The organism is Moheibacter sediminis (genome assembly GCF_900176425.1).
GTDB classification, from domain to species: Bacteria; Bacteroidota; Bacteroidia; order Flavobacteriales; family Weeksellaceae; genus Moheibacter; species Moheibacter sediminis.
In genome coordinates, this window is sequence record NZ_FWXS01000010.1 from 57672 (window position 1) to 115342 (window position 57671).

Consider the following 57671-nt stretch of genomic DNA (forward strand, 5'->3'; position numbering starts at 1 on the left):
GAAAAAACGCTTATTACAAAACATTAATTGAACTCGAAGACGGCACGGTCAGAGAAGGTTTTGTATTGAGTTTTGATGACAAATCTGCCTTTTATTATGATACTTCTGAGATTAAATTACTTTTTGGATCACCTGAAAATAATATGAATTTAGCCAGAGAATATTATACTTTTAAGAAAGATAAAGACAGTAAAGATGAAAAAATATCCATTGCTCAAATAAAAAGAATCACAGTAGATGAACCGGAATTTTATTCAAATGAAGTAAAATCTGTAACTTATGAAAAAGTAAAAATCACAAAACCCAATAACGATTTAAAAATGGATTTTAAAGAAAATCCCGTTTTATTACCCGTTTATTTCAGCAATTCAAAATTGTCCATTTACAATTTTACTGAGTTAGTATGTAGCGGAAAATCTGCTAGCTCTTGTAATGTCAAAGGGTATAACTATTATTTTTTACCAAAAGGAACCGAATATGCAGTAAAACCATTTGAGATTACTTTAGGATCAATTTTTTCTTTAAAAAAGATTGGACCCAAAATTTATACTGCTTTAGAATACATGGGTAAAAACTGTCCGCTTTACCTAAGTCATTTAGCAGAAAGGAAATCAAAATATGATGAAAGTTTTGTAAGTATTGCTAACAAAGAATTTACCAATAGCTTCAAAGTAAAACAAGAAGAGTATAAGCAAGATTTGAAAAAAGCTAAGAAGTCTATGTCAAAAGAAGATTTTAAGAAATATGAAATTGATAAGAAATCCCAGCAAAATAATGAGCAAAATGATATGTTTTACAATGGAATTTTCAACGAAGAAGTAATTGATTACATCAACTCCTGCGAATAAGAAATCCCGAGCTTTGACCCGGGATTTTCATTTTTATATAATCTTCAAATTAGATTAAACCATATCCTCAGGTCTTACCCAAGCATCAAAATCTTCCGGAGAAACATACCCCAAACGAACAGCTTCGTCCTTCAAAGTCGTTCCATTTCTATGAGCCGTTTGTGCAATTTCAGCCGCTTTGTAGTATCCGATTTTTGTGTTCAAAGCCGTAACCAACATTAGGGAACTGTCCACCAATTCTTTGATTCTTCTATAATTTGGTTCGATTCCTTTCGCGCAATGTTCATCAAAAGAAACACAAGCATCACCGATCAATTCCGCACTTTGCAGGAAATTATAAGCCAACAAAGGTTTAAACACGTTCAATTCATAATGACCTTGCGTACCACCAATTGTGATCGCAACATCGTTCCCCATTACTTGAGCAGCCACCATCGTCAAAGCTTCGCATTGAGTCGGATTTACTTTTCCCGGCATGATAGAAGAACCCGGTTCGTTTTCAGGAATTAAAATTTCACCGATTCCCGAACGAGGCCCCGAAGCCATCATTCTGATGTCATTTGCAATTTTATTTAATGAAACCGACAATTGCTTCAAAGCTCCGTGGCTTTCTACAATTGCATCGTGTGCAGCCAAAGCTTCAAACTTATTTTCTGCAGTTATGAAAGGTAATCCCGTAAATTCCGCGATGTATTTCGCAACCAAAACGTCATAACCTTTCGGAGCATTCAATCCTGTGCCAACTGCAGTTCCTCCTAATGCCAATTCAGAAAGATGTTCCAACGTATTTCTCAAAGCTTTTAATCCATGATTTAACTGAGAAACATATCCAGAAAATTCTTGTCCCAAAGTCAATGGCGTCGCATCCATCAAGTGTGTACGCCCGATTTTAACAACATCTTTGAATGCTTCAGATTTTGTCTGCAAAGTATCACGCAATTTCTCAACACCCGGAATTGTCTTTTCCATAACAGATTTGTAGCAGGCGATGTGCATTCCGGTCGGATAAGTATCGTTCGAAGATTGTGATTTGTTCACATCATCATTCGCTTTTAAAACCGGTTCGCCTTCACCGATTTTTCCACCCGCCAAAACTTGTGCGCGGTTAGCGATTACTTCATTTACATTCATGTTAGATTGCGTTCCTGAACCGGTTTGCCAGATTACCAATGGAAATTCAGCATCCAGCTTTCCTTCCAAAATTTCATCACAAACCTGTGCGATGGCATTTCTTTTTTCTTCAGGTAAAACACCTAATTCACAATTTGCATAAGCCGCAGCTTTTTTCAGATAAGCAAATCCGTAAACCACTTCTTTGGGCATCGAACCCGCGGGTCCGATTTTGAAATTATTGCGAGAACGCTCCGTTTGCGCTCCCCAGTATTTATCAGCAGGGACTTTTACTTCGCCCATCGTGTCTTTTTCAATTCTATAATCCATCGTGTTGTTTTTTATTATGAATTTAAATTATAATGTATCTATTTGATTTTAAAAGGTTCAAATTTAATAAACCTGAATTGATAATCATTAATAACTGATAATTTTCAGTTTGGTTTTGGAATTGGATTAAATTTTTTACTTTTGTGCAGATAATAAAGTTACGATTATGATACAGTTTGTAGGATTTGTGTTTTTCTTATTTATGGCTTGTTGTGGATTTTGGGGGATTATTTTCTTCGCATCTATGATTCCTTACTGGTTGACAGGATGGTTCAGCATGAAAGCAAAAGAAAGAAAAGGTCCTTTACATTTAGAAGTTCGTCCGACTTTGCCTGAGCAGGAAGGTGTAACGGTTTTGTATCAAAAAGCTTAATCAGAAATTCATTTTGATAAAATATAAAAGGCGAATCTCATGATTCGCCTTTGTTTTTTGAATTAATTCAGATTATTTCTTCGTAATTCTTATATCAACTCTTCGATTCTGTGCCTGACATTCTTTCGTGTCATTTGCCGGACAAACGAAATGTTGTGCGCCATAACCTTCACTTTCCAAACGAGAAGCCTCAATTCCTTCAGCGATGATTTGATCAGCAACCGTTTTCGCTCTTTCGCCCGAAACTTTCATATTCACGTCACTACCTCCCGTATTATCAGTGTAGCCGCCAACTTTGATAGTTGCAGTCGGGAAAGCTTTTAAAATTTTTACGATATTTTTAATTTGTTCATCAGAACTTCCGGTCAAATCTGATTTTCCTGAAGCAAAATAAACACGGTCAAGCGTGATCCAACCTTGCGTTTTATCCGAACTCACCGAAAAGGTAGAATCCCCCAGTTGTTTGAAAAATTTATTTTCAGAACTGTTTTCGCCGACATTTAATTTCGTTCCGTTCGGAAGGCTCAAATCAAATAAATTTCCGATTTCATAGATATAATTTCCATCCACATCGATCTTAGAGATTTCAGTTTCAGTTTCCACATCCATGGAATCATTGTCAGATTCTACCGGAATCGGATTGTTGTAAGTAGTTCCTTTGTCACATTTACAAGACACGATGAAAAGCGAAGAAGCAAATGCAATGGAAAGGATTTTAAAGTTTAAGCTCATAATTGTTTGTTTTTATTTCGAATCAAATTTAAAGATTTTTTAATATATGATTTAATCAAATTCAAATCTGAGAGAATCTTTATTCGATTTAATTCATTTCAAAAAATAATATATTTGCTCTAAATTCTTATCAAATGAAATTCCCCAGAATATATAACCTCAAAGAAATCGCCCAAATCATCGGCTCAAAATACGTTGGAGATGGAAATTTCCCTGTCGAAGGGCTCAATGAAATCCACCGTGTGGAAAGTGGAGATATCGTTTTCGTAGATCATCCAAAATATTACGATAAAGCCCTGCAAAGTGCTGCTACAATTGTTTTGATCAACAAAGAAGTCGAATGTCCTGAAGGAAAAGCATTGTTAATTTCCGACGATCCTTTCCGAGATTTTGTGAAACTCGGACAATATTTCAATTCATTTCAGGGAGCGAACCATGCAATTTCAGATACCGCTTTAGTTGGTAAGGGAACACATTTGCAACCGAATGTTTTTGTAGGAAATAATGTAGTTATTGGAAAGAATTGTTTGATTCATGCCAACGTTTCCATTGGGGACAATTCTATCATTGGTGACAATGTCATCATCCACTCAGGAACAGTATTAGGTGGTGACGGATTTTATTACAAAAAGCGCGAAACAGGATTTGATAAATTAAAATCAGTCGGAAATGTGGTCATCGAAGACGATGTAGAAATCGGCGCTAACTGCACGATTGATCGCGGTGTGACAGCTTCGACTATCATCGGTGCCGGAACCAAAATGGACAACCTTATCCAAATAGGACATGACACCATCATCGGTAAGAAATGTTTGTTCGCTTCACAAGTTGGTGTTGCCGGTTGTGTGATTATTGGTGACGAGGTAACGCTTTGGGGACAAGTCGGCGTCAAAAGCGGAATTCACATCGGGAATAAAGTCGTTGTGATGGCAAAATCCGGTGTTGGAAATGATTTGGAAGAAGGGAAATCTTATTTCGGTTCGCCCGCGGAAGAGGCAAGATCTATGTATAAGAAAATGGCTGCTAATCAGATTTTAGTCAAAGAATATCTGAATAGAAAAAAATAAAAGGCTTTCATTCCGAAAGCCTTTTATTTAAATATTGTTAAATGGTAAGTTTATAAAAATTCAAAACCTTTAACAGTATTTGCCGGAGCAACCTGTACATTTAAAACTTTTCCATTTGCATCCATTATAAACACTACAATCTCTAATTTGTTTACGTCTAAAGAGGTATAATTACTTGTAGCTAAATTAGGCAGTTCTATAATGTTTCCATACATAGATTGTCCCGATGGTAAAGCTTTACCAGCAATATTAGGGGTAGCATACCCGCGAAGCGTGTGATTATGAACAAAATTTACGAGGGGATTTGTACCTCCGAATAATCCATTACTACCAGTGTAATAATTTACCTGATTTTCAACTAATCCGTTTTCTAAGATATAAATACCATATTTTAAAGATTGATTGTAGTTAGCTCCAAAAGCAAAACGAACACTTACAGTACCATTATTTTCATCTAATTGAGAAGAAATAGAAATACCGATGGTTGAATTGGCATTGATTTTACTGGTTACCTCTTCGAGATTTTCATTTTCATTTATTGACCATACTGCTGACCTGTTGATAAACGCTGTCGGATAACCTCCAAAATTAGGAACCAGGTTCTCTAATTGTGCATATTCTGGTATCTGGAATGAGTCACCACTATGAACACCAATAGGAACTACTTTATTAGTAATCTCGCTTAATTTTACAAAAGCATCCATTACACGAGGACAGTATCCGCACCATGTTCCGGTAAAGTCTTCTACCATAACTTTATGAGTAAATTTGTTTTTTTCAGAAACTGCCAAAGAAATAGTATTACTCGTGGAATTGTCCTTTTGAGCGTACACTTCATAAGTTCCCGGTTCTGTTGGTGAAAATTCATTTCCTATAATAGGTGTGTCATTTACATAAATAGTGCTGGAAGAAGTTATATCCTCGTTTTGACTATTTTCCACAGTAAATTCAAATTTTCCCTCACCAAAAGGTATTGATGTTTCAGAGAGATTTGATGTAAGTTCAATAGTATTATTTGAACCACTTCCTTCATCGTCGCTACACGAATAAACAGCAAAAGTGAAAAGTAATACCATTACAAATCGGATAGATTTTTTGTAATTCATAGAGTTTATTTTAATTGGTTAATTAATTCTTAACGTAACTTCTTTATAAATATTGTGTTAATAATTTAATGAAGAATCATTAAGTTTGCAACGCGCAAAAATCAAGCAATACAATAATATATGGAAGTAGCAACACAAACCGTACATGACCGATTGGGTAAACACATCTTGGCAGATGGTTATCCGATGGTAATGGACATAGAAAAATCACACGGTTCTTATATCGTAGATCAAAACGGAGACGAATACCTGGACATGTTCAGCATGTTTGCTTCCGCTTCAATTGGTTACAACCATCCGCATTTGGTTAGAAATATTGAGTTTTTAGGAAAAATGGCAATCAACAAACCAACCGTTTCTGATGTTTATACAGAAGAATATGCAGAATTTGTAGATACATTCAGCCGTGTGGCGATCCCTGCTGAATTGCAATATGCATTCTTTGTAGAAGGCGGAGCCTTAGCTGTTGAAAATGCTTTGAAAGCTGCTTTTGACTGGAAAACAAGATTGAACAAATCAAAAGGAATAGACAAAGAAGCCGGTGGCGTAATTCATTTTCAGCAGGCATTTCACGGACGTTCAGGTTATACTTTGACATTGACCAATACAAAAGACCCGAGAAAACACATGTTTTTCCCGAAGTTCAATTGGCCAAGAATAATTAATCCGAAAATGTACTTTCCGGAAACGCAAGAAGGTTTAGAAAAAACTATTGAACAAGAAAAATTGGCGGTTGAACAAATCATAAATGCTTTGACTGAAAATCCAAATGAAATCGCTTGTATCATTATAGAAACCATTCAGGCAGAAGGTGGAGACAATTATTTCAGAAATGAATTTTTCAAAGAATTGAGAAGAATCTGTGATGAACATGAAATCCTTTTCATTTTAGATGAAGTTCAGACCGGAATAGCTTTGACAGGTAAAATGTGGGGGTACCAGAACTATGATGTGATTCCAGATGTGATTTCATTCGGAAAGAAAACTCAGGTTTGTGGAATTTTGGCAAACAAAGAAAAATTAGATATCGTACCTGATAATGTATTCAAAGAATCAAGCCGAATCAATTCTACTTTCGGTGGAAACTACATCGATATGCTTCGCTTCAAATTGATTTTGGAAGTAATCGAACAAGAAAATTTATTGGAAAATGTGAACGTTCAGGGTGAATTCTTGAAAGGAGAATTGGATAAAATTGAATCTGATTTTGCAAACGTTACCAACGTTCGCGGAATGGGACTTTTCTTGGCTTTTGATTTGCCTTCAGATGCAGAAAGAAATGAAGTTGTGAAAAAAGCAATGGAAAAGAAATTAATCCTTTTGACTTGTGGCGAAAGAACGATTCGTTTTCGTCCGCACTTGAATGTTACACGCGAAGATTTAGAAAAAACAATCACCATCGTAAGAGAAATTTTATAATAAATTTAGAATTTATAAAGCATAAAAAAGTCCCGAATCAATTCGGGACTTTTTGTTTTCAATATTGTGAGACTTGAATTAATCAAAATCTTGGTTCGTACCAACCTTCGCACTTTGAACATTGATTACACCTCTAGTTTTAATCTGGTTTCCATTCCCTAAAACAAATGCAACAACGCTCAAATTAGAGGCATTAGTTACATTAGCTGGAAGCGTTACATTAAACGGTTTTGTATAAACAGCTCCATTTGAAATCTGGTTTGTCGGGATGATATCACCATAAATGTCAGTGAATGATTTTAACAGGACATGGTTGTGTGTAAACCCTTGTATTGGATGAGGCATGCTTGAGTAATTATATTCAGGATCACAATTAGATCCAGATCCGCTGAAATAATTATATTGATTATGTATCAAACCATCTTCCACCAAAACTACCACCAAGCGTGCTTCCGGAACAACATCCGTGGAAAATCCAACTTTTACATTGATGCTTAAGCTGCTACCGCTTAGAGAAGAATTAATTGCTAATCCCAACGGAGCAGATTGATTTAAATAAGTATCGACTTGAGGATAATAAACTTCCCGCGTATTAGGGCAAGGGTGTTGTTGCTGAAATTGATCTAAAGTGTGAATTCTATTGATTTTACCGGCAGGAGCAGCTCCAGCCCCGTAATTAGCAGTACTCGCCATATCTAAAGCGTACTCATAAACCCATGGGTCTTGTGGAGTGCCCTGCGTATGTATTGCAATTGGAATTATTTTGTCACTGTAATCAGTTAAATAATGCATAATAGAATTCATTCTTGGACACCATCCACACCAAGTTCCGGTATAGTCTTCCAATAATACTTTTTGAGTGTACTGTGACGGTATGACATCAGTAGAAGCAAACGTACTTGTGCTGCTGTTCTTGCCATTGTAAGATGCATAAACTTCATTGGTTTCATTTACTTCAGTCGGTATAAATGAGCTCCCTTCGATCTGCTGACCGTTTACAAAATAAACCGCATCAGAGGTAATGTCTCCTGCAATACTTGATGAAGCCGTAAATGTAATTTGAGACCCTACCGGAACCGACATTGCACTCATTGTCATTTGAATCGATTCGTCTGCTAAATCTTCCTCAGTTCCACAACTTAACAGTAAGCCTGAAAATAAAGCGAGAAAAATAAATGTGTGTGTTAGATTATTTAATTTTTTCATAAATTAATATTAAATTTTTGCTAATTTAGCCCAATTAACACACAAATAAAAAATTATAATGAAAAAATTAATTACACTTTTCAGTCTAATTCTGGCGATTGGGGTATTGTCGGCACAAGAGACTGAATTTCCGGATTATTCGATTCCGGATTTGAAAGGAAGCAAAATAGATATTAAGTCTATTTCAAAAAATGAAGGAAAACCTGTTGTTTTAGCATTTTGGGCTACTTGGTGCGGACCATGTATTTTGGAATTGAATGCCATCAATGATAAGTTTGATGATTGGAATGCTGAAACTGAATTTAAATTCTATGCAGTGTCTGTAGATGATTCAAAAACAGTAGGGAGAGTTCAGCCGATGGTCAATGGAAAGGGTTGGCCTTTTGATATTTTATTGGATACCAATAATGAATTGAAAAGACTATTGAATTTCTCTACACCTCCTTACGTTGTAGTGATAAAAGATGGGAAAATCGTTTATAAACACATTGGTTACCAGCCTGGTGCGGAAGATGAGCTTTACGAAAAAATCAAAGAATACTCTAACTAGTTTTCAGAAAATTTATTGATTAAATTGGATTATAAATTAATCAAAATTCTGAGAATAAAATTATAATTATAAACACATGAAACAAATTTATGGTTTGATGCTTGCCTTTATAGCATCATCTGTTTCTTACGCACAAATTGATTTAGGAGCGGGAACTTTTTCTGGAGGAATTGAATCAACTTCTCAATGGTACCAAACAGATGAAGATTTAGGATTTGAACAGCCAAACGACCCTTTTCGTTCTAATAATTACATAAGATTAGACTACAATTACGGAAAATTTTCAGCAGGTTTACAGTACGAAGCGTACTTACCAAGTGCATTACTAGGATATTCTGACAGATTTAATGATAATAAAATAGCAACTTATTATGTAAATTACAAAGGAGAACACTTAGATATAACTGCAGGTAATTTTTATGAGCAGTTTGGTAGTGGTATGGTTCTTAGAAGCTGGGAAGATCGCCAAATCGGGATTAATAATTCAATCCGTGGTGTGCGTGTAGCTTATACGCCAAATGATTTTACCACAATTAAAGGATTGATTGGGAAGCCAAGGCTTGGTTTTGAAACTACGGAAGGAACCGTTGGTGGGTTAGACATTGAAACCAACATAGTCCGTTTATTTGACAAAGAGAATTATTCTAATTCTGTAACTGCTGGTTTCAGCTATGTAGGGCAACAGGAAAACTATACAGGAGCAATAGAAGATTTCCCGCAAAGTACAAATAATTATTCTGCAAGATTAGGATACTCAGGTAATTCAGGAGTTTACATCAATGCAGAATATGTTTACAAAAGCGAACGACCTTCTTTTTTCAGTCAAGTGCCCACCGAACAATATTATGATGGAAATGGTTTATTGGTTAATCTAGGCTATTCCACAAAAGGTTTCGGAATCAATACTACTTTCCGCAGATTGGAAAACATGGGAATTTTTGCACAAAGGAGTTTGAGTGAACCAGCCGAAAATTTATTTAATGAAGGAATTGTAAATTATTTACCTGCACTGACCCGTCAACATGATTATTTATTGACAAACATATATGTATATCAGTCGCAGCCTAACATTAATTTTATAGAAAAGGAAGCAGGAGAAATTGGTGGGCAGTTGGATATTTACTATAACATGCCAAAAGGAACATTGTTGGGTGGTAAATACGGAACTAAATTGGCAGCAAACGCTTCTTACTGGAATGGTCTGAATGCAGAATTCAATGAAGCCGGAACCGAATACACTACAAACTTTTTTGATTTTGGACGAAAATTTTTCCACGATGTAAATTTTGAAGTAAATAAAAAATGGACAGATAAATTCTCATCCATCATTACTTATATGCATCAATACTATGACAAAGCAATCGTAGAAGGCGGAAATTACAGTCATATTATTGCCAATGTAGTAGTTGGGGATTTCTTATATAAATTTAATCCAAAGAATTCAGTCCGATTTGAATTACAGCACCTTCAGACAAAAAGAGATCGTAAGAATTGGGCAGCTGCTTTAGTGGAATATAACTTGAACCAAAGATGGAATTTCTATGTAGGAGATAACTACAATTATGGAAATGATGATGAAGAAGAAAGGTTCCATTATTATATGGTAGGTGGAAGTTATGCCAAAGAATCTACACGTGTTTCCATGAATTACGGTCGCCAAAGAGGTGGGTTGATTTGTGTAGGAGGTGTGTGTAGGTATGTTCCTGAAAATACAGGATTTACACTTACATTAGTTAAAACATTTTAGTATATTAGTAGGGTCAATATTTTTAAATAAACACACAAGAAATAATTATTATTATGAAAAACATTTTTACCAAGTTTTTGCTGGTGGGATTAGCTCCATTAGCAGCTTACGGGCAAACCATAGTAAGCACTACACCTGAGAATAGAAAAGTTATTCTAGAGGAATTTACAGGTATAAACTGTGTATATTGTCCTCAAGGACATGTGATAGCTGAACAGATTTTAGAAAACAATCCCGGAAAAGCCTTCGCTATCAATATACACCAAGGAGGTTTTGCAACACCGCAAGGGGGGCAGCCTGATTTCCGTACACCTTTTGGAAATGCAATTGCAAATCAAACAGGTCTTACAGGATACCCTTCCGGGACAGTTAACAGACATGTATTTTTTAACAACAAAACTATTTTAGACAGAGGTCAGTGGGCGAGTTCAGCAAATCAGTTGCTCAACTTACCTTCTTATGTCAACATGGCTGTAGAAGCAAGCGTTGACATTGATACGCGTGTGTTAACTGTCCATGTAGAATCTTATTATACAGGAGACAGTCCGCAATCAACTAATCGCTTAAATGTTGCTTTGTTGCAAAACAACACTACAGGGCCTCAAACAGGAGGTAATCAAGGTAACAACTATAACCACATGCGTAGATTAGTTCATTTGATTACCGGTCAATGGGGAGAAGAAGTTACTACAACAACTACAGGTAGTTTTGTAAACAAAAATTATACTTATACGATTCCTGAAAGTTACAATAACATACCTGCAATTTTATCCAATTTGGAAATTGTAGTTTTTATGTCTGAATCACAACAGGAGATAATTAGTGGTAATGGAACATTTCCTGCGCTTATAGGTCTTGAGCATGAAAATGATGCTTCGATAAAACAAATACGTGAGATTCCAAAATCTTGTACTGGAAATGCTTCACCAATTGTAGAAATTGAAAATTTAGGAGGAAATCTTATTACTTCTTTGACTTTTAATTATTCAATCAATTCGGGAGAACCATTAAGCTATACTTGGACAGGAACAATTGCTCCTTTGGTAACTAAAGAAATTCAACTTCCTGAAATTGTATATAGTGCCCAAGAAACAAATACGTTGAGTGTATCTATTCAGGATGATGAGAATTCAGAAAATAATCAGCTTTCTCTAGATTTCTTAAATGCGATTTCTACAGAGTCTACAACTCTTACTCTTGAAATCCATACTGATGGTTTTGGAAATCAGACACGTTGGAATATTCGTAACTCAAATAACCAAACAATAAAGTCAGGTTATGGATATGGAAATAACCAAACCTACACTGAAACAATAGACTTACCTGCAAATGACTGTTACACACTTAATGTAATAGATGTATCAAATAATGGTGGAGCAGCCATATCTTTGAAAGATGAAAACGGAGTGATATTAAGCGAATCTGACGGAAATTATGGATCAGGATACTCTGAGGATTTTGCAAAAGGTGCGTTAGGAGTTGATGATCTTAGTTCATTAGAGATCAGTGTATATCCAAACCCAACTACAGGAATTGTAAATATCAATTCAAAAGTACCAAATGCTCAAATTGAAGTATTTGATGCTTCAGGAAGAAAAATGTATTCTGTGAACTCAACTAAACAATTAACGACAATAGATTTATCATCTTATGGTAAAGGAATCTATTTAGTTAAAGTTGCTGAGGGTAAAAATATCATTACTAAAAAAGTAATAGTGAAATAAATTTTTAAACAGAAAATTTCAAAAGCAGTCAATCAATTCGATTGACTGCTTTTTTTATACACTCATGAATAATTGAATTTGTTAAAATTACTCATAATGCGCTGTTTAGTTAAAACAACATAACTTTAAGTTATAATAAAAAAAAATTAATATATTTGTGTTTATGTAGATTTTATACATACTTTAACATAATTAACACACAAATTACAATTTTATGAAACAAAATTTTACCAGATTTATTTTTGCCGCTTTGTTGCCGTTGGCTGCATATGGGCAAACAATTGTAAGCACTACTGCAGAGAATAAAAAAATTATTCTTGAAGAATTTACAGGAATAAACTGCGTTTATTGCCCTCAGGGACATGCGATTGCCAAAGCAATCCAAGACAATAACCCGGGAAATGTATTTTTAATTAATATTCACCAGGGAGGTTTTGCAACCCCACAAGGAAGTCAACCAGATTTTAGAACTTCATTTGGAAATGGTATTGTAAATCAATCTTATTCCGGAGGTGGATTCGGATATCCTTCCGGAACAGTTAACCGTCATGTTTTTCCAGGGAGAGAAATGACAGCAGATGGTACTACAGCTTTGGATAGAGGTCAGTGGACTGCAGCTGCTAATGAATTGCTTACTGAAAATTCTTATGTAAATGTTGCTTTGGAATCTAGCATCGATTCTCAATCACGTATAATGACTATAACTGCTGAAATTTATTATACAGGAAATAGTCCGGTAAGTACTAATAAATTGAACATTGCATTGTTACAAAACAATACATTTGGTCCGCAAACGGGAGGTGGTCAAGGAAATAACTACAACCACATGCACCGTTTGATTCACATGGTAACAGGTCAGTGGGGTGAGGAAATTACTACAACTTCTCAAGGTAATTTTGTTCAAAAAACATATACTTATACAATTCCTGAATCCCATAACAATATTCCAATCGTTTTTGGAGATTTAGAATTGGTTGCGTTTATAGCGGAAGGTCAGCAAGAAATCATCAGCGGAAATGGTACATCTCCTGCTTATACTAATTTGCCTTTGAACAATGATATGAGCATCAAGTCAATTAGAGAAATAACACCGCAATGTAGCGGTATGGCTTATCCGGTTATTGAAATTAAAAATAACGGTAACAATGTTTTGACAACCTTAGACATCACTTATTCAATCAATTCAGGTGCTCCACAAGTATATACTTGGACAGGTAGTTTGGGAGGTCTTCAATATGAAACTGTAACACTTCCTGGAATTCTTTACACCCAAGACGAAAATGTACTTCAAATTTCAATTCCTTCAGATGAAGATGATTCCAATAATGTTGGGACAATCAATTTTAATGAAGCAGTTCAAACTTCGAATAATTTGATTTTATCTGTAAGAACAGATAACTGGGGAGATGAATGCTCTTGGGAAATTCTTGATTCTGCTGGTACAGTAGTTTATGAAGGTGGTCCTTACAATGGACAAAACAACCAAACATTTACTTTTGATTTAGCACTTCCTGGAGAATGTTATACATTTAAATTGTATGATGCATTTGGAGACGGTGGAGGAGCTGTTTCTCTTAAAGACAGTAATAACGTTGTAGTTTATTCAACTACCGGAGCTTATGGTGCAGGAGCCTCAGTTAATTTCTCAACAGAAGGAGTTATGGGCGTTTCTGACTTGACTGCTTCTAATGTGCAGATTTATCCAAACCCTTCAACAGGAATCATCAATGTTGAAGCTAAAAATGCCTCTTCAATTGATGTATATGATGTAACAGGAAAGAGAGTTTACTCTACTTCAAACGTTTCTCAGACTACTGCAATCAATTTGAGCGCATACGGAAAAGGAATTTTTGTAGTTAAAATTTCAGAAGGTAAAAATGTAACCACTAAAAAAGTAGTTATAAAATAATTTAATATAAACAAAGCAGCTGGACTCTTTCAGCTGCTTTTTCTAAAAAAAAAAGCAAAATGAAAAAATTAATCTTATCAATGTTAACCGTAGTAGCTGTATCTGGAACTTCTTATTCTCAGAGTTTTTCCATTACAGACTTAGATGGAGTTCCTTACGAAAATAATTCAGTGCATATTTTTAATGTACACGGAACTTTTGAAGACCCTATTGACGCAGCAAAATTACACTTAGTGATTAACAATATCACTGAAGCACCTATAACTGTAACTGGTCAAGTAGTTGAAATGACCAATACAGATGGTAATTTGGCACAATTCTGTATCGGCGGACCATCTGGAAACTGTTTCTTTCCATTATTTGAAGGATCATTTTACCCAGGAGAAAACGGTGGAATTATACAGGCAGGCGGAAATTGGGGTAATTTTGATTATTTGATCAATTTAGATCCTACAGAGCTTGCAGAATACAAATTGAGATTTGTACAGTTAGACGGAAGTGGAGCTGAAATGCCAGATACTTCATTCTTTCTTACGTACAGATATGATTCTACTATGGCAGTTTCTGACTTAAATTCTATTGCAATCGCAGAAGTTTACCCAACTGTAGCAAAAGGATTTACCAATGTAACTTTGAAAGAAAACGCAGCAGTTCAGATTTTGAATGTTGAAGGTAAGTCTGTTAGATCAGTTAGCATGAAAAGCGGAAACTCTCAGTTAGATCTTTCTGGTTTATCAAGCGGTGTTTACTGGATAGCCTTCAAAGGAGAGTCTGGAATGACTACAACCAAAAAGTTAATTGTTAAGTAATTTATAATACAACAACGATATTTTAAAAGCCGTTTTCTTTGGGAACGGCTTTTTTATTGAATAAAAAATTAAAGTATAATCCTGACAATATGTAATATCATTAATTATGACTGCCATTCATTTTGTTCCCAACTCAACTAAATTATATAGAAATCTTAAAATCCATAAATCACAGAACAAAAAAGTCCGACTCTTTAATGAGAACCGGACTTTATAAATTCTAAAATTTTTAATTAATTCTTTACAATGATTTTCTTAGAACTGGTTTTGCCATCGACAGTAATAGTCATGATGTAAATGCCCGAAGCAACTTTTAATCCCATTGAAATGTTTTGAGTATTATAGGAGCCGCTGTGAACGATTTTTCCAGTCATGTCATAAACCGCAATATCTGATTTATTTGCCTCTGTCAAAGACACATTAAAGTTCCCGTCAGATATGGTAGGATATACACTATAGTTGCTATTATTAGTAAAATCATTAACACCTAATATTTCCAATAGACCATCAGGGAAATCATCTTCAAATGTAGTCATATCTGTGATTGGCCAAATATCTGCTACTAAAAGCTTGTTATCCGGTCCGATGATACAATAAGTAGGAAATGCTGGAATCCCTAAATCTGTAATTACTGCGGGAGCACCTCCTTCAGTTCCTGCAGCAGGACAAGGTGTAAATCCGCCACTATATAATTCTTCAAATTCTTGTATAGTAGCATTGTTGTCAATAGGTGAAAGGGAAAGCATATAAACATGTTCCTGATTTTCTCCATAAGTTTCATACAATTCATAAAAATAACGGCTTGTTTGCTGGCAAGGTCCACAATTTCTGAAAAAGAAATCTAAGAAAACGTATTTCCCAGTAGCTGTGATGTCATACAAAGTATGCTGAACTCCATGGGTATCGGTAATTGTAAAATTATCAACTACATCTCCAACATCATAATTGCTTACTTGCGCGTTGCTCAAACCGCTTACGATAAGCAGTAAAAATAAAAATTGTCTCATAAATTTGTGTTTTAATTATTTGTTAATCAAATATAAACAATTTTTTAACACAAATTATTTTCTATTTTATTTCCTATCCAAAGCACCAAAAACATCTTTCAATGCCGATGTTGTTCTAAATGCAGCATTGTTTCTGATTCCTGCTTCTTTTTCAGCAACCATTTTAAAAACCCCTTCGATTGCTTGGTCTGTCACATACTCATTCAAATTAGTATTAATGCTTTTTCCTGTAAATGAATTATAAGTGTTGATGAGCTTTTCCCAAACTTTATTAGCGCCTACTTTATCTAATGATGATGCAACCTTTGGTTCAAATGCATTGAAAAGCTGAACCGAAGTTTCCGATTCCAAATAATTAGTAGCTGCATTGTCATTACTCAACAAAATATTTTTAGCATCATCAAAACTGATAGAAGTAATGGCATTCGCAAAAATAGGAGCCGCTTGCGAAACTGCATCTTCAGCTGCCCGGTTAAATAATTTCACACCTTCATCAGCCAGGCTGCTCAATCCGAAAGTACGCAAAGTATTTTCAACTTTTCTCAATTCTTCAGGCATCAGGATTTTTACCATTTCATTTTTATAAAAACCATCTTCAGCCGAAAGCTTGGTAATTCCTTCTTCTACGCCTATATTCAACGCTTGCTTCAAAGCAGTGGAAACATCTCCGGAGCTGAGTCCTGATAAATCTATTTTGGAATTGGTTGTTGAATTTTTCTCCGTATTCTTTTCGGTTACTTTTTTGATTCCTCCTAAAATTTCTCCGATGGATTGCGCTTGAAGGTTTAATCCTAAAAAAAGTAAACCTGCGGTTAAAATTATCTTTTTCATCTGTTTGTGTTTATTTGTTTTTTATGGTTAGATGGAATTCACCAGCAAAATTTAGTTTGACATCAACTTGCATTGTGGCTCATTTCATTTTGTTTAAATTAAATTATGACTGTAATTATAATGATTAAACCACCTTGTCAGAAATGAAATCTACGAATTTCAAAATATAATAGACAAATGCCTTAATTAAATAGATTATAGAATTTTAATTTACACGATAACTTTCAGTTTTGCAAAATTCAGCAACAACTTTTTTTCACCTGCATTGTCAAACAAAATCGTAGCTTTCACATTTCCTGGTTCACCTTCCAACGAAATTACTTTACCACGTCCAAATCGATCATGAACTACAATTTTATCAGCTGCCAAATTTACAGCCTCACCATTCGCCTGGTTGGTAATTTTAGCTTCAGCAACGGGTTTCATTTTAGCTTTTGGTATAAAAGATGAGGTTTCTGTATTTTTTGCAGGTTTTTCTTTTCGTTCAAATTTTGGAATATCATTGTAATCATCAAACAGATTGGTATTTAATCCACTGTTATTAATCGGTAAACCAACATTCAGATTTTTCCAGTCAAGGTATTTGTCATCAATTTCTTCCAGGAAACGACTTGGTTCACTGTCAGTAATTTTTCCCCATCTGAATCTCGAAACCGAATATGTCAAATGTGCAAATTTTTCGGCTCTTGTCAAAGCTACATAAAACAAGCGACGTTCTTCTTCCAGTTCCTGACGGGTATTCAAATTCATCATCGAAGGAAATAAATTTTCCTCCAGACCAACGATGAAAACCGCCGGAAATTCCAGTCCTTTCGCCAAATGGACTGTCATCAGCGAGATTTTGTTTTTGTCATCATCCTCATTGTCCGCATCGGTGGACAAAGCAACATTCTCCAAAAACCCGCTCAACGAAGGGTCGCCTTCATCCAATTGTTTTTGTTCCTCGACATATCCTTGTATGCTGTTCAATAATTCTTGTATATTTTCCAAACGGGAAATTCCCTCTGGCGTATCGTCTTCTTTCAGCATACCAATTAATTTCGTCGTTTTCGCAACGTGCATACTCACTTCATAAACATCATGCGATTTCAACATCACTTGGAAACTTTTCATCATCGTCATAAACTCATCGAGTTTGTTTACGGTCCCGGCATTGATTCCCAATTTTGCAGCATATTGTCTGATGTTTTCCAAAACTTGAAAAACGGTAATCTGCAATTCATCAGCAGCAATCATGAGTTTGTTTATAGTTGTCTGACCAATTCCACGCACCGGATAATTGATTACTCTCAACAAAGCTTCCTCGTCATTTTGATTAATTAATAATCTGAGATAGGCCACCAAATCTTTGATTTCTTTTCTTTGGTAAAATGAAGTTCCTCCAAAAACTCGGTAAGGCAAGCTTCTTTTTCTCAAAGCTTCTTCTATCGCTCTGGACTGTGCATTGGTTCTATATAAAATAGCAATTTGATCATTTTTCAAATGCTGGGTCATCTGCAATTCAAAAATTTGTGAAGCAACATAACGTGCTTCATCAGCATCGGAAAGCGCACGGTAAACGGGAATCGTTTCTCCGTCTTCATTTGCTGTCCAGACATTTTTTTCCAACTGGTCACGATTTTGTGCGATGACTTGATTCGCCGCACCTACAATTGTTTTGGTCGAACGGTAATTTTGTTCCAATGGAATCACTTTTGCATCCGCATAATCCTTTTGAAACGAAAGAATGTTTCGGATGTTCGCGCCACGAAAGGCATAAATACTCTGTGCATCATCACCCACAACGCAAAGATTTTCATACCGAGAAGCCAAAGCTTTTACGATTAAATACTGCGAATGGTTTGTATCCTGATACTCATCAACCAAAATGTACTTGAAACGTTCCTGGTATTTAGCCAGAACTTCCGGAAAACGTGTCAAAACTTCATTCGTTCTCAAAAGCAAATCATCAAAATCCATCGCGCCCGATTTGAAACATCTGTCCACATAAGCTCGGTAAATGTCACCCATTCTCGGTTTCATTGCCGCTGCATCAGCTTCCATTAATTCAGGCGTGTTTTGGTAAGCCCGTACGGTAATTAAATTATTTTTGAATTGTGAAATTCTATGTAAAACCTGTTTTGCTTTGTAAATGTCTTTGTCGAGCTGCAATTCATCAATGACTTTACGCATCACACTTTGCGCATCCTGAGAATCATAAATTGTAAAGTCAGAAGGATAACCCAATTTCGTTGCCTCCACACGTAAAATCCTTGCGAAAATCGAGTGAAAAGTTCCCATCCATAAACTCTTTGCTTCCGAAGCACCGATGACAGCAGAAATTCTTTCTTTCATTTCCCGTGCCGCCTTATTGGTAAAAGTCAGCGAAAGTATGTTGAACGGGTCAACTCCTTTTTCAATCAAATGGGCAATTCGATAAGTAAGCACTCTGGTTTTCCCGGAACCTGCGCCGGCAATTACCATCAGCGGTCCTTCAGTGGTTTCGGCAGCAAGTCGCTGCGGTTCATTCAATTCGTCTAAGTAATTCTTCATTGGATTGCAAAGTTAGAATTTACAAGTCAAAATTCAGGTATGAGAATTAGAATTTAATAACTCATTTATCATTTGTCTGAATAAAGGATTAAATGAAATATTGTTGCTATTTTTGAATTTAAGATGAGAAAAATTTCTGCCTTAATTTTTATTCTTTTGATATCCTCCGGTTTTGGTCAGGAATTACCACCTATCATTAAATTTTCAAAAGAAATTTACAACGGAGGAAACCAGAATTGGATGATTTCCGAGGCAGAAAATCATTTCATTTATGTCGCAAATAACAAAGGTCTACTTGAGTATGACGGCGAAAGGTGGCGTTTATATGAATCTCCCAATAAGAGCATCATACGTTCTGTGAAAGTTGTAAAAGATAAAATATATACAGGTTGTTATCGAGAGTTTGGATATTGGAAAAAACAGTTGGATGGTTCTTTGAAATATTTCTCAATCAGTTCAAAACTTAAGAATACAATCAGCGAAGATGAGCAGTTCTGGAATATAATTGATAATGGGGAATTTATCTTGTTTCAGTCATTGAATCACCTTTACATTTTTCATGTCAACTCTGAGAAAATCAATATAATCTCCACACAAAGTTCTATTTCTAAAGTGTTTCAAACCGGGAAAAAAATATTTTACCAAGTATATGGCGAAGGACTTTATGAAATTGTAAAAGGAGATAAAATATTGAGAAGCAATCATATTTTGTTCAAAGACTCTAAAGTCGTTTCCATATTTGAATTCAATAATAAATTTGAAATTCATTTTCAATACGAAGGTATTTATACGATGTCCGGAAATGAATTAATGAAACTGGAAACACCTTTGCCATCTGTCAATCTATATTCGAGCATTAAACTTCAAAACGGGAATTATGCGATAGGAACAGTTTCAAACGGTGTTTATATTACCGATGAGAATTATAATTTTCTCTATCACATAGAACAGTCAAACGGGTTGTCAAATAATACAATTCTGTCGCTTCATGAAGATGTGATGAACAATCTCTGGCTTGGTTTAGACAATGGATTGGATTGTATCAATCTCAATTCTTTTGTAATGAATTATGATGATATAAATGGTGTATTGGGGACAGTATATGCATCAGTTTTGTATAAAGGAAATTTGTATCTCGGAACAAATCAAGGTTTGTTTGTTAAAAAACATGGCTCAAATAATCCATTTGAAATGGTTTCAAATACAAAAGGACAAGTCTGGGCTCTGTTTTTATATGAAGACACCTTGTTTTGTGGACATGATCTGGGGACTTTTATTGTTGAAAATAAGACAGCGCATACCTTACAAAAAGGCAATGGTACATGGAAATTTTCTCAAACTAAGAATCTAAGTCTATTACTCGCAGGGAACTACGAAGGATTGTCTGTTTTAGAAAAAAAGGATGGTCAATGGAAATTTAGAAACAGAATTGAGAATTACAATATCTCGAGTCGATTTTTCGAAATTTTAAATGAAGAGATATATGTCAATCATGAATACAAAGGAATTTTTCGTTTAAAATTAGATGATGAATTGACGAAAGTGAATTCTATATATAATTACAAGTCTCCTGAAAAAGGTAATAATTCCAGCATTGCTAAATTCAATAACACTATTTATTATGCTTCAGAAGATGGTATTTTTGAATTGATTACAAAATCAAAGAAATTTGAACGCGATGAAAAACTGAGTAAGGTTTTTGATGATGGGAACTACATTTCTGGAAAATTAATATCACAAGAGGAAAAAGTATTATGGATTTTTGGAAAGGATAATGTAAATAGATTTGAAAGTCAGTCTCTTACGAGTGATTTTCGGCTCACTTCCATTCCGGTCAATTATATATATTCCAATTCGCTCACAAGTTTTGAAAATATTTCTCAGCTAAATCAAAACCTTTACCTCATCGGTAATTCAAATGGTTATATAACACTCGATTTGGATAAAATTGAAAATTATGATAATCAATTGTATCTGAATGAGGTAATTTATTTTAAAACCGGATTTGATTCAAAAAGTTTAAATCTAACTGAAAAAACAACCCTCAAGAATAAGGAAAATAATCTGATTTTTCATTTCAGTGTGCCACAATATTCGAAGATGACCAATGTAGAATATCGTTACCGCTTAGAGGGTAGTGATGATAACAAATGGTCAGATTGGTCAGAATTATCGTTTGCTGAATTTGCAAATCTCTCATGGGGAGACTATACATTTTATGTGCAGGCACGCGTGGGGTATAATGAACTTGATTCGATTAAACAATTTTCATTTCAGATCAGAAAGCCTTGGTTTATTTCAAATGTAGCACTCGTTATTTATTTTGGATTATTGATTTTGCTGGCCTGGTTTATTAATAAGACATATAAAAAATATTATGAGCGACAAAATGAAAAATTAATTCAGGAAAATCACCGAAGATTAGAAATGAGTGAGTTAGAGAGTCAGCAGCAAATTATGAAGCTGAAAAATGAACAATTAGAAACTGATTTCGAAAATAAAAGTAAAGAACTTGCAACTTCCACAATGAATATCATCAATAAAAATGAAATTCTAAATAATATCCGTGAAAACCTAGAACAGACTGACAATAAAGACCCACATATTAAAAAGGTTTTGAAAATCATTGAAGAAAACTTGAATGATGAAGATACCTGGAATTTATTTGTCGAAACATTTAATAATACAGACAAAGATTTTCTAAAAAAGATCAAAGAACTTCATCCCTCTTTGACACCAAATGATTTGAAGTTATGCGCATATTTGAGGTTAAATTTGTCTTCAAAGGAAATAGCATCTCTTTTAAATATAACAATTAGAAGTGTGGAAGTTAAACGATATCGATTGCGTAAAAAAATGCAATTGGATCATGAAGATGGTTTAGTAGAGTATATTTTACAATTATAGACTACAACAATATTTTAAATTACCACAACATTACCACAACATAGTGGCTTCGAAAACGTTGTAGAAAGGAATTTTTAAATTTAAATTAACTGCTTTAATATTGTTTTAACTTAATGTTAACGCATCTTTTATACATCAATAACATCTTTAAATTGACTTGTATGTTTTTTATAGCATAAAAGAATTGTGCATTCTCAATGTCATTTTATAAGTTAGTGTATCTAAAACACTAATTTATGAAGTACAATTTTTTACTAATTCTAATTCTTGTCATTTCGGGTTTTACACATGCTCAGATTACAGAATTAAGAGGAACAGTAAAAGATAAAGAAACCAAATTTCCACTTATGGATGTTTCCGTTTCTACCTCCGATCTTTTACAAGAAGTTCTTACTGATGATGAGGGGAATTTTACAATCACCAATCTAAATGAAGGCGATGTCTTATTGATTAGCGCCATAGGTTATGAAACGCTTGAATATAAAGTCGGTTCACAGACTTTCATTCAGGTTACATTGAATCCAGATACAGCTACTTTACTCGAAGACGCTGTGGTGATTGGTTACGGTACACAAACGAGAAAAGAAGTTACCGGAGCAGTTTCAGTGATAGGCTCTGAAACAATAGAGGACTTAAGGCCTATAAAAACCGAACAAGCATTACAAGGAACAGTTGCCGGAGTGTATGTCTCCAGCGGTTCAGGTTCTCCCGGAGCCAATCTGGATATTAGAATCCGGGGTGTAGGCACAAATGGAAATAACGCACCTTCTGTAATTATTGATGGATTTGTAGGTGATTTAAGTACAATCAATCCTAATGATATTGAAAGCTTAACGGTTCTGAAAGATGCACAAGCTGCAATTTATGGAACTATCGGAGCAAATGGAGTTATTTTAGTTACTACAAAAAAAGGGCGTAAAAATCAGAAAACTTCAATTAATTACAATACCTATTATGGTTTTCAGGAAACTTCCAGAAAGTTGCCGTTATTAAATTCAACTGAATATGCTTTGTTGTTAAATGAAGCTTACGCAAATGCAGGTCAGAATATCCCGTTTCCGGAAATAGGAAATACATTAGGGGTAGGAACTGATTGGCAGGATGAAGTTTTTGATTTGGCAACTATTATGAGCCACGAATTAAGCGTAGCAGGTGGAGGAGAAAAAATCGCTTATACATTAAGTGCCTCAAATCTCGATCAGAATGGAATTGTAGGAAAAGACAAGTCAGGCTTTAAAAGAAACACTGCACGCGTTTCATTGAGCGGAGATTTAAGTGACAAATGGAAATTCAATACAAACTTAAATTATATAGATTTAAGAAGAAAAACCTTAAATGAAAACGCTTTAGGTTCTGTATTGTTCAATGCATTGAATGCACCACCAACACTTTCTGTCAGAGATGACGAGGGAGCGTTTACTTTGTTTCCGGTAGGAGGATTAGGAAATGAAATCATAAATCCACTGGCACAGATTGCAGATACTTATAATGAATACGCTTACAGAAAAATCAGTGGAACTTTCGATTTGAATTACGAAGTGATTGAAGGATTGAAATTAACGGGTCGCATTGGATTCAATTCGGCCAATGATGACAGCCGTGTTTTCAGCCCGATTGTAAATTACGGCGGGAAAGTATTTGATAATCCGCGCAGCCGCGTAACGCAATTCAAATCAAATTTCTATGATTATTCATTAGATTTCTTTGGAGAATATAGTAAAAACATTGCTGATCATAACATGACCCTTACTTTGGGGACTACATATTTCAGAGAATGGGGCGATAACCTGACAGGAACAGGTTATGATGTGCCGGGAAATGCTTGGGAAAATGCAGATATAAGTCTTACTACAGGAACTTTTGATGGAATTCCCGTAAGCTCTTATAATTACATCGGAAAAAGACTTTCTTATTTTGGTAGATTTCAATACAATTTCAAAGGACGTTATTTATTATCAGGTATGTTGAGAAGAGACGAATCAATTCGTTTTGGTCCGGATAAAAGTGCAGCATGGTTCCCTTCTGTAACTGCTGGTTGGATTATTTCAGAAGAATCATTCTTTGATGATACAGGAATTGTTAATTTCATGAAACTTCGCGGAAGCTGGGGTAAATTAGGAAGTGATTTAATTGGAAATTTTAGATATAGAGCATTACTAAACGGTGAGGCTACTTATGTTCTCAATGGATCATTGGTACAAGGAGTTGCAACCGGAGCAATACCTAATCTTGAAGTAGGTTGGGAAGAGAGTGAAAAACTTGATATTGGTTTAGATATTAATTTCTTCAATAATAAATTAAACATAGTTGCTGATTACTTTGTTGACAGAAGAAATGATTTATTAATTGAAAATATTCCAGTTTCCGGAATCATTGGAGCAGGTGCTCCTGGAGGACAAATGCCAACTTTAAATGCAGGAACAGTTGAAAATAAAGGTTTTGAATTTGCGCTTAACTTCAAAGATAAATTCGGAGAAAACTGGGGTGTTTCCTTAGGATATAATGTAACTTTTATTGATAATACAGTATTAGAAGTTAACAATGGAACAGGATATGTCGAAGGTGGTGCTTTCGGGGTTGGACAATTGGCGCCTTCCAGGATGCAAGTAGGTATGCCAATGGGTTATTTCTATGGATATCAAACTGCAGGCGTTTTCCAAAATCAGCAGGAAATTGACAACCATGCAGATCAGTCAACTTTGGGTGCTGAAGCTGCTCCGGGTGATTTACGATTTGTTGACCAAAATGGAGACGGGAAAATCACCGCTGAAGATCGAGTAAATATAGGAGACCCGATTGCAGATATAACTATGGGATTGAATTTACAGGTAAGTTTCAAAAATCTTGATTTGACAGCATTTGCTTATGCTTCTATTGGTAATGATATGGTTAGAAATTACGAAAGAACCAACCCGGATGTAAACCGATTGAATTATGCGTTAGACAGATGGCATGGTGAAGGCACAAGCAATTCAACACCAAGAGTGACGACAGGACCTCATAACAATAATCTTTTCTCAGATTACTTTGTAGAAGATGCTTCTTTCCTGAGAATCCAAAATATACAATTAGGGTACACATTCGGAGAAAGATTTACGAATAGCACATTAATCAAAAACCTCAGAATCTATGCAGCGGTAAACAATGTTTATACATTTACTAAGTATAGAGGTTTTGATCCGGCGGCTACGTCCGGAGATGCAATCGGAGCAGGTATTGATTACGGATTCTATCCGATTCCACGTACTTATATGTTAGGTTTAAATGTTAAATTCTAAGAAAATGAAAATCAAAAAAATTATATACACATTGACCATAGGAGCTTTTCTTACCCTTCCTTATGGTTGTGAAACAGATCTGGAAACAGATCCTATTTACACGCAGGATTCTGAAAATTATTTCAATAATCCCGATGATTATTACAGAGGACTTATTGGAGCTTACGATTTGTTGCAATCAACTTATCTAAATGCTATTTTGGGAGAAATTGCTTCTGACAATACAGTGAGTGGGGGAGAAAGTGCAAATGATGTGATTGCATGGCAGCAAGTCGATGAAATGATGCATTCTTCTGTAAATGATCAGTTGAAAGCACTTTGGGACAGGATGTTTGCAGGAGTTCAGCGTTGTAATTTAGTTTTAACCAATAAAGATAAAATTGAGTTCGATGGGAAAGACCAAATCATAGCCGAAGTTCGTTTCTTGCGTGCTTACTACCATTTTGAATTGGTAAAGTGGTTTGGAGGAATCCCTATGAAAGGTGATGAACAATTTGTCATTGGAGATGAATTGACAATTCCTCGTTCTTCTGTAGAGGAAGTTTACGCATCCATTGAAGCTGATTTAATTTTTGCTACAGAAAATCTAAGTCCGGTTGCTCCAGAAGTTGGGAGAGTAACTCAAGGTGCAGCTTACGCCCTTTTAGGAAAAGCTTATTTGTATCAGAATAAATTTCAACAAGCTGCAACTGCATTGGATCAGGTAATTACATCAGGTAATTATTCTCTAGTTCAAAATTATAGCACCTTATTTGAATTTGATCAGGAAAATGGTGCTGAATCTGTTTTTGAAGTTCAGTACACAGATATAGAGGGTGCAGGATTTGGTTGTCTTCAGTGTAGTGAAGGAAACGTTGCGGTAGGATTTAGCGGTATCAGAAATTATAACGGACCTTTATTTTCTTCAGGATACAGTTTTAATCTTCCAACTGCTGAAGCTTATGATGCTTTTGATGAGCAGGATTTAAGAAGAGATATTGCTATTTTAGACATTGAAGCTTGGGCATCTGAAACGGGAGCAACTTACGGAATGGGTTACAAACATACCGGTTATTTTAACCGTAAATACCTTCCGAGAACGCGTAGTGAAGATGCAGCAGGTGATTTAAATCTGACCAATCCAAATAATTATCGTTCTATACGTTTTGCGGATGTTTTATTGATGGCGGCAGAAGCCTACAACCGGGGAAACATCAGCGATGCTACGGCAAGAGATTATCTGAACAGAGTCAGATCAAGAGCATTTGGAAATACAAATAACAATGTTACAACTTCAGGTTCTGCACTTACAGAGGCAATATGGAGAGAAAGAAGATTGGAATTAATCGGTGAAGGACATCGTTTCTTTGATTTGGTCAGAACAGGAAAAGCGGTGGGAACGATTGCAGGATTTGTAGCAGGAAAACATGAATTGTTCCCAATTCCCTTCGAAGAAATTCAATTCTCAAACGGAAACTGGCAGCAAAATCCTAACTATTAAAATTTGAATACTATGTATAAAACAATAAAAATATTAAGTTTTCTTCTAATTCCTTTAATTTTCGGTTGCTCCGATAATGATGATGGATTGAAGGAAGTAGCCAACATGGGAAATCCGGGAGATCTTTCCATGGACTTTAAAATTACTCAGGACAATACAGGATTGGTTACGATTACACCATCCGGTAGCAATGCGACATTGTTTCAAGTTGATTTTGGGGATGGAACAGAAGTTTCAGACGAATTAAGACCTGGAACAGCTGTTCAGCATGTTTATACGGAAGGAATTTATTCTGTAAAATTAATGGCAAAAAATTTAGCAGGAGAAAGATCAGAAGTGACACAGGAGTTAGAAGTTTCATTCCGTGCACCTGAAAATTTGGAAGTAACCATTACAAAAGACGCTACAAATCCTTTCTTGGTTAATGTCACTGCTGCTGCCGACTATGAAACTTTCTTTGAGGTTCATTTCGGAGAAAATCCAAATGCAGAGCCTATTTCATTCTTAGAAGGAGAAACAGCCTCGTATCAGTATGCAGAAACCGGAACTTATACTGTTACAGTAATTGCATTCAGTGGTGGTGTTGAAACCACAACTTATACAGAAGAAATTGAAATATTTAATCCGGTTTTATTACCGATTGATTTCGAAAATCCTGATTTACAATATTTATTTTATTATTTCGGGGGTGGTGATGGTCAGGTAGTGCAGGTTGTCAATAATCCAAATCCGGGTGGTGTAAATAGCAGCTCAAAAGTAGGTTCTTACACCAAACCTTCAGGTTCAGAAGTTTGGGCGGGCTCTGTAATTACATTAAATGAAAACATTGATTTCAGCGGACCAAAACTCATCAGCATAGATGTTTATTCTCCTGCTGCAGGCATACCTGTGATATTAAAGGTTGAAAATGGAAATGATGGTGGAATTGCTGCTGAAGCAACCGTAAACACTACCGTTGCAAATCAGTGGGAAAGATTAGTGTTTGAGCTTCCGGCCGATGCATCGCAAACTTACAGCAAAGTAGTACTGTTTTTTAATTTTGGTACACCGGGTGCAGGCGAAACTTACTATTTCGATAACATTCAAAAATTGCCGTTGTCTTTGCCGCTTGATTTTGATACTTTCGATCCAAGTGCTTATGTTTTTACAGGATTTGGAGGAGCAACTTCATTTGTAGAGGCAAATCCGCATAATAACGAACAGAATCCAAGTGCACATGTAGTAAGGTCAAACAAAGCTATGAATGCTGAAACTTGGGGGGGAACCTTTATAGATTTGGACGAGCGCGTTCAATTCTCTAACGGAAATAAAATTCGCCTCAAAGTTTGGTCTCCGCAGGCAGGTATTGATATTTTGGTGAAATTTGAAAACCCGACAGATAATTCTCAGTTTGTGGAAGCAGTTACGACACTCAATACAGCAAATGCCTGGGAAACAATCGAAGTGGACTTTACAGGACAACCCGAAGGAAACTGGAGCAGAATGGTATTCTTTTTTGATTTTAATGAAACAGGTACCGGAACCGATTATTATTTTGATGATGTTGAACAAACAAATTAAACTTTATGAATAATTTTAAAAAATATATAATGCTTTTTGCAGCAGTAATCGGAGGAATGATTACGCTCAATGGCTGCTATGAAGATGAAAGCACTTTTGGAGACGTGATTGCTCCTTCCAATCTGACTATTGATTTCACCATTGCAAATGCAGATACGGAAAATCCTTACGGAGATGGCTCGGGAATAGTGAATTTTATAGCAAAGGCTGACAATGCCATGAATTATAAGTTTTATTTTGGTGATAATACCAATGCTTCAACTAATTCTGGAATTGTTGCACATCCTTTTGCATTGACTGGCGTAAACACTTATACGGTAACAGTAGTAGCAACAGGAACAGGTGGTGCTTCAAGCAGTATTTCTGAAACAGTAACTGTATTCAGCAGCTTCGATGATCCTGAAACAAAACAATTACTCACAGGTGGCTCGACTAAGACTTGGTATATTGCCAAAGGAATGCCTGGGCATTTAGGTTTAGGACCAATGGATTCTGCAACTCCTGATTGGTATAGCGCATCTCCATTTGAAAAAGACGAATGTTTCTATAATGATCAATTGGTATTTACACTAGAGGGCGACAATATTGTTTATAATTTAAATAATCAAGGTGAAACTTTCTTTAATACTGCATTTCTAAGTGTAGGAGGAGGGTCAGGATCAGAAGATGCTTGTTTGCCTTATAATACTTCTGGTAATAAATTTGTGACTTTGGCTTCAGCTACTTCAGGGCTTCCTGAAGAAGTTTCTACCGGTACTCAAATGATGTTTTCTGATGGTGGATTTATGGGATATTATGTAGGGCAAAGTAATTATGAAGTTTTAGAAATATCAGATGATTATATGTATGTGAGATTTCAGATGACACCACCCGGAGATACAAATATTGCTTGGTACATGAAATTTACTACAGATCCCAATGGCGGAGGTGGATCAGGCGGAGGAGATGACGAACTTGAAACCGAATATACTGAACTTTTCTGGTCAGATGAATTTGACCAGGCAACACTCGATATGAGCAAATGGAATTTCGAAATCGGTAACAACAACGGTTGGGGAAATCAGGAAAAACAATATTATACTGATCAAAATACCGTAATCGAAAACGGAATCCTCAAAATTATTGCAAAAAGAGAAAACATGGAAGGTTTTGAATTTACTTCTGCAAGACTTAATACTAAAGGTAAATTTAATTTCACACATGGTAGAATGGAAGTTCGTGCTAAACTGCCAACAGGCGGAGGTACGTGGCCTGCGATTTGGATGTTGGGTGCAAATTTTGATAATGTAGGCTGGCCTTATTGTGGGGAAATCGATGTCATGGAACATGTGGGTAACGAACCCGGAAGAGTACAAAGTGCACTTCATTTTCCTGGTAATTCCGGTGGAAGTGCAGTTGTAGGTTCGACTGAATTACCAACTGCGCAATCCGAATTTCATAACTATACTGTAGAGTGGAGTCCGGAACATATCATTTTTGCGATTGACAATGTAATCTATCATGAATTTCAAAATAACCCGGGAATTCCATTCAGTGCACCATATTTCATCATTCTGAACGTTGCTATGGGAGGTGCGTTAGGTGGTGACATAGACCCGGCTTTCCAGCAGAGTGCGATGGAAATCGATTATGTAAGAGTTTACAGATAAAAAAAGTGTAGAATTAAAGATTGGTTAGAGAAGGCTGTCCTGATGTAAAGAATGGTAAAAACATTTTGGACAGTCTTTTTATGTAGAATTTTTAATTCACATTACATCTTAATTTAAATTTGACCACTGATTTAAACAAATAAAAAGCAAAAAATGAAAAAGAGAATTACAGCGGTTATGTTGCTAAGTTTTTTGGCAGGAGCAAATCTCTCTGCCCAGAACAAGTCTTCACATCCTGATCTCAAAATCGAAAACAAAGTAGATTCGGTTCTGAGATTAATGACATTGGACGAGAAAATCGGACAGATGACCCAATATAGTTCCAGTTGGGATTTGACAGGACCGCCCACCGATGTTAGCAATGAACAAAGGCTTCAAAATATAAAAGAAGGGAAAGTAGGTTCTATGTTGAATGTTGCTACCGCAAAATTAACACGAGAAGCACAAGACTGGAACATGAAAAACTCAAGGCTAAAAATTCCTTTATTATTCGGATTAGATGTCATACACGGTTACAAAACTATGTTTCCAATTCCTCTTGGAGAAAGTGCAAGCTGGGATTTGAAATTAATGGAAAAAACGGCAGCAATTGCAGCCAAAGAAGCAGCCGCTTCCGGCATTGGATGGACTTTCTCGCCAATGATTGACGTTTCGCGTGATGCCCGTTGGGGACGTGTTATGGAAGGTTCTGGAGAAGATACTTATCTTACTTCATTAATTGGTGTTGCGAAAATCAAAGGTTACCAAGGTGATGATTTGACTGCTCAGACTTCGATTGCGGCTTGTGCGAAACATTTTGCCGGATATGGTTTTGCAGAGTCAGGCAGGGATTATAATGCCGTAAATATTGGTATTCATGAACTAAACAATATTATTCTTCCGCCATTTAAAGCAGCTGTAGATGCAGGAGCTTTAACTTTTATGAACTCATTTAATGACTTGGATGGAATTCCGGCAACGGGAAATAAATACATCCAAAGAGATTTACTCAAAGGCGAATGGGGATTTCAGGGATTCATGGTTTCTGACTGGGGTTCGATAGCAGAAATGATTAATCATGGTTATGCCAAAGACAAAAATCAGGCAGGAGACATTGCTGTTCATGCCGGTAGTGATATGGACATGGAAGGAAATGTTTATGAGTTTGAATTAAAAAAATTAGTTGAATCCGGAAAAGTAGATATAAAACTTATCGATGATGCAGTAAAAAGAATTTTAAGAGTGAAATTCCAGTTAGGATTATTTGACAATCCTTACAAATACAGCGATGAAAAAGCTGAAAAGAACAATATTTATACAAAAGAAAATTTGGATGTTTCATTGGAAGCCGGCAAAAAATCAATTGTATTATTAAAAAATGAAAACAATTTATTACCGATTAAATCTTCTGTGAAATCAATTGCCGTAATTGGACCATTGGCGGATGACAAAGATTCTCCGCTTGGAAACTGGAGAGGAAAAGCAGACCCGAATTCAGCCGTTTCAGTTTTGGAAGGAATTAAAACTTATGCTCCCAAAGGTGTAAAAATAACTTACGCCAAAGGCGCGGATTTGTCTACAGGCGAAAGAAGTTTCTTGCGTCCGATGACTATCAATCAAACAGACAAATCAGGTTTTGCAGATGCAGTTAAACTTGCAAAAGAAGCTGAATTGGTAATTCTCGTTGTTGGCGAAGATGCTTTCCAGTCAGGTGAGGGCAGAAGCCAGACTGACATTGGTTTTGCAGGTGTTCAGGATGAATTAATCGCAGCTGTGAAAAATGCAAATTCAAATGTTGTGATGGTCGTGATGAGCGGCCGTCCGATGGATTTGACGTGGAGCGATGAAAATATTCCTGCGATTTTAGAAACTTGGTTATTAGGTTCTCAACACGGAAATGCCGTGGCTGAAGTATTGTTTGGGAAATACAATCCAGCAGGGAAATTGACCATGTCATTCCCGAGAAACGTTGGGCAATTACCACTTTACTACAACCAGAAACCTACAGGACGCGGAGATGAAATCCAAGATGTAACTTATTCAGCATACAGAGATGTGAAGCGCGACGCACTTTATCCGTTTGGATTTGGATTGAGCTATACGACTTTCGAATACGGGAAAATTAAACTGGACAAAACAACTTTACCAAAAGGCGGAGCGATTACCGCGTCTGTTGAAGTTACAAATTCCGGAAAGGTAAAAGGAGAGGAAGTTGTGCAGTTGTATCTGCGCGATTTGGTGGGAAGCCTCAGCCGTCCTTTGAAAGAATTGAAAGGATTTGAAAAAATCGAATTAAATCCGGGAGAAACCAAAACCATACAATTCACGATTGATGAAAAGATGATTACATTCTTCACAGCAAACCAGAAATGGGAAGCAGAGTCTGGAGATTTCAAACTTTTCATCGGAACCAATTCCCGCGATGTACAGGAAACCTCATTTTATTATTGATACTTTATTTGTAAAGTGTACCGTCCCGTTGCTTGTTGTTTAGCTGCGGGGCGTTTTTTAATTTATTAAATATGAACTTTACCCGAATCTAATACAACGATAGCTGCTAGAAACAGCAACGCTAAAATAGCAAGGAGTACTGTCCACAAACGCTTATTTACCTTTCCGTAATTCATAATATTCAATTTTTAAGTGAAACATTCTTTTAAAAGTGAACAGAGCTTATTTTTTCGAATTAAATCTCAAGAACCATACCCGAGTATAATTCTTTATATTTGCTTACGATATGAACACCATCGGAAAAAATTACAGACTTACAACATTTGGAGAAAGCCATGGCGAAGCACTTGGAGGAATTATTGACGGTTGTCCTGCAGGAATTGAACTTGATTTTGAACAAATTCAATATGAGCTTGACCGTAGAAAACCCGGACAGTCCAACATCGTTACACAGCGAAAAGAAAGTGACACCGTAAAATTTCTTTCTGGAATTTTTGAAGGAAAAACCACAGGAACCTCCATTGGCTTCATCATACCAAACGAAAACCAGAAATCAAAAGACTATGGTCATATCGAAGATGTATTTCGTCCGTCACATGCCGATTTTACGTACCAGCAAAAATATGGGATCCGCGACCATAGAGGAGGAGGAAGGAGTTCTGCGCGTGAAACTGCCAATTGGATTGTCGGTGGAGCCATCGCAAAACAAATTCTGAAAGGGATAGAAATTAATGCTTACACTTCCTCTGTCGGAGATTTATTTCTGGAAAAGCCTTATCAGGCATTGGATTTTTCAAAAGTAGAATCCAACATAGTTCGTTGTCCCGATGAGGAAGTAGCTGAACAAATGATTACCAAGATTCACGAAGTACGCAAAGCAGGCGATACCATTGGCGGCACGGTAACTTGTGTTTTAAAAAATGTGCAGATTGGTTTGGGTGAGCCGATTTTTGATAAATTGCATGCGAGATTAGGTCAGGCAATGTTAGGAATCAATGCGGTAAAAGGTTTCGAATACGGAAGCGGTTTTTGCGGTGCAAAAATGAAAGGTTCAGAGCACAACGATTTATTCAACGAAGATGGAACTACAAAATCAAATCTTTCCGGAGGAATTCAAGGAGGAATTTCCAATGGGATGGATATTTATTTTCGTCTGGCATTTAAACCTGTAGCCACCATTATGCAGGAACAGGAAACAATTAATTCAAAAGGTGAAATCGTAAAAATGCAAGGCAAAGGAAGACATGATCCTTGTGTAGTGCCACGGGCAGTACCAATTGTAGAAGCATTGGCGGCGATGGTTTTGCTTGATTTTGTTTTGCTTGATAATTCACAGAATGATTCAGGTTTGTCATTCTGACGAACGAAGAATCTTTTTACTTCGGCAGACTAATTAACGGTGAAGTCACATTTTCATTTTTATCCAAAAAGATTTTTCCGCGTAAAACACTTTGAATCGTTTTGCCTAAATTTTCTACAAAAGAAGTTCTTAAATTAGAATGGTGATAAACCAAACTTACCTGACGTGTCGGCGCAGGGTCAGTAAAATAACGAACATTCTTTTTAAATTCAGAAGGTAAATCTTCCGCGTGCAAAGAAGGTAGCAAAGTCATTCCATAACCTTCATTTGCTAATTTAACCAAAGTGTCCAAACTTCCACTGTCTAGACGAACAGGCTGCGCTTTCAATTTTGCAGGTTCGCATAAATTCAACACATTATTTCGGAAACAATGTCCTTCTTTGAGTAACAACAAACTATCCGATTCCAAGTCAGAAACATCAATCGATTTTTTTGCATGTAATGGATGTGAGGCCGGAACGTAACCTACCAAAGGCTCGTAATACAGCACTTTTTCCACAATGTGTTCTTCGTGCAAAGGCGTCACGACAATCCCGAAATCCAATGTTCCTTCCTGAAGTGCATTGATGATTTCATCGGTCTGCATTTCTTTGATGATGAGGTTTGATTTTGGAAAAGCTTTTTCAAAAGTTCTGTAAAACATCGGAACCAAAGTCGGCAAAACTGTCGGAATGACGCCGATATAAAAATCGCCTTCCACTTGTCCTTTTTCCTCAAAAACCAAATGTGACATTTTGTTGGCTTCGCGCAAAATGATTTTGGCTTGTTCCACTACTTTTTCTCCGATTTGAGTCAATTTAATTGGCTGCCCCGATCGGTCAAATATTTCTATGTTTAATTCTTTTTCTAACTTTTGAATCTGCATACTCAAAGTCGGTTGCGTTACGAAAGACTTATCGGCGGCAAGCGTGAAATTTTTGTATTCAGCGACAGCCAAAACATATTGTAATTGAACAAGTGTCATTTATAGAAATTTTTGATAAATGTACAAAAAGTATAAATTTTAATTATCATTAATTTGAAATGAATTTATCGAACCTGATAAAAATTATGCTTCATTTAGAAAGCGGTTTCGGTTTGTAATTTGTGATAAAAACACCGAAAATTATTAAAACCGCTGCAATGATAAATTTGAATGAAATTTCTTCGTCAAGAATCAACCAACCCAGAAAGATTGCAATGATCGTATTTACATAAGATAAAATCGAAATCTGAGTAGGGGTTATTTTTTTCAAGGCATAATGGAAAGCAAAATAAGCAATGACAGAACCGAAAATCGCCAGATAAATTACCGACAAACCACTTCTCAAATTCCAGTGTTCAAAATTATAATTTTTAGTAAATGTAAATGCAATAACTAACTGAGCGATTCCTGCGAATGAAAATTGATAAAATAAATTCAAAAAGATATTTTCATTTTTATAATTCATTTTTTTAGTGAAAATACTTCCGAGTGCCCAACCTGAAATTGCAATGAACAGAAAAATAATTCCCATACGGAAATCGCGGTTGAGCAAATCATTAATCCCATCCCAAAATATAAAGACAATTCCTGCAAATCCCATCAAAATCCCAGCCAGCGAGCGATAGCTAAATTTTTGCAGCCCAAAAACGATACTTCCGATAAAAACAAAAATAGGTGTGATAGCGCTAATTAGCGAAGCCAGGCTACTTGAAATATTTTCTTCGGCAACGGTCGTCATTCCATTGGCGATGATGAGCATCAGGATTGAAAATATAATCTGGATTCTGAGATTTTTCCAGCCAATCCATTTTAATTCTTTCTTATAAATTAAAACAAAAAATAAAATAATTCCCGCCAGAAGTTGTCGAATTCCTGCTACAAACCAAGCCGGTATTGTTTCCACAGAAATCCTGATTCCTAAAAATGTAGTTCCCCAAATGATGGCAACAGCCAAAATCGCAAAAATTAGATTGTAATCTTTCAAGGCAAGAATTATAATTTGCGAAGGTATTTAATTAAAAGGCGTGAAAATTTATTTCCTAAAAATATTAATCAAAATGAGATGAAAACAGAGTCAGTTTGGAATGGTTTTAGCAAAATATTATAGAGACTGGAATTTGAAATCTCAATATTTAATTAAATTTTAATTTTATGAAACTAACAACGATAGGTTTGGAAAAATCAAACAGTAAAGAAATTTCCGAAGATTTGAATGTATTATTGGCAAATCTTCAGGTGTATTATCAAAATTTACGTGGTGTGCATTGGAATATCAAAGGTGAGCAATTTTTTCAGCTTCATCCGAAATTTGAAGAATTGTATTTGGACGCGCAGGAAAAGGTTGATTTGGTGGCGGAAAGGATTTTAACTTTGGGCGTTACGCCGCTTCATACTTTTGAAGATTACATAGAAAATGCATCGGTAAAAGTTGGTAAAAATGTTTCAGATGCGGCGAAATCAGTTCAATTGGTTTTGGATTCGATTCAGGAATTACTCAAAATCGAACGAGAAATTTTAGATAAATCTTCAGAATTAAATGATGAAGGAACGAATTCTATGATGAGTGATTTCATTTCATTTCAGGAAAAAACCGCATGGATGCTCAAAGCATTTTTAGGCGGAAAATAATTATATATTCTTGTCCCGGCTTTTCGCGTTTTGGTGAAATTTTGATTTAATTGTTTTCATTCAATCCGTTCAGAGCCGGGATTTTTACGGCAATAAGTCAGGATTGATGTCCAAAATGTTTTCACGTGTGTATTTTTCGATGAATTCATCCGTGAAATTTTCACTTCCCATTAATTTATTATTTTGAAGTAATTTTTTGATGTCCAGCATTTTATATTCTTTCAGCATTTTGAATGAAAGTGGTTTGTAAGAAAAATGCCAAGGTTCGTACGCAAAACCTTTTCTTCCTTTGACATTGGTATAAACCAAATAAAATCCGAATTTTTCTGAATTTTCATCCAGCCATAATTTGAATTTGTGCATGCGTCCGCCTTCGTTGAAATGCGTCTCGCTTAATGGATTTGAGGGAATTCCTTTGGTGCTGTCGATGATATCCAAATCTGTACCCCAATGGTGGCGCGAAGTTCCGGGAATCGTACTGTATTCGATAATTTTTTCGATGGTTTTCTGATGTGAAAGCCCTTGATTCCGATAGCTTTTGTATTTGCGCTCCCAGATTCCGTTTTGGTGCGTATAATTTCTGTAGCTAGAAACCACATGGATATTGAATCCGCTTTCTTTGGCGGCTTTTTTCATTAAATTAAAATCCAGACGTGCAGTTTCGCGCAATTTGAAATCTTCTCCATACAAGGCAGGATTTCCTTTTCCGATTAATTCATCTTGTGAAAATTCCTGAAATAAATTCAAATCCAAAACCGGATTCAGAAATAATAATCCTCCCGCAAAAGAAGATTTTTTGATAAAGTCGCGTCTTTGCATTTTCTAATGTATGTGAACTTTTCCTCCGGCAATTTTTTCCTGTGTTACCTGAGCACCGCCAAATATATGAATATTTCCCCCGGCACGTGTTTTGGCATTGACAGATTCTGTGGCATAAACTTTGGCTTCTCCGCCTGCATTTACGGTAACTTCAGTTTTTGCAGTTTCCAATTTTTCTCCATCATAAATCCCGCCGGAGTTGGAAATTACAGATTGAAAATCTGCAGTTCCATTCACATAAATTTTACCGCCGGTATTGGTTTTAATTTCCAATGAATTAGTTTCGATGGGCAAACGGATTTCCGCACCTTCTTTTGCGTTCAATAAAATTGTGGAAGCACTAATAGGATTTTCAGATGAAATGTATGCACCTTCATTGGCATGAATTTCATTTAATCCTTGATAGTAAAGTATTACTTTTACTTCATCACCTTTGAGCAGATTTTTTGTATTCATTCGGATTTTAAGCTGTTGGTTTTTAGTAATTAATTCTACTTCGTTTGCTCGGGAGCCGGAAATTTCAATGTAATCTTTGTCTGATTTGACCAATGTAACCGGAATTTTATCGAAAACTTCCACAAAATTAAATTCGCCTAAATTTTGTGTTTTTTGAGCGAATGATATAGAAAATAAGGCGATTATTAGGATTGAAAATATGGTTTTCATCTTTGAATTTTTTGCGAATTTAATTTCAAAGATTAAGCCAAAAAGAATTTTGATTTTCAACCTACGAGTTCTAAATATTTAAATTTAATTTAAAATTAAAAATCGAATTTAAATTATCAATTCCTTAAATTGATGTGTCCTGAAATTCTGTCTCCGTTTTCCAAAGTTAAAATGTACCAATAGCTTCCACTAGGAAGAGATTGACCGTTGTATTTTCCGTCCCATTCATAATTTGTTTGCAATACTTTATCAACAAACTGTTTTCCATATCTGTCGAATATTTGTAATCTGGAGTTGGGGTAAGCTTCGATACCTCTTATTTGCCATGTGTCGTTTCTGCCATCTCCGTTTGGGCTGATGAAATTGGGTACACCAATTATGCCTGCTTGTTTGGATGAGGAACCACAACCCTTTATGTCACGTACATAAACGTAGTAAATTCCTGATTGCAGATTTGTAAAAACCGGACTGCTTTGCCAAAAGATGTTGTTTAGACTGTACTCAAAGGGTCCGTTTCCGGAAACAGAGATTGTAAGCGTATTTTCTGTTGTTTTGATTTCTGTGATGGCTGGTGCAGTTGAGAAACTTACTTCAAGGTCTCTGAAAATGGGACAAGGTATAGCATTGATTCCTGCGATGAGCTTATACAATCCTTCTTCTGTGAAAACAATATTTGGCCCTGTACTTATGATGTTGCCATACTGGTCAGTCCATTCGTAATAATCAAATCCTTCAGGAGCAGTAAATTCGTAGGATGTTCCCTCACAGATTAATATATCTTCCAATTCCTGCATCTCGGGAGTCGGATACACGGTTACTGTTATGGGTTTTCTCTCTGATGTGCAGCTTCCTGTTTGAGACTCCAACCAAAATGTGGTGGTAACCGTAAGTTCTATTGAATAGGTATTCCCTGTATGGATGGGTGATCCAGAGAATTCAGATGTGTACCAATTTATTATCTCTCCGGTTGAACTGACTGTAATCGTAACGGGCTGGGCAACACAACTGATAATTTCTTCTTCCGGTAAATAGAGTTCTGGAGTTTCAACAACTTCTATCGTCATAGTTATTTCTTGTGTTGAACATAGTTCTTCATCGGGATGAAAAGTATAAGTTGTCGTTACAGTATTGTTGGCTACCGGTGTCCAATTTCCAGTAATTCCGTTGATGGATTGATTTGGTAAGGTAAATTCTTGACCATAACAAACGGGTTCTATCTGCTCAAACTGTGGAATTATTTCATCGATAACAAATGCTTCTACAGGAATTCTTTCGCTATTACAGTTTTCAGTGCTTACAGCTTCTGCATAAAAGGTAACAGAGCTGTTGAGAGGAGGAGTGATGAAAGGATTTCCTGTGAAAACAGGATTTGTGTCAAATTCGTTTTCGTACCAATTTACTGTAATTCCGTTGGTTGCTACACTCAGTTCAGAAGAACTTCCAATACAAACCGGATCTGCTGCTAAAGATTCGATTGTCGGTAATTGGTTTACCATTATAATGAGTCTCTGTCTTTCGGATATACATTCACCTGCCTGAGCTTCTATCCAATAAGTTGTGGTTTGATTTAATTCAGGAGTAGTGTAACTCATACCAACAAAAAAAGGAATTTCATCAAATTCTCCATTGTACCATTTTACTGTATTTTCTACAGCAGTCTGAACTTCTATGGTGATAGAATTTCCTAAGCAAATCTCTACCATTTCATCAATGGAAAATTCTGGAGTATTATTAATTATTAAATCAAAAGTGCGCAAAACAAAACATCCATTTTCGTCTTCTATTCTTACCCAGATTGTAGTGGTTTCATCTGTAGTGTAAGCAGTCTGTGGATTTTCATTATTTTCAGCTTCTTCTTGGGATAAATGAAATGTAACGATGTCAGAAGCGTTTCCTACATTAATTTCATCTAAATTAAAGGTATAAGATTCTCCTTCATCTAAACAAACTTCTAAATCAGACATTTGCTCAACATTCGGCGGACCGGTTATTGTAATTTCAAAAGTGCGGATGTGTTCTTCTCCATCTACTATCAAAGTTAGGGTAACTGTATATGTGCCAGGTTCAGAATAATTGTGTTGTGGATACATTTCCGTAGATTCTTGTCCATCTCCAAAGTTCCAATGAACGCTCTCGATTTCACCACCTTGATAACAATAGTTAAAATCCAAAGTATTTCCCGAACAATAAAGCTGTTCTTCATCTATCGATAATCCATTGACATTTATGGATACCCGAAAATAATTATTTAGAAAAGTAGGCAATCCAAATGAAGGAGTCATTTGGGTTATATAGGGACTTAAATCTATATACTTGCGGTCATAAGAGGGAACCTCTCCTGTTCCAGGATTATAGGCTACATCCGGATTTTTGATAGCACCAATGTATTTACTACTCGAATCCTGATGTCCTGAATTATAAATTTTCCCGTCCAAAGCTAATTGTAATGCTCCATAATGTGCATTTAAGGAAACTATATATTTCGAATTTATGATCGAAGGAGCAGTTAAATTATATTGTTCTATATATACTTTCAGTGTATTCCCTAAGATTATATTTGTGGCATATAATAGATTTCCATTTGGAGAAAATTCAATACCATAATAATTTCCGGGTGTGGTTGTAGGCTCGTATAAAATAGTTTCATTCGAAACAATTCCTGTTTCAGTATCAAAGTCATAAACAGATAAATAGCCTGCATTTTCATTGTTGGCTGAAGAAAACATACCCATGCCCAATTTTGAACCATCAGGTGATGCCTTTAAATAACCTATAAATTTCTCACTACCTATGGTTGAAGGAGAAATTATCGGGTTTAAATCTATTCCGTGTTCATCAATTGAAAAAGCATAAAAATTACCTTCGAAATGGGTTACGATCCAATAACCTGTTTTATCAGAATTACTTATTGCCGCCAACTTTTCATAACCTTGCTGAATTCCGTTTATAGGAATTTCGATATTCTTTTCTAGGACAGCGCCCATCCCGCCATTGAGGCTCATGTCAATTATATTGTATTGAATTCCTTTTTGGCGTCGTTCTCGTGCATCTATCGTAAATAAATAATAGAGATTGCAATCATTTGGTTTGGGTAAAATAACGGCAGATGAAGTACTTGAAGAATGACCATTTAAACCCTGACCATTTTGCATGATGTTATGGGTTCGATCATAAACTTTTTGACCATCTGAATAAAACAGTAAATTTCCATATTCATCGGAAATACTTGTGCATCCTTCCATCGTTTCAACCATACCATTGGTGTCAATTGCCGGATTTCCACTGGTAAAATCCAAACCAACATTGTAACCAAAATACCAATATGCTTTCTGTAATTGGGCGTTTAAGCTTACGGAAACAACGAAAAGGAAAAATATATTACAGAGATATTTCATTTAAATTTTTGAAAATGAATTAAACCCGATGACTTATTGGTGAGATATGAAAGTCATCGGGATTTAATCTGAGTAGAAATGATGATTATTTTTTGATGATTTTAAATGTTTCAACTTGATCTCCCTCAAGTATTACTCTAAATACATAAGCTCCCGGAGTCAATGAATCAACATTAATTTGTCCATTCGTAACTTTTAAATCATTGATTACTTTCTGACCGGTTAAATTAAATACCGATACTGATTTCACCTTAGATTTGGATGATATGTTCAGTATGTCTTTTACTGGGTTTGGATAATATGAAAATTCAAAAGAATTTAAATCTGAAACTCCTAATTCTGAGCAAATCAACTCAAAAGCAAGCTGGTCTTTCGAATCCATACTTTCCCACACATCGTCTGTCCAATTATAAGCCGCATCCGGATGACCAAGCCTCATCGGTTCAAATTCAGTATATCCCCAGCCCATTGAATTGCAATCTATTTGTATCCAGTAGGTTGTATTTGGTTGAAATACAACCGGATCAAATTTAACTGTGTATTTTAGAACCGGTACAGAAAATAAAGTTCCCAAGTTTTCACTGCTTTCTATGGCTCCGGCTCTGGTAAACAATTCTTCTCCCGGAATTCCATCGTTATCTTCAAAAAATATAAAATTAAAATACGTGGACGGACTAAGAACGGTAGGCACAAACCCCTCTATTGTATAACCATTGTCACCCACCGGAATGTCTACAGCATATTGAGTTCCAAAGCTTCCTACGTGTCCCAAAGTCATAGCATCTTGCATATTGTCTGAAGGAACTAAAGTGGTTTCACAATTAAGCTCAGCTGGTGCTTCACCACAGGTCAAACTGATTTCATAAGCACCTTTTGACAGCGATTCAGGATAAATTTTACCTTCTACCATAATGATATAAGTTGAAATCCCGTCTGAAACAAAAGATAATTCTGACTGATTTCCATGACAGGATAAAGAATTACTGTTAGCAACAATCTCTTCTGTTAATGCACAGTCTTTGAACACACGTAAATATGTATTGTATGTAGATCCGCAAAGTGAAACTGTCACAAGTTCAGGCTCACCTTCTCCGGTGTAAGAATAAAATACGTCAGACGTGGAATTACCACCTGAGTCAGTTGCAAAAATAGTGTTACCCATTTCTGTTTCTCCACAAGATAGCGCTATTGCATCTTCACAGTTGTCATTTGCAGGTATATCTGTTCCTGTACAATTAACTTTCAACTCATAATTACCAAAGCTTGAACCAGCTCCTTCAATCATAATAACGTAATTCGAAGTTCCGTCGGAAGTAAAACTGACCTGCGACTGCGTGCCACAGAAATTATCATTAAATGCAATTTCATTTGTCAAAGTACAATCCGAATATACTCTTATATATGTGTCATAGTTCGATCCGCACAAGGATAGCGTTACAAATTCCTCCGTACCGTTTCCTGTATAAGTATAGAATACATCTTTGGCAGGATTTCCTCCTGAATCTGATGCTCCCATAGTAGAGCCTGTATAGGTGTTACCACAAGTAAGTGCTATCGCGTCTTCACAGTTGTCGTTTTCAGGTATCACAGGACAATCTTCTGAAATCACATTCATTGTATATTCTCCTAATTTATTATAGTTTATCGCAATTGGAATATAATAAGTTCCCGCAGGCAGGTCATAGAAATGAACGGTTCCCAACTCATAAGTTCCTTCACAACTTGTGTTGTTGGCAATTCCCGTTGTATAAGTTGTAGCTGAACAGGAATCTAAATAGACTTTCAACATACTCCAGTAATTCACAATTTCCGAATCCGTTCCGCAAAAATCTATGGTCAGATTATTACAACTTCCCGTAAGGGTCACAGCTTCCCAAACCACAGGCTTTCCAAATACACTTATTTCGTGGGGATTTGAGGTTCCGCCTAAAGTTGTACCGTTAAAGGTCACGGGAATTCCGTTGATCAGTTCCGTTGGTATAACATCCTCGCAATTATCGTTTGCCGGCGCAGTTGGACAGTCTTCCGAAAGCACGGTCATTGTATATTCGCCCAGAGTGCTACTTGATAAGTCAGTTATGACCGGAATATAGTAGGTTCCGGCAGGAAGGTTGTACCAATATAAAGTTAACTTACCGTCTTCACAGCTTGAAAAGTCAGTGGTATTGGAATACATTCTTTCTCCTGCCGTTGGAGAGCAGCTTTGTGTAATGAAACTGTTCATACCAACATTAGTGCTTGCCGGGGTTCCGCAGTAGCTTACGGAAAGTGTATTGCATTCTCCGGTAATGGTTACTGCTTCCCATACTACAGGTCTATTGCCTGCAATAACCGTCTCTGCTGGATTTGCAGTCGCTCCCACAGTAGTACCAGAAAAACTGGCAGAAATTCCGTTAGTAAGCTGTGTTGGCGCTACGTCCACGCAGTTATCATTTGCAGGGGCAGGAGGACAATTTTCGGAAATAACATTCATCGTGTAACTTCCTGTCGGATTGCCGCTATATGGGTCAAGTATGACTGGAAGATAATAAATCCCCGAGGGTAAATTATAGAAATGAGCTGTTGTATTTCCATCACTACAGGTTGAGGTATCAGAACGGTGTGCTGAAAAATATTCAGATGCAGGACAACTCTTTGTGTAGTATATGGTTGATGCGAATTGAGACGTAGTTCCACAAAAGTCCACTGTAAGATTATTGCATTCACCTGTCAGGGTTACTGCCTCCCAAACAACAGGTCTTCCAAAAACACTTAACTCTTCCGGACTCGCAGTTTGCATCTCGGTTTGACCTGTAAAACTAACGGAAGTCCCGTTGGTCAACACAGTAGGAGTAATGTCTTCGCAGTTATCATTCGCAGGAGCAGAAGGACAAGCCACTGCAATCACGTTCATCGTGTATTCTCCCAATGTACTGTAATCAGGGTTTGCCATAATCGGAAGATAATAAGTTCCTGCGGGCAAATTTTTAAACGTATAACTTTTATTACCATCATCGCAATCATTATATTCATTGGGATAAGAAAAATCACTGAAAAAGCAATCTTTTGCGGCGATGGTATATATTTCGTTCATATTGCCGGCAGCAGTTCCGCAAAAGTCCACAGTCAATGTACTACATTCTGTCAGCGTTACGGCTTCCCATACCACCGCTTCTCCCAAATTATTCATCTCATCATCACTAGCAGTTCCTCCGACGGTGGTACCTATGAAAGTAACAGGAATGCCATTGGTTAATTGTATTGGCGTAACATCTTCACAGTTGTCATTAGCTGGTGGAGATAGAATTCCATTCTCCTTTAAAGTTCCATAAGAATTTGTATCGTCTTTATTGAGTTCAGAAGATTCTGTGTTGGATAATAGTGAACTTCTCGCCTGAGCCCATAATGAGCCTAAAAAAGATTGACCAGTTAATAGGACTAAAGATAAAAATCCTATATAAAATAAATATTTTCTCATGATTATTATTAGTTTATTTAGACTAAATTAAAATAACAAAATTAACGTACTTATTGAATGAACTGCTATAATGCGTTATGATATTTATCAATGCACTATAAATCAATAATATTTATTTTATAAAATGGAGATTTTGAGAAGTGTAAAAACAAATATTAGTTTATCTATTTGTTTTTCTTTCATATCTAAATCACAAAAGAGAAACCGAATGTTTCTCTTCAATGAATTTAAAAAACATATACAATTTATGTTCAAATTCTAATCCGTAAAAAATTTTGGAATCATAGTCAATAGGCATTTCATAAATTTCAGGATTGCCTATCAAAACTCTTTGATTCCATACTGAAACATATCGTTGATTTTTGTTTTGTAAATAATTCAAAGTAAAAGTTCCCGCTGAAGGCTGCATTTTTAAGAAATTATCATACCCCAAATCCAAAACGGTGAGGTCGTATTCATTTGATTTAGAGTTTAAATCCTTTGTTGTAACAACAATTACATATTCTTTATTAATACTAAAATTTAATTCCTTTGTTTCCATTCTTTTAACGGATTTAATTTCGTCTGGTTTTAAGTTTTTAATTGTATCAAAAGAAACCGGAACACCATTTAGAATATATAAAATATTTTCCCCTTCACTGATTGAATTAATCTTTGTAATTTCTAAATCTTTATTTTTATGAGACTGAATGACTAAACAACTTGGTGAATTTGTTAGCATTTCTCCTATACTTTGATTTTTAAAACCCAAAGAATCTACCTGCGCCCAACTAACAAAAGGTAAAATCAAAATAAGTAGAAATATTTTTTTCATAGCAAAAGAGTTTGGTTTTTAAAGATAAGAAAAATCCTCACAAATTTTTAAAACTTGTGAGGACTCTTATGTCTAAATACTTGTGTCTATGTTTAATCTTTCTCTGCAACCAATTCTCCGATTCTTACAATCACTTCCGTTGCTTTTTCCATAGACTGCAAAGGAACATATTCGTAAGGTCCGTGGAAATTGTGTCCGCCTGCGAAAATGTTCGGACAAGGCAATCCCATAAAACTCAAACGAGAACCATCAGTTCCGCCGCGAATCGGTTTGATGTTTGGTTCGATTCCTACATCTTTCAATGCTTGTTCAGCAATTTCAACCGAAATAAATTTTTCCTTAACCTTTTCGATCATGTTGTAATATTGGTCTTTCATTTCCAGCGTTACATTGTCCTCGCCGTATTGCTCTTTGAATTCATTTACAATTTGCTGGATCAAATCTTTTCTGGCATTGAATTGTTCCATGTCGTGGTCACGGATGATGTATTGCAATTCCGCTTCCGAAACATTTCCTTTCATCGTATGCAAATGGAAAAATCCTTCACGTCCGGTTGTTTGTTCAGGAACTTCGTCTTCCGGTAATTCATCCGCAAATTCTCTCGCGATTTTGTTCGCATTGACCATTTGGTCTTTTGCATAACCGGGGTGCACGCTTTTTCCTTTGAAAGTGATGTGCGCATAAGCCGCATTGAAATTCTCGTATTCCAACTCGCCGATTTCGCTTCCGTCCATCGTATAAGCCCATTCCGCTCCGAATTTTTCAACCGGATAAAAATCTGCGCCACGACCTACTTCTTCGTCAGGTGTAAATCCGATGGCAATTCTTCCATGTTTGATTTCAGGATGAGCCATCAAATATTCTGCTGCTGTAACGATTTCTGCAACACCCGCTTTGTCATCTGCACCCAACAAAGTTGTTCCATCAGTTGTGATGATAGTTTGCCCTTTGTATTGTTTCAACTCAGGAAATTCATCGGGATTTAAATTCATTTTTAATTCTGCATTCAACAAAATATTTCCGCCGTCATAATTTTCAATGATTTGCGGTTTTACATTTTCTCCCGAATAATCTGGCGAAGTATCAAAGTGAGAAATGAATCCGATGGTCGGCACTTTTTTGTCAATATTGGAAGGTATAAATCCCATCACATATGCGTTTTCATCGATGGAAACATCTTCCAGTCCGATTGATTTTAATTCTTCAAATAAATATTTGGCAATGTCCCATTGTCTTTCTGAGCTGGGGAATTGCTCTTGAAACGGAATGCTTTCCGAATAAAAACTTACATATTTTAAAAATCTGTTTTTTAGTTTATCACTCCAAATTTTGTCCATCTTCTTTAAAATTTTTGGTAAAAGTAGGAAATTCTATATCTTTCCATTCGCAAATAACAAACAAAAATGAGCCAAAAGATAAAGATTGTGGATTGTCCGAGAGATGCGATGCAGGGACGGCATGAATTTATTCCGACTCAGGATAAAATCGACCATCTTCAGAAATTGCTGAAAGTAGGTTTTGAAATGATTGACTGCGGAAGTTTTGTTTCTCCGAAAATCATTCCGCAAATGGCTGATACAAAAGAAGTTTTAAACGGGATTGATAGATCAAATTCAGAAACGAAATTATCGGTAATTATAGCAAGTGAAGGCGGTGCAGACCGCGCATTGGCACATGATAAAGTGGATGTTTTAGGATTTCCATTTTCTATTTCGGAACAATTTCAACAAGACAATACCAACAAAAGCCGTGAGGAAGCATTTGAAGCTGTAAAAAATATCCAGAAAAAATTAGAAGGTTCTGACAAAGAACTTTTGATTTATTTTTCGATGGCATTTGGAAATCCGTATAAAGATGAATGGAGCGTGGAGTTGGTAAAAGATTGGGCAAATAAATTTGCGGATATTGGAATCACTAAAATTAATTTATCCGATACAACTTCTGTTGCAAATCCTGAAGATGTGAGCGAATTATTTCAAAATTTAATTCCTAAATATCCTGAAATCGAATTCGGAGCGCATTTCCATTCCGAATACAACGAATGGTTTACGAAAGTGGACGCCGCTTATCAAAATGGTTGCCGTAGTTTTGACGGAGCCATCAAAGGTTTTGGCGGATGTCCGATGGCAAAAAGCGATTTGGTAGGGAACATTCCGACAGAAAAATTAATTACTTACGCAGAAAGTGTAAAAGCAGAACACGGATTGAATTTATTTGCCTTTGAAGCCGCTTATAATTCTGCTTTGAAAGTGATGGGATAATGAAAGACAAATAAATTCGTTCTAAGAAAAATAAGATTAATGAAAGTGAAGTTGATTTGGATTTTGATTGTAGTTGGATTTGTTTCGTGCAAAGACAAATTAGAATTCTCAAAAAAGAAAGCAGAAGACGAAAAAATAATTGTTCAATACGGCGAACATTTCCTTACTGATAAAGATATTCGATTGATTTTGCCAAAAGACGTGAGCAAAGAAGACAGCGCAAAGTTGGTTAAAACCTACATCGAGGAATGGGTAAAAAAGAAAGCAATCGTTGACAAAGCAGAAGAAAATATAGATGAGCTGACACTCAAGGAAATAGACAATAAAATGGTCGAATACCGTCAGGATCTATTAATCAACGCTTATAATAATTATCTCATTGAAAAAAATCTGAAAGATTCTTTACCTGAAAGTGAGATTTTATCATATTTTGAAAAACACAAAGAAAGTTTTCCATTGAGCAAAGACATCGTTCAGTACCGTTATGTTTCTGTCAATAAATCGGATGAATTACGTGCTGAAAAATTATTTAATTCAGGAAATGATGAAGATTTTGATGAATTGATGAAAATCGTGCTGACTTCAGGAAATCATTACCATGACAAAGACAGCGTATGGTATGGCGCAGACATACTGCCGGCACAAATTCCGATGCTGAATGGTGCGGATAATTTGAGAGAATTATTGAATAGAAGACGCTTGAAAATCACAAATGATTCCCTCGTGACGATGGTTAAAATTCTTAAATTAAAGCCAAAAGGAAGTGAAGCACCGTTTAATTTTGTTAAACCTACGATAAAAAATCTTTTACTTAACAAAAGAAAGTTAAATTTGCTCGGCGATTTACAAAAACAATTGTACAAAGAAGCCATTAACAATAATGAAATCAAAATAAATGAAAAGCCCTGAGCCGTTCATTTGACTTTAAAACATAACATTTACAAATGAAATCAAACAAATACATTTTATCATTCCTTTGTGTGATGGCAGCTGTCATCGCTTTTGCACAGCCAAAACCTGAGGACAAGCAATTTAAGTTAGATGGAGTTGCAGCTGTGGTTGGGAATGAAATCATTTTGGATTCTGACATTGAACGTGATTTCGTTCAGGCGAAAGCACAAGGTTATCAGATAGAAAATGAATGTGAATTCCTTGAAAACATTTTGGTTGACAAAATTTTATTATCCAAAGCAAAGGAAGATACTTTGATCAACATCACAGATGACCAGGTAACACGTCAGGTAGATGGGACGATTCAAAGATTTTTAACACAAGGTCCTGAGGCGGAAATCCTTAAGTTCTTTGGTTACAATACCATGGCAGAATTTAAACAGGAATTGCGTGGAATTATGAAAGATCAGGCCTATTCACAAGAAAAGCAAAGTTTAATTACCAAAGGAATTGATGCTACACCGGAAGAAGTTCGTTTGTTTTACGAGCAATACAAAGATGAATTACCGGAAGTCCCGGAAGAAGTTGAAATCAGTCACATCGTCGTTTATCCGGATATTTTTCCGGAAAATGAACAAAAAGTCATCGATCAATTGGCTACAATCAAAAAAGAAGTTGAAGAAGGAGCGAGTTTCGCGACCAAAGCGATTTTGTATTCCAACGACCCTGGTTCGTCGAGCAACGGAGGTTTGATGACCAAAGTAACCCGCGGAATGATGGTGCCTGAATTTGATGCCGTGATTTTCAATTTGCAGGAAGGCGAGATTTCAGATCCATTCAAAACTGATTTCGGTTACCACATTGCGATGATGGACAAAAGAAAAGGACAGGAGGTAGATGTGCGCCACATTTTGATTCAGTTGAAACCAACACCGGAAGAAATTGCAATTACCAAATCCAGATTAGATTCTTTGAGCTTATTGGTATCAAAAGGAGAATTGACTTTCAAAGAAGTTGCTTCCCGTTTTTCAGTTGACAAATATACCAAATTCAATGCAGGAAGATTGAGCGATAACCAAACAGGAGAAGACCGTCTGGAGCGTTCTAAATTACCAGCAAAAACTTTGGCAGCAATTGCTACCTTAAACGAAGGGGATATTTCATCTACTTTCGAAGATGAGTTTGACAGACGTATGGTTTTGAAAATTGTACAATTGAGAAGAGTAGTTCCGGCACATAAAGTGAACTATGAAACCGATTATTCAAGATTGAAAAATATGACAATCAATACCAAAAGGCAAGAAATTTTGATGAAATGGGTAGGGGAACAAATCCCTGATACATTCATAAAAGTTGATGATGAATACAACAATTGTGAATTCAAATTAAATTGGGACAAATCCGAATAAGATTTAAATCCATTAAATATAAATACAAACGCATCCGTGAAAACTGATGCGTTTTTTATTTCAAACCTTCGATGATAGAAATGACATTTATGAATTTGAACTTGATTTTTGGGCGACTTATCGGGCTGCTTCGGGGTTCCGTACTCGCTCACGCTCGCACCAAGCCCTTCGTATCCCGGTCGCATTTTTAAAGATTATTTCCCAAAGAAGCTGTCCACAAATTCAAATTTGTCAAAAGCCTGCAGATCATTCATTCCTTCACCGACACCGATGTATTTTACCGGAATCTGAAACTGATCAGAGATACCGATTACCACGCCGCCTTTTGCAGTACCATCAAGTTTGGTAACGGCAAGAGCAGAAACTTCAGTCGCTTGCGTAAATTGTTTCGCCTGCTCAAATGCATTTTGTCCTGTGGAACCATCCAAAACCAATAAAACTTCATGTGGTGCATCCGGATAAACCTTCTGCATCACACGTTTGATTTTCGAAAGTTCATTCATCAGATTCACTTTATTGTGCAAACGTCCCGCAGTATCGATCAAAACCACATCAGCACCTTGTGCTTTGGCAGACTGCAACGTATCAAACGCCACCGAGGCAGGATCCGATCCCATTGCTTGTTTCACAATCGTCACACCTACTCGTTCTGCCCAAATGACCAATTGGTCAACTGCAGCCGCACGGAAAGTATCGCCTGCACCCAATACAACTTTTTTACCGTTTTGTTTGAACTGATGTGCCAGTTTGCCAATGGTAGTAGTTTTCCCAACGCCGTTGACGCCGACCACCATGATGACATAAGGTTCATTTTTTACAGGGATTTCAAATCCTCGGGTCCGATCGGAATTGTTCTCCGAAAGTAAACCAGCAATTTCCTCACGCAAAATGCGGTTGAGTTCGTCAGTACCTACATATTTATCACGTGCAACGCGTTCTTCTATTCTTTTGATGATTTTTAATGTTGTTTCCACGCCGACATCAGAAGTGATGAGCACTTCTTCTAAGTTGTCAAGGACTTCGTCGTCAACTTTTGATTTTCCGGCAACGGAACGGCTGAGTTTGTCGAAAAATGATTGTTTAGATTTTTCTAATCCTTCGTCTAATTTTTCTTTGCTTTCTTTACCGAGAATTTTTTTGAACCAGCTCACGTATTTTAATTTCTTTAAGTTGCAAAGATAAGGAGTTGAAACAAAAAAAGGTCACAAATTTGTGACCTTTAAAACCTTTAAAATATTGTAATCGTAATTTTATTTGAAGAAGCTATCGACTTCGTCAGCATTCATTACTTTTTCTTCAAAAATGTAAGCACCAGTTTTCGGCGATTTTACCATTTTGATAACCTTCGTCATTTTCTTAGATGCACCTGTTTGTAAGGTTGCTACGGTCTTTTTTGCCATGGTTCGCTAATTTATTTGATTTCTTTATGAACTGTATATTTCTTCAAAACCGGATTGAATTTTTTCAATTCAATTCTGTCAGGAGTGTTCTTTTTATTTTTCGTAGTGATATAACGAGACATTCCCGGCATACCGCTTTCTTTGTGTTCAGTACATTCCAAAATTACCTGAACTCTGTTTCCTTTCTTTGCCATGATTAATTATTATTAAGCGATTAATCCGTTTTTACGTCCACGTTTTACTGCTTCTTCTACACCGATTTTGTTAATGGTTTTTAATCCATTAGCAGAAACTTTAAGTGTAATCCACTCTCCGGTTTCCGGCATGAAAAATTTCTTTTTAAACAAATTCACTTCAAAAGTGCGCTTTGATTTATTGTTAGCATGAGAAACATTGTTTCCCACCATTCTCTTCTTACCTGTGATTTGACAAATTTTAGACATTTGTTCTGTGTTTTTTTTCGGACTGCAAATATAGGAATTTAAATTTCAGAAAAACAATACTTTTAATATTAATTTTTTGAGAATGTTTTTTTGATAACACTGAGGGCTTACAAATCATCCTCCGCCGTGTGGTCAAGTATGTATGAAATTCTTTGTCATAATATAATTATTTTCAACTAAAATCATTATTTTTAATTTAAATAAAATCTTATGAAACAAATATTTATACTTATTTTTTTGATTCTGAATTTAATGTTTGCCAGTGCACAATTATTGGAATGGCATAAGGTTTTTGACAGGCATTCTTTTGGAGGTTTTGCACCTATTTCGCCTGCTGCAGTTAAAGATGTTCATAACTCGGTTTATATTTCAGTTGCTGAAAATGATACCTTGAAAATCTATAAGTATTTTGAGGATGGAATTTTGAGTGGAATCTTAGATACAAACCTTCATTTTGATAAATCTACTCCGATGATCAATTTGCCGAATGGAGAGTTTGCTGTTGTTTTTCGTGCAAACTTTGTTGATGACATAATATATTTTCTTCAATTTGATTCTTCTCTTAATGTAACAAGGTTTAGCCAGCTAAACTTTGCTGAATTTGATTTTATAGCCGATCCTCAAAATCTTATAATCTCGCAGGAGCAACTTTTTTTGACACTTTTTGATGGTCTGGAACATCAATTATACAAGTTAAACAATACAGATACCCCGGAACTTTTATATTCGGCAAATGTTGAAATAGCATTTGGAGAAGATGTGTTGGTGATGGAAAATGGAAATTTAATCTTCTCATATCAAAATAGCAATCAGCATATGGTTCGTTGTGTTTCTTCTAGTGACGGTTCGGTTGTCTGGGAGCATCTCACAGAGCTTCAACACTGGCAGCTGAGAAAATACAAGGTTTTTAACGCGGATAATCATTTATTGAAATTTACTCACGATATAGTGTGGCAGGACTCGGACGCGATTGGCACGTTTAAAGTTATAAAATTGGATAGCAATACCGGACAGGAAATAAGCAGTTTAGAATTATTTCCGGATATGACATGTGTTTATGCTATTTTTGATATGGTATATAATGAGACTAATGGGAATATGTACTTGGCATATTTTAATAGCTGCAATAATGCTTTTATCAGCCTGCTGGAATTTAATCCTTTAGAAGTGGCTCCTCTGCATTCGTCTACATTTGAATATATAAATGATCCGCTTAATATCGGTCAGCAAGCTCATTTGTCAATATTAGACAATGGAAAACCTGCATTCATTTATAAAAAATATATCGATGAAACTGAACACGGAAATTTGTTTATAGTAAAATTAAATTCTGATTTATCAGTAGAAAGTACGCTGGAAATCAATTTTGATCCTCCAAATGGAAGTGAGTCTATAGCAAATATTCTTCCAGTAGATGGCTCTAAATTTTTGATTTCAGGTGTAATTCCTAATAATGATCCCTTTATTTTTTGGGAGGAAGTAAAATATTTCACTGCAATGATTGATTTGGGTGGAATCATGAGCATTAAAGATTTTACGGCTTCAAATGATAAATTATTGATTTATCCCAATCCGGCAAAACAATTTGCCAATGTTCATTTACCCGAGGCCGGATTCGGAACTTTATCTATTTTTAACTTGGCGGGTCAGATTGTTTATAGTGAATCTCAATTATTTGAAAACGATTATAAATTAAATCTAAGCTTATTCAAGCAGGGAAATTATGTAGTTAACTTTTCTGTGGGAAATAAAAAATACTTTGGGCGTTTGATGGTAAACTAATTTCTTTTTTTTCGGAAATTCATAATCTGAAGTACAATTGTATAGCCTAAAAGAATTCCAGAAAGTAATAAACCAATTCGAGCTAAGTAATCTCCGTGTTTTGTATAGAAAGTGATTTTATCATTCAGTTTAGCTTTTCCTGTCAAAGCACCTTCTTTTTCATAACCTAACGAAGAAATGATATCTCCTTTCTGATTGATAAATGCGGAAACCCCGGAATTAGCAGAACGTACAATGTCACGACGTGTTTCAATTGCTCTTATGTTTCCAAATTGCAGCAATTCTCTGTGTCCGTCCGTATTCCCCCACCATGAGTCATTCGTCATGATGAACAAAACATTCGCTCCGTTTTTCACATAACCTGTAGTATATTCTCCATAAATCGATTCATAACAGATAATCGGCGCAATCACCGCATCATTAAATGAATTTCTGAAAACAGAGCGTTCTTCCTGTGTCACGTGCGTCCTCACAGTCCCGCCAAAGTTCAGCATCAAATCACCAAGAAGAGGTTTCAAAACTTTCATATAAGGAAAATGTTCTACACCCACTACCAATTTCGATTTGTGGTAAGTTTGAATCGTATCTTTTTGGTTAAATTGAATGGCAGAATTGGTCACATCTACCCAAGTATCGGAATTCCCATATTTAGTTGCCGTAGGTGTTGCCAATTTCTCATACGGGTAAAACCTCATTAGCTCAACACCAGATACAAACGTCATTTGCGGATAGTTCCTGAAATTATTTTTAAATTGTTCCAACAAAAAATCCGATTCCAATTTATCCATGTTCAGTCCTGGTCCTGGTCCCGGAAATGCTGTTTCTGGCGCCACTACAAACTGAACTTCAGGTGTGATGTTTTGGTGTGTCAGTTGAATCAATCCATCCACAATCTGGAAAGGATCTTTGGCGTATTTCTCCGTATAAGGATTCAATTCAGGCTGCAAAACCATCGCCGTGATCTCATTTCCTTTTTCTTCATAAGAATTGTAAATCCAATAAGAAATCCCAATCGGAATCGCAATCCACAATGTTGTATAAATTATTAATTTATTTCTGAATTCTGTTTTTTTGGTATTGATGAAAGCATACAGAAAATAAAAAACGATGATGTTTCCAACTAGAATCCAAAGCGTCCCACCAAAAGTTCCCGTAAATTCATACCATTGAATCCATTGATGGTAATTCGAAAATCCATTTCCTAAATTGAACCAAGGCCAGGTCATTTCCCAATTCAAATGAAATTTTTCAAAACTCATCCAAATCGCAGGAAGGAAAAGCAAACCATAAAAATTTCCTGCTTTGAATTTTACCCAATGGAACAATTGAAATACGATGCTCATCAGTAAAGAATTGGCAATCACCGGAAACAAATAGGAAATCCATGAATTTTGAAGCTCCCCGTCAGCGTTATATTCCTGCGCGTAATGCAGCCACCAAATCCCAATCGCATTCCAAATAATAAAAGCCAAATAAGACAGTCCAAATATTTTCAGTCCTTTTCTTTTTAAATCTTTGATCTGGCTGATTTTATTTTCAGCAAATAACAACGGTACAAATCCAAAGAACAATAAAATAGGAAAACCTTGTGTAGGCCATCCGAAAGCCAGCAACAGCCCTGATATGATGGCGTAAATTACATACTTATACATAACGGCAAAGGTAAAAGAATTCACACAAGTAAAAGTGAGAATTGAATCCGGAAATGATATAACTCATGAGTTAGGAAATGATTAAATTTTTGCAAAGTTTAAAATTGTTATACATTTGCACCGAGGCAAGTCCTACACAACCAGCTCCTGGTCAATCCCCCAGGGTGGGAACACAGCAAGGGTATCCGGTTGTAGCGGTGTGATGTAGTCAGCTTGCCTTTTTTATTTCCTTATAATTTTCTCCGAATAAATCCCTTTTGAAGTTTCAATTTTTACAGTATAAATTCCTTTTGGATTTTGACTTAAATCCAATTGATTACCGATTAATTTACCTGATTGATCATAAATCTGAATCGATTTTATAGTTTCATTTTGATTTAATTTCAAATTCAATTTTCCGGTTGTAGGGTTCGGATAAACTACAGACTGATTCGAATTTAAATCATTTACAGCCATTCCATCTTGATAAACATAGGTAACCATTCCGGGAACAAATTCTCCGGCTACTTCAGTTCCTGTGACCATCAAAACCGGAATGCCGTAATTTTTGTCAAACCAATAATAAGTAGTTGCCGAAACGGGAACCTCGCTGTGTTGCTCTTCGTAATAAATATTGAAATTCTGATTTGAAATAGAACGGACTTTTATTGTATTTGCATAAGTATGATTTCGTACTTTCAATTCACCCCAGCCGACAACATTATTGGTTCTCGTTCCATCCATCGTCACCACTAAATCAATTCCTAATGAGTTGAAATCCATATCAATTCCACTTGTGTCGGTATATCCTGCGTTGTACATCATCGGAAACTGAAACAAAACATCAGGGTCATTGTATTCCAAAATTGCCGGTAGAGTCGTTCCACCCAGATTTACATTGGCACCAAACATTTTGGATTGTAATTCTGAGGAAGTTTTCATCAAATGCTGGTAAGGATTTTCAAAAGCATATTCACCGATTGAGAAACTTTGCGGTAAAGTCATTCCCATGTTGAAATTCTGGTCAAACATCGAGTCACAATTGAAAAGATGAAAATGATACAAGCACCATGTATTTTTAAATGGAGAATTATTCGGGTCTTCATAACCATAATTTGCAACATCACTTATCGGAATCGAAGAATAATCCCAAGTATAATTTATGCCTGCTTGTGTGAAATCAAGTCCGTTGGTTTCAATGATATTGACTACTTCAAAAGTTTCTCCGACGGTAGCAAAATCTGAAGAATTGTAAGTGATTTGAGCAAGCGAAAAAGAAAAACAAGAAAGAATAAGAGCAGAAAATAGATTTTTTTTCATAGTAATTAGAGTTAAAATTGTGTTTCAAATTTAACCAAAAGAATTGATTTCAAAATAATTAAGTGCAATTTGATTTAAAGTTGGAAGAATAAAAAATTAACTCAATTATTTACCGTAATTTTGCACCCATTGATTTAGGAATTCAATGGAAAATTCACCCAAATATATTTTTGTTACCGGAGGCGTAACATCATCACTCGGAAAAGGAATAGTAGCTTCATCACTCGGAATGCTTTTGCAGGCGAGAGGATACTCTGTAACTATCCAAAAACTCGATCCTTATTTAAATGTCGATCCCGGAACTTTAAACCCTTATGAACATGGCGAATGTTATGTGACCGAGGACGGAGCCGAGACCGATTTAGATCTTGGGCATTACGAAAGATTTCTCAACCGCGCGACTTCACAAGCCAATAATGTAACGACTGGTAGAATTTACCAAACCGTTATCGAAAAAGAACGCCGTGGAGATTATTTGGGGAAAACCGTTCAAATCGTTCCGCACATCACTAACGAAATCAAAAGAAGAATAAAGCTTTTGGGTTCAAGTGGTAAATACGACATCATCATTACAGAAATCGGAGGAACGGTGGGCGACATCGAATCGCTTCCATACATCGAAAGTGTTCGTCAGTTGATTTGGGAATTGGGTGAGAAAAATTCGATGGTGATTCACTTGACATTGGTCCCATTCTTGGCTGCCAGCGGTGAATTGAAAACAAAACCCACACAGCATTCCGTTCGTCAATTGATGGAAAGCGGAATCCGTGCAGACGTTTTGGTGACACGAACTGAGCATCATTTACCAAAAGATGTTCGTGAGAAA

The 57671-nt window shown here is 36.0% G+C and carries 43 protein-coding genes and 1 other RNA gene (2 of these 44 cut by a window edge); 23 read left to right on the plus strand and 21 right to left on the minus strand.

Translation table 11 applies throughout. The features are described 5' to 3' along the window. Positions 1-848 carry the 3' portion of a hypothetical protein gene (locus B8977_RS13315; protein WP_084018417.1) on the plus strand. The gene continues 73 nt to the left of window position 1, outside the view, so the window shows 848 of its 921 coding nt (coding positions 74-921); its start codon lies off the left edge, out of view; its stop codon occupies positions 846-848. A gap of 54 nt (positions 849-902) precedes the next feature. Here the strand turns inward: B8977_RS13315 and fumC are convergent, their stop codons facing one another. Next, positions 903-2288, minus strand: a complete 1386-nt coding sequence (fumC, locus tag B8977_RS13320) for a class II fumarate hydratase (protein ID WP_084018420.1) — start codon at positions 2286-2288, stop codon at positions 903-905. Between the two features lie 166 nt (positions 2289-2454). Between fumC and B8977_RS13325 the strand changes: the two genes are divergently transcribed. Next, the gene (locus B8977_RS13325) at positions 2455-2661 is read left to right on the plus strand and encodes a hypothetical protein (RefSeq protein WP_084018425.1); all 207 of its coding nucleotides are present in this window, start codon (positions 2455-2457) and stop codon (positions 2659-2661) included. A 72-nt stretch (positions 2662-2733) separates the two neighbouring features. On the opposite strand, the gene B8977_RS13330 is transcribed toward B8977_RS13325, so the two are convergent. Beyond that, entirely contained in the window at positions 2734-3393 is a 660-nt protein-coding gene (locus tag B8977_RS13330; protein ID WP_084018428.1) for an OmpA family protein, read from the minus strand. Positions 3394-3527: 134 nt separating this feature from the next. On the opposite strand from B8977_RS13330, the gene B8977_RS13335 reads away from it, so the two are divergent. Then, positions 3528-4460 carry a UDP-3-O-(3-hydroxymyristoyl)glucosamine N-acyltransferase gene (locus tag B8977_RS13335; RefSeq protein WP_084018431.1) on the plus strand — a complete coding sequence of 311 codons (933 nt, stop codon included), beginning with the start codon at positions 3528-3530 and terminating at the stop codon, positions 4458-4460. A gap of 50 nt (positions 4461-4510) precedes the next feature. Here the strand turns inward: B8977_RS13335 and B8977_RS13340 are convergent, their stop codons facing one another. Beyond that, a complete protein-coding gene (locus tag B8977_RS13340; RefSeq protein WP_084018434.1) occupies positions 4511-5566 on the minus strand; it encodes an Omp28-related outer membrane protein in 1056 nt (351 codons plus the stop codon). A gap of 120 nt (positions 5567-5686) precedes the next feature. Between B8977_RS13340 and lat the strand changes: the two genes are divergently transcribed. Continuing rightward, positions 5687-6985 carry an L-lysine 6-transaminase gene (gene lat, locus B8977_RS13345; protein WP_084018438.1) on the plus strand — a complete coding sequence of 433 codons (1299 nt, stop codon included), beginning with the start codon at positions 5687-5689 and terminating at the stop codon, positions 6983-6985. Between the two features lie 78 nt (positions 6986-7063). Here lat and B8977_RS13350 read toward each other — a convergent pair whose 3' ends face one another. Next, positions 7064-8191: an Omp28-related outer membrane protein gene (locus tag B8977_RS13350; RefSeq protein ID WP_084018442.1), complete on the minus strand. Its 1128-nt coding sequence runs from the start codon at positions 8189-8191 to the stop codon at positions 7064-7066. A gap of 58 nt (positions 8192-8249) precedes the next feature. On the opposite strand from B8977_RS13350, the gene B8977_RS13355 reads away from it, so the two are divergent. The 5 genes from B8977_RS13355 to B8977_RS13375 all read left to right on the plus strand — a co-directional run bounded on the left by B8977_RS13355 (position 8250) and on the right by B8977_RS13375 (position 14930). Then, complete coding sequence (locus B8977_RS13355) at positions 8250-8741, plus strand: TlpA family protein disulfide reductase (RefSeq protein WP_084018445.1); 492 nt, start codon at positions 8250-8252, stop codon at positions 8739-8741. A gap of 76 nt (positions 8742-8817) precedes the next feature. Further along, a complete protein-coding gene (locus B8977_RS13360) occupies positions 8818-10488 on the plus strand; it encodes a DUF6029 family protein (protein ID WP_084018448.1) in 1671 nt (556 codons plus the stop codon). A 53-nt stretch (positions 10489-10541) separates the two neighbouring features. Next, complete coding sequence (locus B8977_RS13365; protein WP_084018451.1) at positions 10542-12212, plus strand: T9SS type A sorting domain-containing protein; 1671 nt, start codon at positions 10542-10544, stop codon at positions 12210-12212. A gap of 214 nt (positions 12213-12426) precedes the next feature. Further along, positions 12427-14121 carry a T9SS type A sorting domain-containing protein gene (locus B8977_RS13370; protein ID WP_084018454.1) on the plus strand — a complete coding sequence of 565 codons (1695 nt, stop codon included), beginning with the start codon at positions 12427-12429 and terminating at the stop codon, positions 14119-14121. Between the two features lie 59 nt (positions 14122-14180). Next, positions 14181-14930, plus strand: coding sequence for a T9SS type A sorting domain-containing protein (locus tag B8977_RS13375; RefSeq protein WP_084018457.1), 750 nt, complete (start codon positions 14181-14183; stop codon positions 14928-14930). A gap of 233 nt (positions 14931-15163) precedes the next feature. Here the strand turns inward: B8977_RS13375 and B8977_RS13380 are convergent, their stop codons facing one another. The 3 genes from B8977_RS13380 to B8977_RS13390 all read right to left on the minus strand — a co-directional run bounded on the left by B8977_RS13380 (position 15164) and on the right by B8977_RS13390 (position 19300). Further along, a complete protein-coding gene (locus B8977_RS13380) occupies positions 15164-15937 on the minus strand; it encodes a TlpA family protein disulfide reductase (RefSeq protein WP_084018460.1) in 774 nt (257 codons plus the stop codon). A 66-nt stretch (positions 15938-16003) separates the two neighbouring features. Next, positions 16004-16768: a DUF4197 domain-containing protein gene (locus B8977_RS13385; protein ID WP_084018462.1), complete on the minus strand. Its 765-nt coding sequence runs from the start codon at positions 16766-16768 to the stop codon at positions 16004-16006. Between the two features lie 210 nt (positions 16769-16978). Further along, entirely contained in the window at positions 16979-19300 is a 2322-nt protein-coding gene (locus tag B8977_RS13390; protein ID WP_084018465.1) for an ATP-dependent helicase, read from the minus strand. A gap of 123 nt (positions 19301-19423) precedes the next feature. Between B8977_RS13390 and B8977_RS13395 the strand changes: the two genes are divergently transcribed. The 7 genes from B8977_RS13395 (at position 19424) to aroC (ending at position 33964) form a co-directional block, all read left to right on the plus strand. Then, positions 19424-22207: a helix-turn-helix and ligand-binding sensor domain-containing protein gene (locus B8977_RS13395; protein ID WP_245828564.1), complete on the plus strand. Its 2784-nt coding sequence runs from the start codon at positions 19424-19426 to the stop codon at positions 22205-22207. A 236-nt stretch (positions 22208-22443) separates the two neighbouring features. Continuing rightward, positions 22444-25485, plus strand: a complete 3042-nt coding sequence (locus tag B8977_RS13400) for a SusC/RagA family TonB-linked outer membrane protein (RefSeq protein WP_084018468.1) — start codon at positions 22444-22446, stop codon at positions 25483-25485. A 4-nt stretch (positions 25486-25489) separates the two neighbouring features. Next, positions 25490-26965 (plus strand): RagB/SusD family nutrient uptake outer membrane protein, encoded by a 1476-nt coding sequence (locus tag B8977_RS13405; RefSeq protein ID WP_084018612.1) that lies wholly within the window; start codon positions 25490-25492, stop codon positions 26963-26965. 12 nt (positions 26966-26977) lie between these two features. Next, positions 26978-28525 carry a PKD domain-containing protein gene (locus B8977_RS13410; RefSeq protein WP_084018471.1) on the plus strand — a complete coding sequence of 516 codons (1548 nt, stop codon included), beginning with the start codon at positions 26978-26980 and terminating at the stop codon, positions 28523-28525. Between the two features lie 5 nt (positions 28526-28530). After that, complete coding sequence (locus B8977_RS13415) at positions 28531-30174, plus strand: family 16 glycosylhydrolase (protein ID WP_084018474.1); 1644 nt, start codon at positions 28531-28533, stop codon at positions 30172-30174. Between the two features lie 153 nt (positions 30175-30327). Next, complete coding sequence (gene bglX, locus B8977_RS13420) at positions 30328-32604, plus strand: beta-glucosidase BglX (RefSeq protein WP_084018477.1); 2277 nt, start codon at positions 30328-30330, stop codon at positions 32602-32604. A 286-nt stretch (positions 32605-32890) separates the two neighbouring features. Beyond that, on the plus strand, positions 32891-33964 hold the full coding sequence (gene aroC, locus B8977_RS13425) for a chorismate synthase (protein WP_084018480.1): 1074 nt from the start codon (positions 32891-32893) through the stop codon (positions 33962-33964). A 16-nt stretch (positions 33965-33980) separates the two neighbouring features. Here the strand turns inward: aroC and B8977_RS13430 are convergent, their stop codons facing one another. Together B8977_RS13430 and B8977_RS13435 are read right to left on the minus strand one after the other, a co-directional pair. Beyond that, on the minus strand, positions 33981-34928 hold the full coding sequence (locus tag B8977_RS13430; RefSeq protein WP_084018483.1) for a LysR substrate-binding domain-containing protein: 948 nt from the start codon (positions 34926-34928) through the stop codon (positions 33981-33983). A 91-nt stretch (positions 34929-35019) separates the two neighbouring features. Continuing rightward, positions 35020-35913: a DMT family transporter gene (locus B8977_RS13435; protein WP_084018486.1), complete on the minus strand. Its 894-nt coding sequence runs from the start codon at positions 35911-35913 to the stop codon at positions 35020-35022. A gap of 167 nt (positions 35914-36080) precedes the next feature. Here B8977_RS13435 and B8977_RS13440 point away from each other — a divergent pair, with 167 nt between their 5' ends. Next, entirely contained in the window at positions 36081-36557 is a 477-nt protein-coding gene (locus B8977_RS13440) for a Dps family protein (RefSeq protein WP_084018489.1), read from the plus strand. Between the two features lie 84 nt (positions 36558-36641). Here B8977_RS13440 and B8977_RS13445 read toward each other — a convergent pair whose 3' ends face one another. The 6 genes from B8977_RS13445 to pepT form a co-directional block, all read right to left on the minus strand. After that, on the minus strand, positions 36642-37376 hold the full coding sequence (locus tag B8977_RS13445; RefSeq protein ID WP_084018492.1) for a M15 family metallopeptidase: 735 nt from the start codon (positions 37374-37376) through the stop codon (positions 36642-36644). Between the two features lie 3 nt (positions 37377-37379). Then, on the minus strand, positions 37380-38042 hold the full coding sequence (locus B8977_RS13450; RefSeq protein ID WP_143736527.1) for a head GIN domain-containing protein: 663 nt from the start codon (positions 38040-38042) through the stop codon (positions 37380-37382). Positions 38043-38158: 116 nt separating this feature from the next. After that, positions 38159-41437: an Ig-like domain-containing protein gene (locus B8977_RS13455; RefSeq protein WP_084018497.1), complete on the minus strand. Its 3279-nt coding sequence runs from the start codon at positions 41435-41437 to the stop codon at positions 38159-38161. Positions 41438-41522: 85 nt separating this feature from the next. Then, entirely contained in the window at positions 41523-44894 is a 3372-nt protein-coding gene (locus B8977_RS13460) for a T9SS type A sorting domain-containing protein (RefSeq protein WP_084018501.1), read from the minus strand. A 190-nt stretch (positions 44895-45084) separates the two neighbouring features. After that, complete coding sequence (locus tag B8977_RS13465) at positions 45085-45708, minus strand: DUF6146 family protein (protein ID WP_084018504.1); 624 nt, start codon at positions 45706-45708, stop codon at positions 45085-45087. Between the two features lie 92 nt (positions 45709-45800). Continuing rightward, positions 45801-47045, minus strand: coding sequence for a peptidase T (pepT, locus tag B8977_RS13470; protein WP_084018507.1), 1245 nt, complete (start codon positions 47043-47045; stop codon positions 45801-45803). Between the two features lie 66 nt (positions 47046-47111). On the opposite strand from pepT, the gene B8977_RS13475 reads away from it, so the two are divergent. Genes B8977_RS13475 through B8977_RS13485 form a run of 3 tightly spaced genes read left to right on the plus strand, consistent with a single transcriptional unit; the run spans position 47112 to position 50269 of the window. Further along, positions 47112-47969, plus strand: a complete 858-nt coding sequence (locus B8977_RS13475; protein ID WP_245828566.1) for a hydroxymethylglutaryl-CoA lyase — start codon at positions 47112-47114, stop codon at positions 47967-47969. Between the two features lie 39 nt (positions 47970-48008). Further along, complete coding sequence (locus B8977_RS13480) at positions 48009-48878, plus strand: hypothetical protein (protein ID WP_084018510.1); 870 nt, start codon at positions 48009-48011, stop codon at positions 48876-48878. Between the two features lie 35 nt (positions 48879-48913). Further along, on the plus strand, positions 48914-50269 hold the full coding sequence (locus B8977_RS13485; RefSeq protein ID WP_084018513.1) for a peptidylprolyl isomerase: 1356 nt from the start codon (positions 48914-48916) through the stop codon (positions 50267-50269). Positions 50270-50463: 194 nt separating this feature from the next. Here the strand turns inward: B8977_RS13485 and ftsY are convergent, their stop codons facing one another. The 4 genes from ftsY to rpmB all read right to left on the minus strand — a co-directional run bounded on the left by ftsY (position 50464) and on the right by rpmB (position 52112). Next, on the minus strand, positions 50464-51420 hold the full coding sequence (gene ftsY / locus B8977_RS13490) for a signal recognition particle-docking protein FtsY (RefSeq protein WP_084018516.1): 957 nt from the start codon (positions 51418-51420) through the stop codon (positions 50464-50466). Positions 51421-51519: 99 nt separating this feature from the next. Continuing rightward, a complete protein-coding gene (locus B8977_RS13495) occupies positions 51520-51669 on the minus strand; it encodes a DUF4295 domain-containing protein (protein WP_084018519.1) in 150 nt (49 codons plus the stop codon). 11 nt (positions 51670-51680) lie between these two features. Beyond that, on the minus strand, positions 51681-51863 hold the full coding sequence (rpmG, locus tag B8977_RS13500) for a 50S ribosomal protein L33 (RefSeq protein ID WP_084018523.1): 183 nt from the start codon (positions 51861-51863) through the stop codon (positions 51681-51683). Between the two features lie 12 nt (positions 51864-51875). Next, positions 51876-52112, minus strand: a complete 237-nt coding sequence (gene rpmB, locus B8977_RS13505; RefSeq protein WP_084018526.1) for a 50S ribosomal protein L28 — start codon at positions 52110-52112, stop codon at positions 51876-51878. Positions 52113-52322: 210 nt separating this feature from the next. Here rpmB and B8977_RS13510 point away from each other — a divergent pair, with 210 nt between their 5' ends. Continuing rightward, entirely contained in the window at positions 52323-53894 is a 1572-nt protein-coding gene (locus B8977_RS13510; RefSeq protein ID WP_084018528.1) for a T9SS type A sorting domain-containing protein, read from the plus strand. Here B8977_RS13510 and lnt read toward each other — a convergent pair. Next, positions 53891-55546, minus strand: coding sequence for an apolipoprotein N-acyltransferase (gene lnt / locus B8977_RS13515; protein ID WP_084018532.1), 1656 nt, complete (start codon positions 55544-55546; stop codon positions 53891-53893). The genes B8977_RS13510 and lnt overlap by 4 nt on opposite strands. 123 nt (positions 55547-55669) lie before the next feature. Here lnt and ffs point away from each other — a divergent pair. Continuing rightward, an RNA gene (gene ffs, locus B8977_RS13520) (signal recognition particle sRNA small type) lies at positions 55670-55768 on the plus strand. Here ffs and B8977_RS13525 read toward each other — a convergent pair. Then, complete coding sequence (locus B8977_RS13525) at positions 55769-56845, minus strand: T9SS type A sorting domain-containing protein (RefSeq protein WP_084018535.1); 1077 nt, start codon at positions 56843-56845, stop codon at positions 55769-55771. A 145-nt stretch (positions 56846-56990) separates the two neighbouring features. Between B8977_RS13525 and B8977_RS13530 the strand changes: the two genes are divergently transcribed. Beyond that, positions 56991-57671, plus strand: partial view of a CTP synthase gene (locus B8977_RS13530; protein ID WP_084018538.1) — the start only. 966 nt of this gene lie beyond the right edge of the window; 681 of the gene's 1647 nt are visible here — the first part of the coding sequence; the start codon lies at positions 56991-56993; its stop codon lies beyond the right edge, outside the window.

Coding starts and splice junctions, on each gene's coding strand:
- fumC (WP_084018420.1), bottom strand. CDS start 2,288: ATGGATTATAGAATTGAAAAAGACACGATGGGCGAAGTAAAAGTCCCT.
- B8977_RS13325 (WP_084018425.1), top strand. CDS start 2,455: ATGATACAGTTTGTAGGATTTGTGTTTTTCTTATTTATGGCTTGTTGT.
- B8977_RS13330 (WP_084018428.1), bottom strand. CDS start 3,393: ATGAGCTTAAACTTTAAAATCCTTTCCATTGCATTTGCTTCTTCGCTT.
- B8977_RS13335 (WP_084018431.1), top strand. CDS start 3,528: ATGAAATTCCCCAGAATATATAACCTCAAAGAAATCGCCCAAATCATC.
- B8977_RS13340 (WP_084018434.1), bottom strand. CDS start 5,566: ATGAATTACAAAAAATCTATCCGATTTGTAATGGTATTACTTTTCACT.
- lat (WP_084018438.1), top strand. CDS start 5,687: ATGGAAGTAGCAACACAAACCGTACATGACCGATTGGGTAAACACATC.
- B8977_RS13350 (WP_084018442.1), bottom strand. CDS start 8,191: ATGAAAAAATTAAATAATCTAACACACACATTTATTTTTCTCGCTTTA.
- B8977_RS13355 (WP_084018445.1), top strand. CDS start 8,250: ATGAAAAAATTAATTACACTTTTCAGTCTAATTCTGGCGATTGGGGTA.
- B8977_RS13360 (WP_084018448.1), top strand. CDS start 8,818: ATGAAACAAATTTATGGTTTGATGCTTGCCTTTATAGCATCATCTGTT.
- B8977_RS13365 (WP_084018451.1), top strand. CDS start 10,542: ATGAAAAACATTTTTACCAAGTTTTTGCTGGTGGGATTAGCTCCATTA.
- B8977_RS13370 (WP_084018454.1), top strand. CDS start 12,427: ATGAAACAAAATTTTACCAGATTTATTTTTGCCGCTTTGTTGCCGTTG.
- B8977_RS13375 (WP_084018457.1), top strand. CDS start 14,181: ATGAAAAAATTAATCTTATCAATGTTAACCGTAGTAGCTGTATCTGGA.
- B8977_RS13380 (WP_084018460.1), bottom strand. CDS start 15,937: ATGAGACAATTTTTATTTTTACTGCTTATCGTAAGCGGTTTGAGCAAC.
- B8977_RS13385 (WP_084018462.1), bottom strand. CDS start 16,768: ATGAAAAAGATAATTTTAACCGCAGGTTTACTTTTTTTAGGATTAAAC.
- B8977_RS13390 (WP_084018465.1), bottom strand. CDS start 19,300: ATGAAGAATTACTTAGACGAATTGAATGAACCGCAGCGACTTGCTGCC.
- B8977_RS13395 (WP_245828564.1), top strand. CDS start 19,424: ATGAGAAAAATTTCTGCCTTAATTTTTATTCTTTTGATATCCTCCGGT.
- B8977_RS13400 (WP_084018468.1), top strand. CDS start 22,444: ATGAAGTACAATTTTTTACTAATTCTAATTCTTGTCATTTCGGGTTTT.
- B8977_RS13405 (WP_084018612.1), top strand. CDS start 25,490: ATGAAAATCAAAAAAATTATATACACATTGACCATAGGAGCTTTTCTT.
- B8977_RS13410 (WP_084018471.1), top strand. CDS start 26,978: ATGTATAAAACAATAAAAATATTAAGTTTTCTTCTAATTCCTTTAATT.
- B8977_RS13415 (WP_084018474.1), top strand. CDS start 28,531: ATGAATAATTTTAAAAAATATATAATGCTTTTTGCAGCAGTAATCGGA.
- bglX (WP_084018477.1), top strand. CDS start 30,328: ATGAAAAAGAGAATTACAGCGGTTATGTTGCTAAGTTTTTTGGCAGGA.
- aroC (WP_084018480.1), top strand. CDS start 32,891: ATGAACACCATCGGAAAAAATTACAGACTTACAACATTTGGAGAAAGC.
- B8977_RS13430 (WP_084018483.1), bottom strand. CDS start 34,928: ATGACACTTGTTCAATTACAATATGTTTTGGCTGTCGCTGAATACAAA.
- B8977_RS13440 (WP_084018489.1), top strand. CDS start 36,081: ATGAAACTAACAACGATAGGTTTGGAAAAATCAAACAGTAAAGAAATT.
- B8977_RS13445 (WP_084018492.1), bottom strand. CDS start 37,376: ATGCAAAGACGCGACTTTATCAAAAAATCTTCTTTTGCGGGAGGATTA.
- B8977_RS13450 (WP_143736527.1), bottom strand. CDS start 38,042: ATGAAAACCATATTTTCAATCCTAATAATCGCCTTATTTTCTATATCA.
- B8977_RS13455 (WP_084018497.1), bottom strand. CDS start 41,437: ATGAAATATCTCTGTAATATATTTTTCCTTTTCGTTGTTTCCGTAAGC.
- B8977_RS13460 (WP_084018501.1), bottom strand. CDS start 44,894: ATGAGAAAATATTTATTTTATATAGGATTTTTATCTTTAGTCCTATTA.
- B8977_RS13465 (WP_084018504.1), bottom strand. CDS start 45,708: ATGAAAAAAATATTTCTACTTATTTTGATTTTACCTTTTGTTAGTTGG.
- pepT (WP_084018507.1), bottom strand. CDS start 47,045: ATGGACAAAATTTGGAGTGATAAACTAAAAAACAGATTTTTAAAATAT.
- B8977_RS13475 (WP_245828566.1), top strand. CDS start 47,112: ATGAGCCAAAAGATAAAGATTGTGGATTGTCCGAGAGATGCGATGCAG.
- B8977_RS13480 (WP_084018510.1), top strand. CDS start 48,009: ATGAAAGTGAAGTTGATTTGGATTTTGATTGTAGTTGGATTTGTTTCG.
- B8977_RS13485 (WP_084018513.1), top strand. CDS start 48,914: ATGAAATCAAACAAATACATTTTATCATTCCTTTGTGTGATGGCAGCT.
- B8977_RS13495 (WP_084018519.1), bottom strand. CDS start 51,669: ATGGCAAAAAAGACCGTAGCAACCTTACAAACAGGTGCATCTAAGAAA.
- rpmG (WP_084018523.1), bottom strand. CDS start 51,863: ATGGCAAAGAAAGGAAACAGAGTTCAGGTAATTTTGGAATGTACTGAA.
- rpmB (WP_084018526.1), bottom strand. CDS start 52,112: ATGTCTAAAATTTGTCAAATCACAGGTAAGAAGAGAATGGTGGGAAAC.
- B8977_RS13510 (WP_084018528.1), top strand. CDS start 52,323: ATGAAACAAATATTTATACTTATTTTTTTGATTCTGAATTTAATGTTT.
- lnt (WP_084018532.1), bottom strand. CDS start 55,546: ATGTATAAGTATGTAATTTACGCCATCATATCAGGGCTGTTGCTGGCT.
- B8977_RS13525 (WP_084018535.1), bottom strand. CDS start 56,845: ATGAAAAAAAATCTATTTTCTGCTCTTATTCTTTCTTGTTTTTCTTTT.